This window comes from Bradyrhizobium sp. WBOS08 (genome assembly GCF_024585125.1).
Taxonomy (GTDB): Bacteria; Pseudomonadota; Alphaproteobacteria; order Rhizobiales; family Xanthobacteraceae; genus Bradyrhizobium; species Bradyrhizobium japonicum_B.
Map to the genome: position 1 here is coordinate 5136837 of NZ_CP028988.1, position 56275 is coordinate 5193111.

Genomic DNA, 56275 nt, shown 5'->3' on the forward strand with positions numbered 1-56275 from the left:
GGCCGCGTGGTCGAGGTCGGCACCCAGGTGGCGATCTAGCTCCGCTGTCGTCGCCCGGCTTGACCGGGCGACCCAGTATTCCAGAGACGGCGCGGCTAGAACCGAGGAGCCGCGGCGTACTGGATTCCCCGCCTTCGCGGGGAATGACATCGAGGGCGTGGTGAGAGGGAGGGCGGTGTCTCTGGCGCGGCCTCCGAACGCCGCACTTCAAGTCGCTGCGATTTAGCTTTAACTTGCGCCGCGCGGCTCAAGCCTTTGTAGCGCTTGATTTTCGTCTCCCGAGAGGCGAGGTTGCCGCCGGCCGGACGCCCCGGCCTGCGGCTCGCGACGTTGGAGGATGATGTGGCAAACCAGGTACAGGATCTGACCCCGGACGAGGTCTCCAAAGGTGTCGCGGAAGGACGCTATCTGCTGGTCGACGTTCGCGAGCCGAACGAGGTCCAGGCTGAGGCCTATCCTTACGGCGTCGTCGTCCCGCTCTCGACTTTCGATCCGAAGGCGATTCCCGATCCCCAGGGCAAGCAGGTCGTGTTCGCCTGCCGCTCGGGCAAGCGCTCGGTGACGGCCTCGCTCGCGGCGCAGGCGGCGGGCCTGCCTTACGACAAGCATCTGGCCGGCGGCATGCTGGGCTGGAAGGCGGCCGGTCTTCCCAGCAAGGCCGGTGGCTGACCTCATCCGATGTCAAAGAGCTCCTCGCTGAACAAGGTCTTCGCCGACCTTCCCGTCACCATCTTCGAGGCGATGTCGCAGGCCGCCCGCGACAACGACGCGATCAATCTCGGCCAGGGCTTTCCCGACGATCCCGGCCCGGAAGACATCCGCCGCGCCGCGGCCGAGGCCTCGCTGAACGGCTACAACCAGTACCCGTCGATGATGGGCCTGCCGGAGCTGCGCCAGGCGATCGCGACCCATTACGGCCATTGGCACGGCCTCAAGCTCGATCCGATGAGCGAGGTGATGGTCACCTCCGGCGGCACCGAGGCGCTGACCTCGGCCATACTCGCGGTGGTCCAGCCTGGCGACGAGGTGGTGTGCTTCCAGCCGGTCTATGATTCCTATCTGCCGATCATCCGGCAGGCCGGCGGCATTCCGCGCCTCGTCCGGCTCGAGCCGCCGCATTGGCGGCTGAATGAGGACATGCTGAAAAGCGTCTTCAATTCAAAGACCAAGGCTGTGCTGTTCAACAATCCCTTGAATCCGTCCGCGGTGGTCTATCCGCGCGAGGACCTCGAGCTGCTCGCGCGCTACTGCCAGGAGTTCGACGTCATCGCGATCTGCGACGAGGTCTGGGAGCACGTCACCTTCGACGAGCACAAGCACATCCCGCTGATCACCATCCCGGGCATGCGTGAGCGCACCATCAAGGTCGGCTCGGCCGGCAAGATCTTCTCGCTCACCGGCTGGAAGATCGGCTTCGTCTGCGCCGCACCGCCCTTGTTGCGCGTCGCTGCCAAGGTGCACCAGTTCCTGACCTTCACCACCGCGCCGAACCTGCAGGCCGCCGTCGCCTTCGGACTCGGCAAGTCCGACGAGTACTTCCTGTCGATGCGCAAGGATCTGACGCGGAGCAGGGACCGCCTGACCAGGGGGCTCGAAAGCCTCGGCTTCCCCGTGCTGAAGTCGCAAGGCACCTACTTCCTCACCGTGGACCTGTCGCCGCTCGGACTCAACGAGAGCGACACCGAATTCTGCTGGCGCATCGTGAAGGATTACAAGGTGGCGGCGATCCCGGTCTCGGCATTCTACGAGCAGGACCCCGTGACCTCGGTGGTGCGCTTCTGCTTCGCCAAGAAGGACCAGACGCTGGACACCGCGTTGGAACGGCTCTCTGACGCGGTGCGTGGACGCAAGAGGTAGTGATGACGAAGGTCGGCCGCGCGAGGCTTTGCTTTTCCTGGCTTTGCCTTGGTTTTGCGATCGTCGCGCCGCTGACGTTGCTTTCCGCCCCAGTTCAGGCGGAGCAGCGGGTCGTCAATTTCTACAACTGGTCCAATTACATGGCGCCTGATGTCCTGGAGGCCTTCACCAAGGAGACCGGGATCAAGGTCGTCTACGACACGTTCGATGCCAACGAGACGCTGGAGACGCGCCTGATGGCCGGCAAGTCCGGCTACGATGTCGTGGTGCCCACGGCCTATTTCCTGCAGCGCCAGATCAAGGCCAACATCTTCCAGAAGCTCGACAAGGCGAAGCTGCCGAACCTCGCCAATGCCTGGCCGATGGTGACCAAGCATCTGGCGACCTACGATCCCGGCAACGTCTATGCCGCCAACTACATGTGGGGCACGACCGGCATCGGCTACAACGTCGCCAAGGTGAAGCAGGTCCTCGGGGCCGATGCCAAGATCGACAGCTGGGACATCGTCTTCAAGCCGGAGAACCTGGCCAAGTTCAAGGATTGCGGCGTGCACATGCTGGACTCCGCCGACGACATCTTTCCGGCGGCGCTGAGCTGGCTCGGTCTCGATCCGAACTCGACCAAGCAGGCCGACCTGGAGAAAGCCGCCGATGCCGTCGCCAAGGTCCGTCCGTCCGTCCGCAAGTTCCACTCGTCTGAATATTTGAGCGCGCTCGCCACCGGCGAGATCTGCTTCGTGGTCGGCTGGTCCGGCGACATCATGCAGGCCCGCGCCCGCGCCGCCGAAGCCAAGAAGGACAGCAGCAGCGGCATCGAGATCGGCTACGCCATCCCCAAAGAGGGCGCGCAGATGTTCTTCGACAATCTCGCCATCCCTGCCGACGCCAAGAACGTCAACGAAGCCCATGAGCTGATCAACTATCTCTACCGCCCAGACGTTGCCGCCAGGAACTCGGACTTCCTGTCCTACGCCAGCGGCAACCTCGCCAGCCAGAAGCTGGTCGATCCGAAGATCCTGAACGACAAGAACATCTATCCGGACGAGGCGACGCTTTCAAAATTGTTCGTCATCACGGCGCGCGAGCCGGCGACGCAGCGGATCATCAACCGGCTCTGGACCCGGGTGAAGACGGGGCGGTGAGGCTCAGGTCATTCCGGTGCGAAGCATCGAACCCGGAATCTCGAGATTCCGGGTTCGATCCTGCGGACTGCCCGGAATGACGGCAGACGGCTCCTACCGCCACCTGCGATGCAGCCACAGCCATTGCTCGGGATGTTCGCGCACCCAGCTCTCCACCACGCTCGTGATCGCTTGGGTCGTGCCCTGGATGTCGATCTTGCCCTCGGCGTCGCGCACCGGCGGGATCTCTTCGCTGATCTCGCCGCGGAAGCGGCCACCGGGCAGGCGGATGATGCGCACGCCGTGGATCGGGCATTCGACCTGGCGCAAGAGGCGCGCCAGCATCGGATTGGCGCGGGTCTTGCGGCCGAAGAAGGTGACCTCGACGCCGCCGGTCAGGTATTGGTCGATCAGCATGGCGACGTGCTTGCCGTCCTTCAGCGCCTGCGCGAGCCGCAGCGGCGCGTCGCGGCCGGCGGGGATCAGCGTGCCCATGTTGACCTGGCGCATCTCCTGGATGATGCGGTCGGCGGAGGCAATGTTGGGGCGGCGGTAGAGGATCGCAGCGTCCAGCCCGTGCGCGACTGCCGCGAGCGCCGGCAATTCCCAATTGGCCAGGTGTGCGGCGAAGATCAGGGCCGGCTTGCCGTCGTCGCGGATACGGTCGAACAGGTCGATGCTGCTCTGGGTCAGTTCGATCCGGCTCTTCTCCGGATGGGCACGGTCGTAATCCCAGACACGGTCCATATGGGCGAACTCGGCGCCGACGCGGCCGAGATTGTCCCACACGCCCATCAGGATCCGTTCGATCTCCTCCGGCGATTTCTCGGGAAAGGCCGCAGCGAGATTGGCGCGGCCGATGCGGTGCTCGCGCAGGCGCGGGCCGATCGTCTTCACGACGCGTGCGAAGAAGTCCGAGGTCTTGACCGGGTCGAAATAGCGCGTGGTGCGCAGCATGCCGACCGTGGCGGCACCGATCAGGCTGCCGCCGATTGATTTGGCAGCCGCCCGCGCGCGGGCCTTCGTGCTCGCAGTCAGGAGCGCCATGCGTCCGGTCAGGCCGGTTCGCGGGTCAGGATTAGCGAGGCGTTCTGGCCGCCGAAGCCGAACGAGTTCGACATCACGGCGGTGACGCGGGCATCGCGCGCCTTGTTGCCGACGACGTCGAACAGGATCGTGGGATCCGGTGTGTCGTAGTTGATCGTCGGCGGAATGCGCTGATGCTCGAGCGTGAGCAGCGAGAAGATCGCCTCGACCGCGCCGGCGGCCGAGATGGTGTGGCCCACCATCGACTTGTTGGAGGTGACCGGAATCTTCTGCAGGAGCTCGCCGAACACGGCCGATGTGGTGTTGTACTCCATCTTGTCGTTCTCGGGCGTCGCGGTGCCGTGCGCGTTGATGTGGTCGATCTGGTCCGGCGTCATGCCGGCGTCGGCCAGCGTCTTGTTCATGCAGCCGATGATCGGCTTGCCGTCGGGCGAGGAGCGGGTGCGATGGAAGGAATCGGTGAGCTCGCCGCAGCCGGCGATCACGCCGAGGATCTTTGCGCCGCGCGCGGTGGCGGCTTCGTAGCTTTCGAGCACCAGCGCGCCGGCGCCTTCTGCCATCACGAAGCCGTCGCGGTTCTTGGAGAAGGGGCGGGAGGCCGCCTGCGGCGGATCGTTCTGGGTCGACAGCGCCGAGAGCAGCGAGAACCGCACCATGGCTTCAGGATTGACCGTGCCGTCGGTCGCGACGCACAGCGCAGCGTCGGTCTCGCCGCGGCGGATGGCTTCGACACCAAGCTGGATCGAGGTCGCGCCGGAGGCACAGGCCGTCGACAGCGAGATCGGCGAGCCCTTGGTGCCGAAGGTCTCGGCGAGGTGTGCTGCGACCGAGCCGAACATGAAACGGTGATGATAGGCGGCGTATTTGCCGCCGCCGGAGATGCGCAGCAGATCGTCATAGTTGAAGTCGGGCTTGCCGACGGCGCGGCCGAGCTCGCGGCGCTGCGGCCATTCCACCTCGACCGGCGCGACCGCCAGGAACAGCGGGCCCGGGAAATCGGCCTTGGCGCCGATGCCGGCCTGATCGAGCGCCTCCTGCGTGACGAGCTCAGCCATCCGTTCGGACAGGCCGGTGGACGAGAACGGCTCGACGCTGACGAAATCGACAGTGCCGGCCATCGTGGTCTTGAGACCGTCGACCGGAAAGCGGGTGATGGTGCGAATGCCGGATTCGCCGGCGACGAGCTTCGCCCAATTGTCGGCCTTGCCGGCACCGAGCGAGGTCATGATCCCCATGCCGGTGACGACGACGACGGGGCGCCCGAGTTTGTCGCGTGGTGCAGTCATGTCGATCCCCCGGGTGAGCTAGTCTACTGCCTCGACCAGCGCCATGCCTTCGCCGCGCCAGTGTCCGGCTCCCACCACCACAATCTGGGTGGGCGCTCCCTGCATTTCAATCTCGGTGCCAGTGGAATCGTTCGGCGGGAACAGCGCACCACGCGAGATCGACAGCGCGGCGAGTGCGATGCCGAGCGGGAATTGCGTCTCCATGGTGTGGCCGAACATCGTGCCGGTCGAACGCACCGGGAATTCGGCGTGAGCCTTCAGGAAGCCGCGCTCTTCGCTCGTTGCCGGCTCCGCACCGGTCGCGCCCGTGATGATCGCGCCCTTGCCTTCGCGCTTGGGCAGCTTGGCCCAGAGCTGCTCCAGCGTCGCGGCCATGTCGCCGGGCTGCTTGCGCCGGGCGAGGTCGGCGACGACGCTCGACAGTCTTGCGAACGGCTTTGCGCCGCGCGCTTGCGCGTGGGCTTTCGATTCCAGCACCAGGAACGCGCCGGCCGAGCCGAGCGCGAAGCCGGCGTGATCCTTGCGCGCCCACACCGGTGCAAACTTGTCCTTCAGGTTGAAGTCGCCGAATTCGTAGAGGACCATGAGGTCCTTGCGCTCGCCGTTATGCGAGCCGCCGACCAGGGCAATGTCGCTCTCGCCCGAGGCGATGCGCGCCAGCGCGATGCGGGCGGCATCGGCCCCCGCAACTTCTTCGCCCATGAAGGTGCGCGAGGTGCCGCCAAGACCGTGCACGATGGCGATGTTGCCGGCGAGCAGATTGGAGAGCTGCGCCAGGAACAAGGTCGGCCGCAGATCGCTCATCAGCCGTTCGTTGAGGAAGCCGGGCGCGTTCGCCCCCTTGGCCTCGGCCGTCAGCACGCCGGTGTCGACGTTGAGGTCGCGCTCGCCGCCGCCGGCGGCCACCACCATGTCGATCTTCGACAGGATGTCCTTGTTGCCCTTGATCCCGGCGGAATCGAGCGCAAGGCCGGCGGCATAGGTGCCGATGCGCTGCCAGGCTTCCATCTGGCGCTGGTCGCCCTTCTTCGGGATCTGGCTGTCGAAGCTGACAGGCATCAGGGGATGCACGATGTAGGGCGCAAAGCCCTTCTCGTCGACGTTGATGCGCTTCTCGGAAAGCGCGGCCCAATTGGCGTCCAGGCCTTCGCCGAGCGAGGTGGCAAGGCCAATGCCGGTGATCCAGACCTCGGTCTGGCCGGGCTTCGAAGCAGTGTCAGTCATGGCGATACGGCCTGTTGCGGAAAGCCGACACGCTCGGCGACTTTTGCCATGTATCCGCGCATATCCGCATTGGGGAAGGGGATCAGCGTGAAGGTGAGCGCCGAATTCGCGCGCAGCTTGCCGCCGACCCTGATCTTGGCTTCGGTCATGGCATAGCCCGAGCCTTCATAGGTGAGGCTCGCCTCGATGCTCATGAGATCGCCGGGGAAGACCGAGCCGCGCACCTTGGCTTCCTTCACGGCGGCAAGAATCGGCATGCGCTCGAACTTGAACACGCCGAGTTGGAGCCAGCCCGAGGCCTGCGCCATCGATTCGATCAAGAGCACGCCGGGCATCAAGGGGTAACCCGGAAAGTGCCCCTCGAAGATGGTGCTCTCCTTGGGGACCTGGGCTTCGACGACGATCGTCTTCTCGTCGACCTTGAGGTCGACGATGCGATCGATCATGTGGAAGTATTCGAGTTGCATGGCCGCGCGCTTACGCGCTCGCGCCCTTGGCCGCAACCAGTTCGTCGATGCGGGCGCACAGGTTCTTCAGCACGAAATATTGCTCGGTGGTCGCCTTGCCGTCGTTGACCTCCTGGGTCCACTTTTCCAGCGGCAGCTTGATACCGAACTGCTTGTCGATCGCGAAGGCGATGTCCAGGAAATCGAGGCTGTCGATGCCGAGGTCATCGATGGCATGGCTATCCGGCGTGATCGTGTCGCGTGGGATGTCGCAGGTTTCAGCGATGATCGTGGCGACCTGATCGAATGTGGAGGACATCACTAAGCCTTTGATATATTGCGGGTATTTGTCAGATTGTCCAGAGTGGCACGGTGGGTGGGCATCGCGCCCCTGATGACGCCCTCAACCCCCGCTCTGGCCGGGTCGAAAGCCCGTATATCGGAGCGCCGCCCTGAGTTCAATGGAGCCGGGCAGGCGAGGAGACGGGGCTGGGGACGCCCGCCGGGGCCTGCTCCCGCCGGCGGACCGGGCCTAGATATGCGGCGTCGTGATCTTGACGCAGTCGCGACGGCCCATCAGCACGCAATCCTGGGTCCGGCGCAAGTCGGCGATGCTGACCGCGAGCCAAATTCCAATGGCGGTCAACGCGATGGTGAAGGCCAGCGCCGCGATGTTGGCGAGCATGCGATGACGGAAATCGCCCGGCTCGGCACGAGGCTGTTCGTAGCGCGACAGGTCGAGCGGTTCGGGCGCGCCGCGCAACGGCTTCACGGTACCGCTACCGCGGTGGACCGCAGGGGGAGGCGAGGTGCGCGGCCTGAACTGGAGCACCCGGTGCTCGTCGTCAGAGCTTATGGGCCGCTGGGTCGTCATAGGGCGGGGATCACTCCGAAGCACGCTTTTTGATAGCATATGGGATGAACGTGTTGCAGAAAATCTTCGCAATGTCCGCGTGCAATCGTACCCCCGCTCTATTTGCGCATGGACCATGCGGAGCGATCGTGAAACCGGCCGTCATGGCTAGGGAAGGACGCGAGGGTTGCGTTGCAACAACGGGCGTAGCGACCGCCATAGACGTCGCGCCCCGGTTTCCGTCTCCGGCCCCGATGCGCGCCGCCGTGCACGGCCGCGCGCGTGCGCACGGCGTCAACCGGCCAGGTCTCGTTCGATGTTCCGCAGCCGCACGAAGGCTGCCCATGCCCGCGGATAATCCTTGTCGGCGGGATCGATCGCGAGCAGTGCGCAACGTGCTCTCTGGATATCTTGCGACGACACACGTTTCGTCGGAGCCTGCGATGTTCTCGACTGCTCCCAACGCGCCTCGATCTCCTTCGCAGCAGCCAAGGCTTCGGCGGCCGTCAGCTCCTGCGCCGATTTCGCTGGACACTGGCCCGAGGGCGGCGCCGGCCATGCGACCGGTGGCTGATCGGCCTGCCAGATCGGTTCGCCGTCCGGTACAGTCTTCGTCTGCGACACCGAAGGTGCCCCTGCCGGCGCCGCTCCCGCCCGGGCCGGTCCTGCTGTTGCCGGGACGAGCGAGCCAGCTGCTCCCGGTGCGACGGCTGCTGTCCGCGCCGAGAGTTGGCCAAGCTGTTGCTCCATCGTGCCGCCACTCGATTGGGGAATGACCTTTCCGACGGCCTTGGCCATTGCCAGCGCGCCGGGGGCTATCGGCGCTTGTTGTTCGGCAGCCCTGACCTCGGTTGCCGTTGGGCACGATCTGTATGGCAGGTGTTGAGAGGTAATCCGGCCGCCGTCGTCGACACGGGCGAGGTAGCTGGCCACGGTGTAGACGAACGCGGCGCCGATCGCGTGGCCGGCCTTGTCGTTCGCGCTCACAGCGCCGCAGACGTATCTCGCAGCGTCCGCCTCGACCGTGTGCAGGCCACTGAAGCGAGCTGAATGCGGCTCGATCAGCACGCGGGAGACTGCTGCTCGGGCCTTGCGATGGTCAGATTGAAACTAGCTCCATATTTCATCGGGATTGACGAGGTCAGGCTGGTAGTTCCACATGTAGCCAGCCCCGAAGAATGCTGCGCCGACGCACGTCGCGATGATGGATGCTCGCAGGTTCATGAGATCGCGCCCTCTGGCAGGCACGACTCGTCCGCGTCTCCGTCAAGGACTTTGACGGAAACCGTGAAGGTTGTGCCGAAGTGTTTGCGCCAGTAGGGAGCGAGACTCTTAATAAAGCGTATTCGATTGTGAAATCATTTTGATTCCCGCAGGACGGGAACTTTATTTCCCCGCCGGCGGCGTCATTTTCACCTGCGAGCCACCCCCTTCGCTGAACCGCGCCTGTCATGAGAATGTAATGAAGCAAGCAAACGGGCGGCGGAGTTCGCGGGAAGCGCCATCGCGTCAGAGGTAACGGTTTGACATTCCGCAAACGTGTATGGTGGCAGCCCGGTACTGTCCGCCTGCATGATTGCCGAAGCAGCGTTCTGCCCCGATGTCGGGGGTGAGGTGGGCTCCAGGTCATGCGAACTGGAGACACGACCATGAGCATCATCTTCCGCATCCTCTTCGTCATTGCCGGCGCCATCACCGCGTTGTTCGTGGCGCGTGATGCCCTGAACTTCACCATCATTCAGACCTTCGTCGCCGTCCTGCTTGTGACGGCCATCGTGGGGGCTGGAAGTCTCTGGGGCCTGCGGCGGAAGACGTGAGCAAGGCAGAACGCGGCGTTTCCGGCGGACTGAGCGAAACCGAAGCTCGGCTGCGGCTGCAACAGGACGGTTTCAACGAACTGCCTCGGGCCGAGCGGCGCACGCCGCTGCGCATCGTGCTGGAAGTGCTGCGCGAACCGATGCTTGCGCTGCTCCTGGGCGGCGGGCTGGTCTACCTCCTGCTCGGCGACCTCCGCGAGGCGCTGCTTCTCCTGGCGTTCGGCGCCATCTCCGTCGTGATCACGATCGTGCAGGAAACCCGCACCGAGCGTGTGCTGGAAGCCCTGCGGGAGCTGACCAGTCCACGCGCTCTCGTGGTCAGGGATGGGGAGCGGCGGCGGATCGCGGGACGCGACGTCGTCCGCGGCGATCTTCTGGTCCTGGCCGAAGGCGACCGGGTGCCGGCGGACGCGGTGCTCGTCAGCGCGCATGATCTGGCGGTCGACGAGTCGCTGCTGACCGGCGAGTCGGTCCCTGTTCGCAAGCAGGCCGTCAAGACGCCGGCGCCCGAAGCCGCTTCGGCCGAGCATCGCCCGGGCGGCGACGATCAGCCTTTCGTGTACTCGGGCTCGTTGGTGGTGCGAGGCGAGGGCCTAGCCGAGGTCGAGGCCACCGGCCCTCGCAGCGAGATCGGAAAGATCGGACTGTCGCTGCATGGCTTGCAGGCAGAGCCGCCGCGGTTGCAACAACAGACCGCACGGCTCGTGCGGCTTTGCTTTCTCGGCGGCGCAGCGATCAGCCTGGCCGCTGTCCTGCTTTACGGAACGTTGCGCGGGGATTGGCTGCAGGCGCTGCTCGGGGGCATCGCCATCGGGATGTCCATGCTTCCCGAGGAGTTTGCCGTCGTCCTCACGGTGTTCATGGCGATGGGTGCCTGGCGCATCTCGAAGGCGCGCGTGCTGACGCGGCGCTCCGCCGCGATCGAGGTGCTTGGCTCTGCCACGGTGCTGTGCACTGACAAGACCGGCACGCTGACGCAGAACCGGATGTCGGTTGCGGAGCTGAGGCTGCGCGACGGGACGAGCATGCGCCTTGCCTCATCGCAGCCCGCTCCCGTGGGAGCAGAGTTCTTCGAGCTGGCGCGTTGCAGCGTGCTGGCGAGCTCGCCGGAACCGTTCGACCCGATGGAGAAGGCCCTGCACACGTTCGTGCAGGCGCAGCTGCCGAAGGATGAGGAAGCCGGCGGCGCTCGGACCTTGATACGCACCTACGGCCTGCGGCCCGAGCTGCTGGCGATGACCCAGGTTTGGCGGTTGCCGCATCATCAGGACGTCTTCGCTTCGGCGAAAGGCGCCCCGGAGGCGATCGCCCGCCTCTGCAAGCTGGACGGTGCGCAGCAGCAGGCGATGCGCGATTCGGTCGCGGCGATGGCGAAGAACGGCCTCCGCGTGCTGGGCGTGGCCGCTGCGAGCCATGGCAGTGAGAGTCTGCCGACCTCGCAGCAAGACTTTTCGTTTCGCTTCCTCGGTCTCGTCGGGCTGGCCGATCCGCTGCGTCCTGGCGTCCCCGAGGCAGTGGCGGAATGTCGTTCGGCCGGCATTCGCGTCGTCATGATCACGGGCGACTATCCTGCGACCGCCATGGCGATCGCCGGGCAGGCCGGGCTCGACGTCGAGGAGGTCGTGACCGGCGAGCAGATCAAGCTCGCGAACGAGGGCGAGCTGGAGGCGCTCGTCAGGAACGTGAACGTGTTCGCCCGGGTCCTGCCGGAGCAGAAGCTGCGGATCGTTCAGGCGATGAAGCGTGGCGGCGAGATCGTCGCGATGACCGGCGACGGCGTCAACGACGCGCCGTCCCTGAAGGCTGCCCATATCGGCGTCGCGATGGGCGGCCGCGGCACCGATGTGGCCCGCGAGGCGTCCTCGATCGTCCTGCTCGACGACGACTTCGGATCGATTGTCGCATCCGTCCGCCTCGGGCGCCGGATTTACGACAATCTCCGCAAGGCGATGGCCTTCATTTTCGCCGTCCACGTTCCGATCGCGGGGCTTGCCCTGCTTCCCCTGGTGTTCGGGCTGCCGGTGATTCTCGGCCCCGTTCACATCGCGTTTCTGGAGCTGATCATCGACCCCGTCTGCTCGCTGGTGTTCGAAGCCGAGCGGGACGAGCGCGATGTCATGGCGCGCCCGCCGCGGCGCGCCGATGCGGTGCTGTTCTCGTGGGCATTGGTCGGCTGGAGCGTTCTTCAGGGCGTTCTGGCATTTGCGCTGATCGCCGCGATCTTTATCGTCGCGCTTCGTTCCGGCATATCTGCCGACGAGGCGCGCACGCTCGCCTTCATCGCGCTCGTCGTCTGCATCGTCGCGCTGGTGCTGGTCAACCGGTCCTTCAGCGCCTCGTTCCTGTCCGCCTTCTTCCGTCCGAACCCGGCATTGCTCTGGATCTTCGTGTCGATCGCGTCGATTCTGACCACTGCTCTGGTCTGGCCGCCGGCGTCCGGCCTGTTTCGTTTCGGTCCCCTGCACCTGAACGATCTGATGGTCACGCTCGGCGCAGGCCTGCTGGTGCTCACGGTGCTCGAATTGCTGAAACCGATATGGGCGCGGCGGCTGCGATTCTAGCCTTCGTCCCGGCGGGCCGTCTTTGTCGAAGCCTCCACCCGATGAGGATCGTCCTTGCCACCGAGCATCCGATGCAGCCAGCGCTCCAGGCGACGGCCGATCGTCAGCAGAACGAAGGCGAAGGCCAGCGCGGCCAGCACGATCTTCCATTGCCCGGCGCCGCAGGCAATGCCGAGACAGGCGGCCAGGAAGGTGCAGGCGGCGCTGGTCAGTCCGCGCACGCGAAAACGTTCGCTTTCATGGACGATGACGCCGGCCCCAAGGAAGCCGATGCCGGTCAGGATGCCCTGGATCACACGGCTCGCCGCATCGGTGATCTTGCCGGGCTCGGCGAATTGGACCGCAAGCAGCACGACGGTCGCGGTGGAGAGCCCGACGATTCCGAGCGTCTTCAGCCCGATCGGCTTGCCGTGCAGGTCGCGGTTCAGGCCGATCGCGCTGCCGGCGAGCGTCGCGCTTCCGAGACGCAGCAGGATTTCGGGCCAGTCCAGCTCGGTCATGTCTTATCCGTCATCTCCCGCCGGCCTTGCGCCATGTCATCGCCCGATCCAATCGGGTTAGTGCTTGAGCCGAGAAGCTGCGGCGCACTGGATGCCCCGGTCAAGCCGGGGCATGACACCGGAATTTGCGGAGGCGGCCGTCCGCCTCTTACCGCAGCGGCTTCTTCAGCAGCGAGAAGCGGTCCGGATCGAGCCCCATCGAGGGTTGCAGCATCGGGGCCTCGACGTTGGAGAGAGTCTTGGCGGGCGGGGCCGAGAACACCGGATCGTTCGGCACGTCGCGCTGCGAGGTGGCGCCGCGCCAGCGCTCGAGCACGGCGCTGACGAAATGCATGTCGTGGCCGGAGGTGACGGACGGCACGCTCGAGATGGTGGCTTCGCCTCGCGGCAATTGATGCGGAGGCACCTCCTTGAAGCGCAACCGCGTCGGCAGCGCGACGCCCTCGCCGAAGGCCAGCACTTCACGCGTGCCGAGCGAGGGCACGAAGGACAGCAGGTTGGCAGCGGCGTCCGACACCGCGGCGCGCAGCAGCGCCTGGTCGCGGTCGTTGGCAAGACGCATCGTGAACAGCGTGTTGCACTGGGAGATGATGGTGGCGTCGAGCTCGGCCGGGCGCTGGGTGATGAGGCCGAGATAAACGCCGTATTTGCGGCCTTCCTTGGCGATGCGCGACACCGCCTTGCGGGTCGGCCCGAAACCGATGTTGCGGTCGGCGGAGGCGTAACGATGCGCTTCCTCGCACACGAACAGCAGCGGGGAGACGCCGTCGCTCCACAGGCCGAAATCGAAGGCCATGCGGCAGAGCACCGAGACGACGGAATCGATGACTTCGGCCGGGAAGCCGGCGAGCTGCATCACGGTCATCGGCTTGCCGTTGGCCGGGAGGCGGAACAGATGGCTGATGACCTCGGCCATGGTATCGCCGCCGACATTGGCGTTGTCGAACATGAAGGCGTAGCGCGGGTCGTTGCGCACCGCCTCGATGCGCGAGATCAGCTTGTGATAGATGATGCGCGAAGAGCGGTTCTCGAGCTTGCCCATGCGCTCGTCGATCAGCGACATCAGGTCGACCAGGCGATAGGGCACCGGCGTGTCGACGGTGTAGCCGATCTGCTTGGGATCGATGCGCTTGAGGCCGATGCGGTCGGCGTTCTGGTACTGGGTGTAGACGCCCTTGGCGAGCGGGATCACCTCGGCGAGGATGTCGAGCTCCTCGGGCACGCCGGCGCGGCCACCGAACAGCACGTCGACGATTTCCTCGAAGTTGAACAGCCAGAACGGCAGCTTCAGGTTTCGCGGGTTGAGCACCAGCGCGCGGTCGCCGAAGCAGCGGCCATATTCGTTGTGCACGTCGAGCAGGAAGATGCGCAGGTTCGGGCGCGCCTTCAGGATCTCGTTGAGCAGCAGCGACACGCCGGTGGATTTGCCAACGCCGGTCGATCCCAGCACCGCAAAATGCTTGGACAGCATTTCCTCGACGTCGACATAGGCGACGACCGAGCGGTCCTGCTGAAGGAACCCGACATTGATCTGGTCCGAGCCGGTCGGCGCGTAGATCGTGCGCAGCTCCTGGCTGGTGATCAGGTCGACGGCATCGCCGATGGTCGGATAATTGGTGACGCCGCGCTGGAATTTCGGCTTGTCGCTGGCGTTGAGGATTTCGCCGAGCAGGTCGACCGAGGCGACCGCGATATAATTGTCGCTGCTCGACAAATTCTCGCAGGACACCTCGGTGATCATCGCGACGATGACCGAGCTGGCACTGCGAATGCTGACGAAGCGGCCGACGGTTGCCCGAACTTCCGAGATCGGCATCTGGCTTTCCGCCAGCAGCCCGACCCGGGCGAGCGATCCGCGAACCGAAATCACGCGTCCAAAGGATGTCACGATCAATCAACCTGGCAAGAGCGAGAGGATTTGTCCCGGACTATGCCCGGCCGTCGCTGGACAAACGGTTAAGCGCCAGGCGCGGCCGCTTCGTTAAATCTGTGACAATTCGGCCGTGAGGTTTGTTTCCGAACGCGGACTTATGGGCGGAAACGTCGGGAAAATGCTGCAGTCAAGGGCCGCTGGCGCAAAAGAGGGGTTTAAGGAATATTTTACCATCCGGTCACTCCGCTTCCCGTTTTCGGGAATGATGGCCCTCGCGCAGCGAACGTCATCCGAGTCCAGACTGGCATTTGATTTGTTGACGGGACCTAATCATTTGTACATTAGTACAAATGAACCGGCGGCCTCGCTGCCGCCTTCGGGTGGGTCAGCCTGTTGCGATCCTGCACCCGAACGCGCGATCCGGCGGATCGCCAGCCGTGCTGGAGGAAGACATGCAGCCCGAACCGATCCTCGATCTTGCTCATCTCGGCCATATGGAGCTGCTGACGCCCAAGCCCGATGAGAGCCTGAAATTCTTCGTCGACGTCATGGGCATGACCGTCAGCGGCCAAAAGGGCGAGTCGGTTTATTTGCGCGGCTGGGACGATTACGAACGCTACTCGCTGAAGCTGACGGCGTCGAAGACCTCGGGCATGGAGCACATGGCGCTGCGCGCGCGCAGCCAGCAGGCGCTGGAGCGCCGCGTCGCCGCGCTGAAGGGATCCGGCTTCGACATTGGCTGGATCGACGGCGACATGGGGCAGGGCCCGACCTTCCGTTGCCGCGATCCCGACGGCCACATCGTCGAGCTCTATTACGAGACCGAGTGGTACCAGGCACCGCCGGAGCTGACGCCCGCGCTTAAGAACCAGGCGCAGCGCTTTCCCGCGCGCGGCGTCAATGTCCGGCGTCTCGATCACCTCAATTGCCTCGCGGTCGACATCAAGGCCAACCGCGAATTCTTCGAGAATTACCTCGGCTGCCGTCTCACGGAGCAGATCGTGCTCAACGACGGCCGGGAAGCGGCGATGTGGCTGACGATGTCGAACAAGAGCTACGATTTTGCTTATTCGCTCGACCATTCCGGCGTGCCGGGCCGTTTCCATCACGTCACCTACGCGCTCGACAGCCGCGAGGAGATTCTTCGCGCGGCCGACATTTTCCTCGAGAACGGCGTGCACATCGAGACCGGCCCGCACAAGCACGCGATCCAGCAGACCTTCTTCCTCTACGTCTACGAGCCCGGCGGCAACCGCGTCGAGGTCGCCAATGCCGGCGCGCGCCTCATCCTCGCGCCCGACTGGAAGCCGATCGTGTGGACCGAGGAGGAGCGCAAGAAAGGCCAGGCCTGGGGATTGAAGACGATCGAGTCCTTCCACACCCACGGCACGCCGCCGGTGGAGATGAAGCACGGTTAGAGTTGTAGGCGTGAGCGGGGCGAGGTCTGAGCAAGCGCCTCGCCCTTCGAGACGACCGCTTTCGCGGTCTCCTCAGGGTGAGGCTAAGCGGCAGCCTTGCCCTATTGAACTCGTCCCACGTACTCCGTCCTCATCCTGAGGGCCCGCCGCAGGCGGACGTCTCGAAGGATGGCCACAGGCGAGCGTTCAGCCACGCCTTCCTTCGCCTTATCTCAGTGCGCCGACACGCCGCACCCGCGCGATCGTATCGCGCACGCCCGGCCATGCCGGCTTGTCGGGTGCGAACTGCCTGCGCAGGAACGTGACGAGCTCCTCGATCTGCGCGTCGCTCATGCTGTTCCTGAATGCCGGCATGTAGCCGAGATCGCTGGAGACCGGATCAGTGATCCCGTGCAGGATCACCTGGACCAGATTGTCCGCCGTCGCGCTGTGCAGGTTGCTGTTCAGCGCGAGCGAGGGGCGAGTGCCGAACAGCGGCAGGCCGCCGACCTCGTGGCAGACTGCGCAGGCGCCCTGATAGAGCCGCGCGCCGGTGGAGGAGGCGACGGTGACCTGCGTTGTGCTCTCCAGCCTCGCGGCGAGAACAGGTGCGTCGGCGGCGGCGGCGTTGAAAGAACCGAGATAGACCGCCATCGCGCGAATGTCCTGGTCGGGCAGGGCCTTGAGATCCCTGACCACAGGCGCCATCGGGCCGGCGGCGACGCCGTGATGGCGCGAATGGCCGGTGCGCAAATAGGCAAACAGCTCGTCCTCGCTCCACGGGATCGGCGCGCGCGAGAGCGCGGTCAGCGCTGGCGCCTCCCAGCCTTCGGCGAAGCCGCCGGCGAGATAGGCATTGCGCTGCACGGCGCCGAATGCGTTGCGCGGCGAATGGCAGCCGCTGCAATGGCCGAGACCTTCGACCAGATAGGCACCGCGATTCCAGGCGTCCGATTTTGTCGGATCGGGCTTGAACTCCGTCGCTTCGTGAAACAACGCGTTCCACCCCGCGAGCAGTGGACGGAGATTGAACGGGAAGGCGAGCTGATTCGCCGGCGGCGTCGCGCGCACCGCAGGCTGTGCCATCAGATAGGCGTAGAGCGCCTGCATGTCCGCGTCGCTGGTCTTGGCGAAATGCGTGTAGGGGAAGGCCGGATAGAGCTGCCGCCCGTCGCGATGCAGCCCGTCGCGCATCGCGCGCGCGAAGGCGGGATAGGACCATGCCCCGATGCCGGTGTCGACATCGGGCGTGATGTTGGTGCTGTAGATCGTGCCGAACGGGGTCTCCAGCGCGCGGCCGCCGGCATTGAGCGCGCCTCGAACCGTGGTGTGGCACTCCGCGCAATTGCCGAGCGCTGCAAGCTGCTCGCCGCGGGCGATCGTCGCTGCGGAATAGACCGATGCGTCGGGCCGTGCGATCGGCGCGATCGCCCGCCCCGGCAGCAGCGCGGCGCCAATGCCGATCGCAGCCGTGCACACCGCCGCAATTGCTGCGAAGACGCCGGCGCGCTTGGCGAACGGGTTTTCCCAGATGCGAGACGGCGGCGAGGGCGCGGGCAGGGGCTGGGGCACAGCCGCTGTTTCACCATACAACCCCTTCAAGATACGTTCCGGGGTAAACGGCGGCTCGCGAAAGCGCACGCCGGTGGCATCGAAGATCGCATTGGCAATCGCCGCCGCACTCGGCACCGAGGCGGACTCGCCGACGCCGAGCGGCGGCTGGTCCTGCCGCGGCAGCATCAAGACGTCGATCTTGGGCACGTCGGGGAAGGGGATGATCGGATAGGCGCCCCATTCGCGCGCCGCCACCGCGCCGCGTTCGAACGAGACCTCTTCCATCAGCGCGCGGCTGGTGGACTGGATGACGTTGCCGTGGATCTGGTGGCGCACGCCGTCCGGGTTGATCATCAGGCCGGAATCCTGCCCGGCGACGACGCGGGTCACGCTGACGTCGCCGGTTGTCTTGTTCACGGCAACATCTGTCACCCAGGCCGACCAGGCCGCGCCGTAGCCGGGAAACTTGCTGTGGACATAGAGGGCATAGGCAAAGCCGCGCCCGTGCACGACCTCGCCGTCCTTGTCCTGCCTCACAGGGCGTGGCGTCCAGCCGGCGCGCTCCGCCACGGCATTGACGAGATCGATGGCGCGCTGGTCTTTCAGGTAACGCAGGCGATATTCGATCGGGTCGATTCCGGCCTCGGTGGCGGCCTCGTCGATGTAGGATTCGTGCGCAAAGGTGTTCGGCAGCGCGGAGACGCCACGAAACCAGGACGCGCGCACGATCGGCGGCGTGTCGTGGGCGACGACGCGCATGTGCTCGTAGTCATAGGGCGGGATCGCGGTGCGGTCGCCCATCTGGAGCACGGCCGGCTCCGGTGAGATGCGACCGGTCAGCAGCAACGCCAGTGTCGGCGCGGCGTTCGAGGGATACCGTGTGGCGAGGTCGTAACCGGCGATGCCGCCGTCGGCATCGAGCCCGCCATTGACGTCGATGAGCTGCGCGGTGCCCTTGGGCTCCCAGGCGTGCTCCTGCTCGCGCGACAGCTGCACACGCACGGGACGGCCGACCGCGCGCGACAGCAGCAGCGCGTCCGCGGTGACGTCGTCGGCGCAGTTGCGGCCGTAGCAGCCCGCGGCCTCCAGGCGGATGACCTCGATCTCGCTCTCGGGCCGCTCGATCAGGAGCGCAAGATCGCTGCGCAGAAGGTGCGGATTCTGCGTGCCGGACCACACCCTGATATTGCCGTCGTGATAGTCCGCGACTGCGCAGGAGGGGCCGATCGAGGCGTGCATCTGATAGGGCCAGACATAAGTGCGCTGCATCGGCTTGGCCGCGCCGGATATCGCCGCGCCAACATCGCCCTTGTCGATCAGGGTGCGCGGGGTCGATGGATTGGTGCGCAGTGCGGTCTCGACGTCGGAAAGATCGGTGAGGGTGGGCGTCGGTTTCCAGCTCAGCTTGAGCTGCTCCGCCGCGCGGATCGCATTCTCCTCGCGCTCGGTGACGACACCGACGAAATCGCCGATGCGCACCACGGCCACGAGACCGGGAATGGCGCGGACCGATGCTTCATCGACGCCGATCAGGCTGGTGCCGACAAAGGGTCCTGCATCGACGCCGGCATAGGGCGGCCGCACCACGCGGCCGTGCAGCATGCCGGGCAGGCGGATGTCGTGGACGAAGGTCAGCTCGCCCGTGGCCTTGGCCGGCAGGTCGACGCGCGGGACGGACTGACCGACGATCGCGTAGTCGCCGACGGGTTTGACCGCGACATCTTCGGCAAGCTCGAGCCGGATCTCTTCGCCGCCAATCAGCTCGCCATAGCTGACGCTGCGGTTGTCATGTCCCCGCACGAGGCCGTCCTCGATCCTGAGATCGGCCTCCGGCAGCTCCAGCTGCTCCGCCGCGCGCGCGATCAGGAAACCTCTCGCCTGCGCTGCGGCCTTGCGCAGCGGCACGGCGGTGATCTGGATGGTCTCGCTCGCGATGGTCGCGCCCTGGTTCGGCACCAGGGCCGTGTCGCCGAGCACGATCACGACGCGAGCGAAGGACACATCCAGCTCTTCGGCGACGATCTGACCGAGTGCGGTGCGAATGCCGGTGCCGAGATCGACATGGCCGTTATAGGCCGTGACCGAACCGTCGGCCGTGATGCGGAGGAAGGTCTCGGACGTCATCTCATCCACGGTGCGGACGACGACAAGCGATCCCGATGACCGGTCGGCTCCGTTCGAAACAGGGGAGGCCATCAGTCAGCCGCCTCGGTGAGCTGGCCCGACGCCCGCATCACGGCGCGCAGGATTTCGACATGGGTGCCGCAGCGGCAGAGATTGTAGCGCAGCGCCGCCAGCGCCTCCTGTTCGGTCGGCCGCGGGTTGATCGCGAGCAGCGCCTTGGTGGTCATGATCATGCCGTTGAGACAATAGCCGCATTGCGCGGCCTGCTCGTCGATGAAGGCCTGCTGCACGGCGTCAGGCTTGTCGCGCATGCCGAGCCCTTCGAGCGTCACGATGTCGCGGCCAGCGCAGCCGCTGACGGGAATCACGCAGGCGCGTGCTGCAGCTCCGTCGATCAGGACAGTGCAGGTGCCGCATTCGCCGAGACCACAACCATATTTCGGGCCGTTGAGCGCGAGATCGTTGCGCAGCACGTAGAGCAGCGGCGTCTCCGGCGCCGCATCGATCTCGTGGATCCTGCCGTTCACGGTGAGGCGGATCGATGTCTGCGTCATCCCTAGGTCCCAAGCCCGCATCAAATTCGACATCGCGACGATACCGTTTGTACACAAACGTGCAAGCCGTGCATGCCGCACTGCAGCGCGGCTGCCTTGTTTGTGGACAGAGTGGATGGGCAAATGAGGCTTTATGCGGCAGCTGCATCTTTTGCACTGCACCGCCGCTTGACAGTCGGAGGCGACCGCGCGCAACATCGTTCGTATACGAATGATAACCCGCGCCAGCTGGCTCCGACATGGTGACTGAAACGACGAGCGCCGCCATCGACAAGATCCGCTGCGATGCGTGTCCGGTGATGTGCTACATCAAGCCGGGCGCGGCGGGTGCCTGCGACCGCTACGCCAACCACGACGGCAAGCTCGTCCGCGTCGATCCACACGTGATCCTGGAGCGCACCGTATCGCATGGCGGCAAGCTGGTTCCGTTCAGCCGCACCGAAGACTGGGACGGCAAGATCGTCCATGAGCCTTCCACTTTCGTGACGGCGATCGGTGCGGGCACCACCTATCCCGATTACAAGCCGGCGCCTTTCATCGTCTCCGCCGAGGTCGAAGGCGTCGACATGGTGACCGTGGTCACCGAGGGCATCTTCTCTTATTGCGGCGTCAAGGTGAAGATCGACACCGACCGCTATCTCGGTCCGGAGACCGCGACCGTGCGCGCGCAGGGTGAGGCGGTCGGCCATGTCACCACCAGCGAATACGGCTCGCAGATGCTGTCGCTCGGCGGCGTGCATCACTTGACCGGCGGCTCCAAGAAGGAGGGGCGCGTCACTTGCGATACGCTGATGGACCTCGCCAATTGCAAGCCGGTCGAGCTCACCATCGACGGCGGCGCCACGGTGGTGGTGCAGGCCGGCCAGCCGCCGATCGTCAACGGCGTCAGGGAAGAGCGCATGCGCGTCGGCTGCGGCTCGGCGACGATCGGCATGTTCGCCAAGCAATGGCATGGCAAGGTCGACGAAGTCGTCGTGGTCGACGACCACATCACCGGCGTGCTGAGCGAGCACCAGGCCGGCAAGCTGCTCGACATCGCCGACACCGGCATCAAGATGAAGGGGAGGCGCTCGACGCCTGGCCGCTATTTCCAGGTCGCCGATCCCGGCACGGGGTGGGGCGGCACCGACATCTCCGATCCGCTAGCGATCCTCGGACCATTCGATGCCAGGGAAGCCCGACCCGGTCTGACCATGCTGATGGTCTCCACGACAGGTGAGCATTCGTCCTACTACGTGCTCGACGAGGCCTTGAAGCCGGTCGAGGCCGAGATGCCTGATGATCTGAAGTTCTCGGTCGAGCGCATCCAGGAGAACTGCGAGCCCGCGCTGTGCACGGTGCTGTTCATGGCCGGGGCCGGCGGTTCCTTGCGCGCCGGCGTCACCGACAATCCGGTGCGGCTGACGCGCTCGGTGAAAGACGCGCTGACGCGCGTCACCAGCGGCGGCGCGCCGGTCTATGTCTGGCCCGGCGGCGGCATCACCTACATGGTCGATGTGACGCAGATGCCGGCGGGGGCTTTCGGCTACGTTCCGACCCCGGCGCTGGTCGCACCGATCGAGTTCACGATGAAGCTGTCTGATTACGCCGCGCTCGGCGGCCACATGGATTACGTGAAGCCGCTGTCCGAGGTGCAGAACGGCGAGGATGTGCGGCAGCTGCCGTGGCAGAACCCGATTCCTGGGCCACGGGCATGACGAGGCTACCGCAAATCGCATTGCTGTCTGATGGCCGGCGGCTGCATTTGCAGGATGGACCGATCGACCTGATCATCGAGGCGAAGGGGCGTGCGGACGCGGTACGTGCGGCCTATGAGGCCGCGGCGCAGCGGTTCACCGGATTGCTCGACGAGCTCTGTGCAGAGCTGCCGGCGCTGCGCGCTGCGGCCGAGGCGCGGACCTCACTGAGCGGCGTGGTGGCGCGCCGGATGCTCGCGGCTGTCGCGCCCTTTGCCGCCGATGGCTTCATCACGCCGATGGCCGCCGTTGCCGGCAGCGTGGCCGAAGAGATCCTCGGCGCCATGCTGGGCGCTGCAACGCTTGATCGGGCCTATGTCAATAATGGCGGCGACATCGCTCTGCATCTCGGCAGAGGCGAGCATTTTTCGATTGGCCTGATGGATCGTCCCGATCGTGACGGCGTGATGCGGGCCTTGAGCGTGGATGCGGATGACCCGGTACGGGGCGTTGCGACCAGCGGGCGCCACGGCCGCAGCTTTTCGCTCGGGATTGCCGACGCGGTGACGGTGCTGGCCGCGACGGCGTCGCAGGCCGATGCGGCGGCGACGGTCATCGCCAATGCCGTGGATTTGCCCGGGCATCCTGCCATCGTCAGGCAGGCGGCCTGCGAGCTTCAGCCCGATAGCGATCTCGGCGCGCGTCTCGTCACCCGGCATGTCGGTGAATTGTCACGGAACGAGATCGCTGCCGCCCTCGAATCTGGCGCGGAATGTGCACGTCAATTGTTCGATCGCGGCTTGATCGAGGGTGCGGTAGTGCGGCTTTGTGGTGATATGCTTGTCATCGGACCTAAGGATATAAGAGAGCAACGAACGCGCCCGTGTCTGCCGGAAGACGCGGTCTGTGCCTGAACAGGGAAGCGAAACATGAGCGCGATCATCCGCAAGATCGTCACCGTCGTCGAAGAGACGCAGATGGAGATGGGCCGGCAGGTGTCGCCCCCGACGCGGCGTGCGGCTGCGATCGCGGTGATCGAAAATCCCTTCGCTGGACAATATGTCGAGGATCTTTCGCCGCTGATCGCGATCGGCGAGGAGCTGGGAGAATTGCTGTCGAAGCGCGCGGTGGCTGCGCTCGGCATCGATGGCGCGAAGGCGCAGAGCTACGGCAAGGCAGCGGCCGTCGGCGAGAACGGTGAATTGGAGCATGCCGCCGCCATCCTCCACCCCAAGATGGGGGCGCCCGTGCGTAAAGTGCTGAGCAAGGGCGCGGCGCTGATCCCGTCGTCGAAGAAGCGCAGCGGGCCGGGCACGACGCTCGACATTCCGCTGGGGCACAAGGATGCGGCCTTCGTGCGCAGCCATTTCGACGGCATGGAGGTGCAGATCAACGATGCGCCGCGCGCCAACGAGATCATGGTCGCCGTCGCCGTCACCGACAGCGGCCGTCCGCTGCCGCGCGTCGGCGGGCTCACGGTCGCGGAGATCAAGGGCGAAGACGGTCTGAGATAGGATTTGAGGCCGGGGAGGCGGGCACAGCTTTCCCGACAAGGTCACGCGGACGACGTCAAAGAGTTCAAAAACTGGAGGTTGGGATGCGAGCGAGAATCATTTTTGTGGGAGCGGCCTTCGCGCTCCTGGCAGGCGGCATGGCTCATTCGGCCATGGCGCAGGACATCAAGATCGGCGAGATCAACAGCTATTCGCTGCTGCCGGCGTTCACCGAGCCCTATCGTAAGGGCTGGCAGCTCGCGGTCGAGGAAGTCAACGCGGCTGGCGGCATCAACGGCAAGAAGCTGGTCGTCGTCTCCAAGGACGACGGCGGCAAGCCGGCGGACGCGCAGACCGCGGCCAACGAGCTGGTGTCGAGCGAGGGGGTTGCGATGCTCGCCGGAACGTTCCTCTCCAACATCGGCCTTGCCGTCAGCGACTTCGCCAACCAGAAGAAGGTGTTCTTCCTCGCAGCCGAGCCGCTGACCGACGCCATCACCTGGTCGAAGGGCAACAAATACACCTTCCGCCTGCGCCCCTCCAATTACATGCAGGCCGCGATGCTGGTGGAAGCCGCCAGCAAGCTGCCGGCCAAGCGCTGGGCGACGATCGCGCCGAATTACGAGTACGGCCAGTCGGCGGTCGCGGTGTTCAAGAAGCTGATGTCGGAGAAGCGCCCGGACATCCAGTGGGTCGACGAGCAATGGCCGCCGCAAGGCAAGATCGACGCAGGTCCCGTGGTGCAGGCCGTTGCCGCCGCCAACCCCGAAGCGATCCTCAACGTCACCTTCGGCGCCGATCTCGTCAAGCTCGTGCGTGAAGGCAACACCCGCGGCCTGTTCAAGGGACGCGAGGTCGTCTCGTTCCTGACCGGCGAGCCCGAATATCTCGATCCGCTCAAGGACGAGACGCCCGAGGGCTGGATCGTCACCGGCTATCCCTGGTACTCGATCAAGACGCCCGAGCATGATGCGTTCCTGAAGGCCTACCAGGCCAAGTACAACGACTATCCGCGCCTCGGCTCGATCGTCGGCTACCAGACCATCAAGGCGGCAGCGGCAATCCTGGCCAAGGCCGGCTCGACCGACCCGGAGAAGCTGATCGCGGCCGCGGAAGGGCTCTCCATGCCGTCACCGTTCGGCGAGATCACCTTCCGCAAGATCGATCACCAGTCGACGCTCGGTGCCTTCGTCGGCAAGACCGCGCTGAAGGACGGCAAGGGCGTGATGGTGGATTCGTCCTACAAGAAGGGTGCGGATTATCTGCCCAGCGATGCCGAGGTCGCGAAGCTGCGTCCGAAGGATTAACGAGCCGTTCCGAATTCCGCTGCGTAGGGTGGGTTAGCCGAAGGCGTAACCCACCACCTTCTGCGGCACACGAGATGGTGGGTTACGCCGGGCGCCAGCGCTCCGCGCTGTCGCTGGGCTAACCCACCCTACGACATCACTCAACCCGGACCGCCGATGGCCTTTTATGTCGTACAGTTTCTGACCGGTCTCGCCAGCGCGGCGTCGCTGTTCCTGGTGGCCTCGGGCCTGTCGATCATCTTCGGCGTGACGCGGATCGTGAATTTCGCGCATGGCGCCTTCTACATGATCGGCGCCTACATCGCCTTCACGCTGACCGAGCGCCTGTCCGGCGCGTTCGGCTTCTGGGGCAGCATCGTGCTGGCGGCGCTTGCGGTGGCAGTCATCGGCGTCATCGTCGAGATGGTGCTGCTGCGCCGCATCTATCATGCGCCGGAATTGTTTCAGTTGCTCGCAACGTTCGGCCTGACCTTGATGGTCGAGGATCTCGTGGTGCTGGTCTGGGGGCCGGACGATCTCGTCGGCCGCCGCGCGCCGGGCTTTAGGGGCGCCATCGATTTCTTCGGCCAGAACATCCCCAGCTACGATCTGTTCCTGATCGTGCTCGGGCCGGTCGTGCTCGGTATCCTCTGGCTGCTGTTTCAGCGCACGCGGTGGGGCGTCCTGGTGCGCGCCGCGACGCAGGACCGCGACATGGTCGCAGCCCTCGGCGTCAATCAGAAATGGCTGTTCACATCGGTGTTCGCGGTCGGCGTCTTCCTCGCAGCCCTCGGCGGCGCCCTCCAGATCCCGCGCGATGCCGTGCATCACGCCATGGATCTGCGCATCATCGTCGAGGTCTTCGTGGTCGTCGTGATCGGCGGCCTCGGCAGCATCATCGGCGCCTTCGTCGCGGCGGTGCTGGTCTCCGAGCTCAATGCCTTCGGTATCCTGATCTTTCCGAAGATCTCGATCATCCTGGTTTTTCTGGTGATGGCGGTGGTGCTGATCGTGCGGCCCTGGGGCCTTTTCGGCAAGCCGGAGGCGCCCGCGCGCAAGACGCCGGGGCTCACCGTCAATCCGTGGCGGCCGTTGACGTCCAACGAGCGGCTGGCCGCGCTTGCGGCGTTGGTCATCGCGGCGACGCTGCCGCTGTTCGCCGGCAATTATCTGCTGACCGTCGGGTCGGAGATCGCGATCTTCGTGATCTTCGCCGTCTCCCTGCATTTCCTGATGTCGGTCGGCGGGCTCGCGTCGTTCGGCCATGCCGCCTATTTCGGGCTCGGCGCCTACGGCGTCGCATTCCTTGCCAAGATGGCGGGGCTGCCGATGCTCGTCTGCCTTTTGCTCGGGCCGCTGCTCGGCTGCATGGGCGCCGCCGTGTTCGGCTTCTTTGCCGTGCAGCTCTCCGGTGTCTATTTCGCGATGCTGACGCTGGCCTTTGCGCAGATCGTCTGGTCGATCGCGTTCCAATGGGTCAGCGTGACCGGGGGCGACAACGGCATCTTGGGCGTCTGGCCGGAAAAGTGGGCGGCGAGCCCGTCGCACTTCTATTGGCTGGCGCTCGGCGTTGCGGCGCTGGTCACCGTCGCACTGCGGGCCATGGTGTTCTCGCCCTTCGGCTACGCGCTTCGCGCCACGCGTGACTCGCTGCTGCGCAGCGAAGCAATCGGCATCGACGCCAAGCGCATCCAGTGGACGGCGTTCGTGATCGCAGGCACGACTGCCGGCATCGGCGGCGCGCTGTTCGCCTACCTCAAGGGCAGCGTCTTCCCCGACAATCTCGGCATCTCGCTGTCGGTCGACGCGCTGGTCATGGTGCTGCTCGGCGGCGTCGAGACGGTGTCGGGCGCGGTGATCGGCGCCATCATCTACAAGGCGCTCAACATCTGGCTGGTCAGCCAGACCGATCTGTCGAAGCTCGTGCTCGGCGGCTTCATCATGCTGATCGTCGTCGTCTTTCCCAAGGGCATCGTCGGCATGCTGGAAACGTTGGCGCAGCGCCGCAGGAAAGCGCCGCCGCCGGCCTCACCTCTGCTTGCCAAGCCGATCGAGTCTGCCGAATGAGCGTTGCACCTCCACTTCTCGCGGTCGAAGGCCTGACCAAATCCTATGGCGGCATCCATGCCGTGCGCGGCGTCTCGTTCTCACTGCGCGCCGGCGAGATCCTGGCGCTGATCGGGCCGAACGGTGCGGGAAAGAGCACGTGCTTCGACATGCTCAACGGCCAGAACATGCCTGATAGCGGGCACGTCCGCCTGCTCGGCGAAGAGATCACCGGCCGAAAGCCGCGCGATGTCTGGCGGCTCGGCGTCGGGCGCACCTTCCAGATCACCGCGACCTTCGCCACCATGACCGTGCGCGAGAACGTGCAAGTCGCGCTGATCTCGCACGGGAGGCAGCTGTTCAATCTGTTCGGTTCGGCACCCAAGTTCGACCGCGATGAGGCCGGCCGGCTGCTCGAACTGGTCGGCATGGGCGGTTATGCGGATCGGCCCTGCGGCGAGCTCGCCTATGGCGATCTCAAGCGGCTCGAGCTTGCGGTGGCGCTCGCCAACCAGCCCAAGCTCTTATTGATGGACGAGCCGACCGCCGGCATGGCGCCGCGCGAGCGCGTCGACCTGATGCGGCTGACGGCGCAGATCGCGCGTGAGAAATCGATCGGCGTGCTCTTTACCGAGCACGACATGGACGTGGTGTTCGAGCATGCCGACCGCATCATCGTGCTCAACCGCGGCGCGCTGATCGCCGAGGGCTCGCCGGCCGAGGTGCGCGGCAATCCGCAGGTGCAGGCGGTCTATCTCGGCGAGGGCCTGGTCTACGATCCCCGCCACCGCGAGGGAGCATCCGCATGAAGCTCACGGTGCAGGACCTCAACAGCCATTACGGCCCGGCCCATATCCTGTTCGACATCGGCTTCGAGGTCGGCGAGGGCGAGGTCGTCGCGCTGCTCGGGCGCAACGGCGCCGGCAAGTCGACCACGTTCCGCTCGATCGTCGGCCTCGTCGCGCAGCGCTCCGGCCGCATCATGTTCGAGGGCAAGGATGTCTCGGCGAAGCCGACCCACGAGATCGTACGCGGAGGGCTCGGCTACGTGCCGGAGGAGCGGCGAATCTTCACTGACCTGACCGTCGAGGAAAACCTCGAGGTCGGCAAGCAGCCGAAACGTGCGAACGCGCCGCACTGGACGCGCGAAAAGCTGTTCGCGCTGTTTCCCAATCTGGGTGAGATGAAGAACCGACCGGGCGGCCGCATGAGCGGCGGCGAGCAGCAGATGCTCACGATCGCACGCACGCTGATGGGCAATCCCTCGCTGGTGCTGCTCGACGAGCCCTCGGAAGGCCTGTCGCCGAAGATCGTGGAGCAGATGGTCGATGCCATCCTGACCATGAAGAAGGAAGGCGTCAGCATCGTCGTCTCCGAGCAGAACCTGCATTTCGCGCGGCTGATCTCGGATCGCGCCTACATCATCGAGCGCGGGCGCATCTGCTTCGGCGGCACCATGGCCGAGCTCGACGCGCGTCCTGATATCCGCGACGCGCATCTGTCGTTGTAAAGGCGGAAACGGATGGCGAGAAGCGTCACGGCGAAGAAGAACGTCAAACCGGCAAAACCGCCTTACGTGCTCGACGAGCAGGTCGGCTTCATCCTGCGCCAGGTCTGGCAGCGCCACAGCTCGATCTTCGCCCGCGATATCGGCACCAATCTGACGCCGACGCAATGGGCGGCGTTGTCCAAGCTCGCCGAGACCGGTCCGTGCTCGCAGAACCAGCTCGGCCGCCTGACCGCGATGGATGTCGCCACCATCAAGGGCGTGATCGACCGCCTCACGGCGCGCGGCCTGACCGAGACCAGCCAGGATCCCGAGGATGGAAGGCGCCTGCTGGTGAGCCTGACGCGAGCCGGCCAGCAGCTTGCGGAGAAGTTGGCGCCCAATGCGCTGGCGGTCACGCGCGAGACGTTGGCCCCGCTCGATGCCAAGGAGCGCGAGACGTTGATGGCGCTGCTGAACAAGCTGCGGTAGCGACGTGCCGTAGTGCGTAGGGTGGGCAAAGCGTAGCGTGCCCACCATCTTTCTCAATCAGCAAGAGATCATGGGCACGGCGCTTTGCGCCCTTTGCCTACCCTACGGCAGTTGGACAAGGAGCGCAGATCTGTTCGCGTTGTGAAACTTCTAAAGAGAGCCGTTCTCGAGGTTTAAGTCTTGCCCGGCCATTTGGCGCGGTAGCGGATTTCGCTGCCATCGCTGAGCCGCCGCCACGTGCCGAACTCCGGCGTATGCGGGGCACGGGCCGTCAAGTCGATCGGATAAATTCGGGTCGGCTGGCCCTGGATGCTCACAGCGAGTTGACGGTGGGAGGTTCGAAAGGCGAGTTCGACCTCGCCTGCGATGACAGGCTGGTCGCCGTCGCGATAGAAGGCGGTCGGGTTCACTTCACCCGGCATGGTGTTGAGGTCGGTTTGCAATTCGATGCTGATGCCCTGTGCTGACGTCGGCATTGCTACTCCCGCCGGAAAACGGACCTCGAACACGAGCAGCGCATTGGCCGCGTTCGGATTGAGCCACGGCGTCGCGGTCGCATAGGCGTAAGCGAGGTAAGTGGCGGCGGCTGCGACGCAGAAGAGTGCGACGATACCAAGGGACTTCAGACTGGTGCGGGCGACGCTTCCGTTGCTTGCGTCCGTCTCTGGGCGCGTCACCAGCCAGCTTGCCAGCACCGCGCCGGCGATTGCGCCGATGGGAGAGTAGACGAACAGTCCCAGCAGGCCCGATGTGATCGGGTCCGCCCGGTTGCCGAAATCGAAGAAGGACAACAGCACAAAAGTGGCGATATAGCCCGCCACCGCGCCGGCAACGCCGACGGCTATTCGCGATGAGCTTTTCATGTCCCCCTCGATGGTCCAGCAATGAACTGCCGCCGCCGAGGGCTGCCTGCGTTAGACGCAGCAGGCCGCAAACTTGTTCAAACCCTTCGAGGGACGATGCGGAGCGGTCGGCCGCTCCGCCTGGGTCACTTCGCCACCACCTCCGGAACCTTGCCGGCCGGCGGCGTATTGCGGCTGCGCTGGGTGCGCACGATGCCGTCGATGATGGTCATGCCGATGCCGGGGAGGTCGCCGAGCTGGACGCTCTCCAGGATATTCTTGCCGGGCGAGTGCTGCGCCTTGTCCATGATGACGAAGTCGGCGGAGCGGCCGACCTCGATCAGGCCGCAATCGAGCTGCCGCATCCGCGCGGTGTTGCCGGTGGCGAGGCAGAACGCGATCTCGGCCGGCAGATCGCCGAGCGAGGACAGCATCGAAACCATGCGCAGGATGCCGAGCGGTTGCACGCCGGAGCCGGCGGGCGCATCGGTGCCGAGGATGACGCGGTGCAGGTCGCCCATCTCCCGCGCGGTGCGCAGCGTGAACAGGGCCGAGCGTTCATTGCCGTTGTGCACGAGCTCGAGCCCGCGCTTGCAGCCCTCGCAGATGCAGCGGATCTGGTCGTCGGGCAGCGCGGTGTGCCCGCCGTTGATGTGGCCGACCACGTCGGTGTCGGCCTCCAGCACCACGTCCTTGTCGATCAGGCCGGAGCCGGGGATCGAGGGGCCGCCGGTGTGGATCGTGCTCTGGATGCCGTATTTGCGCGCCCAGCCCACCATCTTGCGTGCGGTCGGGCCGTCCTTGACGCCGCCGAGGCCGACCTCGCCGAGCAGCTTGACGCCGTTGGCGGCCATCTCCTTGAAATCTTCCTCGACCATCTCGCATTCGATCACCGGCGCGCCGGCGTGAACCTTCACGCCGCCGGGACGCAAGGTCCAGAACGCGCGCTGGGCGAACACCGCCATGGCCTTGAGGCCGACCACGTCGCGGGGACGGCCGGGCATGTGCACCTCGCCGGCGGAGATCATGGTGGTGACGCCGCCATGGAGGTAGCTGTCGATCCAGTTGATCTGGTTCTGGCGCGGCGTCCAGTCGCCGGCGACGGGGTGAACGTGACTGTCGATCAGGCCCGGCGCCACCGTGGTGCCCTGGGCGTCGACGATGGTGGTCGCACCCTCGATATCGACGTCCTTGAAGCGGCCGATGGCGGTGATCTTGCCGTTCTCGGCGACGATGGTGTCGCCGTCCAGGATCGGCTTTTCCAGGGCGCCGGACAGGATCAGGCCGATATTCCGGATCACGAGCTTGGAGGGTCCGGCGGCCTGGGGTGCGTCATGCGCCATGGAAAGGGCTCCTTATTCCTAACTGCAACGCTTGCGATCTTGAGCAGCCTTGACCGCGGGATCAAGCCGGATTATTCATTAGTATACGAATGATCGTGTACAAACGACGCATAGCTGGCCCGCCTCGAAGACCGCAATTGACGCGACAGGGAAGGTGAGATGAGCAATTTCAATCAGGAAAGCGTTTTGAGCGTCCACCACTGGACCGACACGCTGTTCTCTTTCAAGACCACCCGCAGCCCGACCTTCCGCTTCCGCAACGGCGAATTCACCATGATTGGGCTCAAGGTCGGCGAGAAGCCGCTGCTGCGGGCCTACAGCGTCGCCAGCGCCAATTACGAGGACACGCTGGAGTTCTTCTCGATCAAGGTGCCGGACGGCCCGCTCACGTCGCGGTTGCAGCACCTGAAGGAAGGCGACGAGATCATCGTCAGCCGCAAGGCCACCGGCACGCTCGTGATCGACAATCTGGAGGAGGGGCGCAACCTCTACCTCATCGGCACCGGCACGGGCCTTGCGCCGTTCCTGAGCGTGATCAAGGATCCCGAGACCTATGAGCGGTTCCAGAAGGTGGTGCTGCTGCATGGCTGCCGGCACGTCAAGGAGCTCGCCTATGGCGAGATGATCACCCAGACGCTGCCGCAGGACGAGCTGATCGGCGAATATATCCGCGGGCAGCTGATCCACTATCCGACCGTGACCCGCGATCCGTTCCGCAATCGCGGCCGCATCACCGATCTGATCATTTCGGGCAAGCTGTTTAGCGATATTGGCCTGCCGGTGCTGGAAGCCGCCCACGACCGCGTCATGATCTGTGGCAGCCCCGCGCTGGTGGCGGACACCCGCGTGCTCCTGGGCGAGCGCGGCTTCGTCGAGGGCAATCACGGCGAGCCGGCCCAGTTCGTGGTCGAAAAGGCCTTCGCCGAGCGCTAAGTCCGCAAAAGACCGTATTTTCGCCCTCGGGCGGGCGTTGCGGCGCCGATTCGGCGCTTGATACACTGTGGGAGCGAATCAGCGGAGTTCCCACATGGTTGCGGACAGCGACAGCAACATCGCCTGGCACCGGGTTCAGTTGAGGAAGAATCGCGCCGAGTTGAAGGCGCTCGAGACCGCGCGCTTCACGATGGGGGAGATCGCATCGTCGAAGCGGAACGGCCAGACCCAGAAAGCGGTGGCGGACATCAAGCGCAAGATCGCGCAGTCCGAACGCGTCATCGCCGATCACGACAAGCGCACGCGCCGTCCGCTCGCAACCGACCTGCAGAGCCTCAGCAATGGCAGTTGGAGCCATTGGGACGCCTATACGCAGCAGCAGCGCAAGACGGGGCAGCGTTCGCCGGAGCGCGGATAGGCGCGTCTCGTTCCGAGGGAAAGCCGGCACTTGCGCCGGCCGGGCCACGCACCATCTGGGTGAGACGCCAGCAATCAGTCCGGTGATCCCATGAGTGTGCGCCTCGATTTCACCAGCGAGGCCTTCTTTCGCGATCCGCCCGAGGCCATTGCGACGTTGCGCATGTCCGGGCCGGTGGTTGCGACACGATTCCCTCTCATCGGCGACGTCTGGATCACCACAACCCATGACGCCACTGCGCAGATCCTGAAGGACGGCGCGACCTTCACGTTGCGAAAGGAAGATGGCGACGTCGCCGGTCTGCGCTGGTGGATGCCGCGCTACGTCAGGACCATCGCCAACAACATGCTGACGATGGACGAGCCGGATCACACCCGGCTGCGCAGCATCGTGGACGAGGCCTTTCGCCGCCGCGCGATCGTCGCGATGGAACCCCGTATCCGCGCCATCGCCGACGGTCTCGCCGACGAGCTGTTCTCGGCGGGAAGTCCGGCCGATTTGGTCCAGCGCTACGCGCGCATCCTGCCGCTGGCGGTGATCTCGGAGTTGCTCGGGTTGCCGTTGGCCGATCGTCCCCGCTTCATCGCCTGGGCCAATACGATGTCCTCGCTGACCAACGTCGTCAGCTTCTTCCGCCTGCTGTGGGCGTTTCGCAAGATGCGCACCTATCTTGAACAGCAATTGCAGATCGCGCGCGAACGGGGCGGCCAAGGCCTGATTGCCGAGCTGGTCCAGGTCGAGCGCGAGGGCGGCCAGATCACGCCGGACGAAATGGTCTCGATGGTCTTTCTGCTGCTCGCGGCGGGGTCGGAGACCACCACGCATCTCATCAGTGGCTCCGCTTTCGAGCTGCTCAGAAGTCCGAACCTGCGCGATTGGCTGGAGCAGGACTGGAGCCGGGTCGGGCTCGCTGTCGAGGAGTTCCTGCGCTTCGTCTCTCCCGTCCAGTTCTCCAAGCCGCGCTACGTGCGGCGGGATGTCGTAGTCGAAGGCGTACGTCTGAGCAAGGGCGACCGGGTCATGGTGATGCTCGCCGCCGCGAACATGGATCCGGCGATGCATGATCGCCCTGGAAGCCTCGACCTCGAACGCAAGCCGAACCGCCATCTCTCGTTCGGAACGGGAATCCATTTCTGCCTCGGCCATCAGCTCGCGCGCATCGAGGCGGCCTGTGCGCTGGAAGCGCTGTTCGTGCGCTGGCCGAAACTTGGCCTGGCGGTCGATCCCGCCGAGGTCCACTGGCGCAAGCGACCGGGCTTGCGTGCGATCGCGACGCTTCCGGTGACAGACAGGGGTGGAACACCGGCGACTGCGCGCAGTGAAGCGAGCCTCGATCGTTCCCTCACCGCGGCTGGCTGACGCGAGTCTCCCTTTGGGCAATCTTTGTCGCACATCGTCCAGGAACGCTGCGCCGCTCGTCCTGTTGTCCCCTCGCACGTTCGAACGGGAGACAAGTCATGACCAGCAAGATGCCACCTGTTCCGCCGGAAAATCAGAGCCGCAAGGGAACCGGCGATAGCAAGCAGATGTCCGCTGATCAGATGCCGCATGGCCAGCAGCGTGCGGAAAATCCGGACCAGCAGGGACAGCAGGGCAACATTAAGCAGAACACGACCAATCAGGGCTATCAGCAGGATCGTTGAGGAGGACGACATCCATGTCGACATCCACCAAGACCCCGAACAGCATCCGCCAGGGCGGACCCGGCGCCTCACACGAGAACGCGAAGGCGCCGCTGGAGGTGAAGAAGCCGCCCGCCGACAATTCGCAACGCAATCATAGCCGTGTCTCGGGCGGCGGAGGCGAGCACGACTCCCATCACGCGCACGACGAGGCGGGCAAGGGTGGAGGCAGGTAAAGACCGAATCCGATGCGACACCCGCAACGGAAGACGAAGCGGTTCACTGCAAGAGGAGAAACCGATGCCAGGTGGGCACGGCAGCAAGACGCATTTCAGATCCGGCATGCACGGCAAGGGCGACGGCACCGGCGGCATGACCGAAATCCCCAAGGAGATGATCGGCGACAACATGGTCCTGTCGAACCGCGACAAGAAGCAGCATTCGGACATCCGCGGCATGGACGGCAAGACCATCCAGACCGAACAATATCAGGATCACGCCGCCAACCGGCTCGACGAGAAGCCGGAGACCGACGAGACCTGACAGCGTTCCTCCCGACCAACTAGCGGACCGGCGTTCAGCCGGTCCGCTTTTTTGTGGGCGCGAGGTCGCGTTCCCAGCCGAACACGGAGCGGCCGTCGAGATCGGGCGAGGCGGCGCGCTCATTGGCGATGTAGGCCTCCACCGAAGGCCCGCGCGCAGTCCGCTCCAGCCGCCGGGCCTGATCGTCGAGCCGTTTCATTGCCTGCATCTCTTCCTCACGTCCGAGCTTGGCACCCTGGATCGCGCCCTTCAGCACGCGGATGGTCTCGTCATAGACCTTGATCGGCACGGGATAGGGATGCCGGTCCTTGCCGCCATGGGCGAGCGAGAAACGCGCCGGGTCCGCAAAGCGATAGGGCGCGCCGTGCACGACCTCAGCGACCATCGCCAGCGAGCGCACGGTGCGGGCGCCGACGCCGGGCGTCAGCAGCAATTCGGGAAAGTCGACCGGGCCGCGCTCGGCCGCGGCGGCCAGCGTGCCGTGCAGGCGGCGCGCGAATACGTCCTTCGGTCTGACGTCGTGATGTGCGGGCATGAACAGATGCGGCAGCATGGCCTGGGCCGGCTCGGACGCAGTTCCGACAAGCCGCTCGAATTCGGAGACGATGCGATCGGGACCGAGGTCATCCAGGAGATCGAGCTGCGCGGTGCGCGAGACGTCGGCGCGATGGTCGGTGAGATTGACGATCTCGCCCTGTTGCGGCCCGTCGATCGCGCTATGCGGCGCATCGACGAAGCTCTTCAGCGCCTCGGAATGCCAATGATAGCGGCGGGCCTGGCGCTTGTCGCCGTTCATGCCCTGCTGCACCACCGTCCATTTGCCGTCGGCGGTGACGAAGAAGCCATGGAGATAGAGGTCGAAGCCGTCCTGCACGGCCGCGCTGTCGACCTTCGCCACCAGGCGGCTGGCGCGGGTCAGCTTTGCGCCGTCGAATCCGACGCGCTCGCCGAGTTGCATCAACTCGTCCGGAGTCCTGCGCGAATGCTGGCCCCGGCCGCCACAGACATAAATCCCGAGCTCGTCCTGGAGCGGTCCCAGCCCGCGCTTCAACGCGCCGATCACGGACGTCGTGATGCCGGAGGAATGCCAGTCCATTCCCATCACGGCGCCGAACGACTGGAACCAGAACGGATGGGACAGCCGCTGCAGAAATGCATCGCGGCCGTAATGATGCACGATCGCCTGCGTCACGATCGACCCGAGCGTGGCCATGCGGCTCGCCAGCCAGGGGGGAACCCGTCCGGTGTGCAGGGGAAGATCGGCGCTGCCGCTACGTCGAGTCATGAGCGCTCCTAACTAGCCCAGTTCGGCGACACTTGCACCTATGGGATGCTGCGTTGCACAGGGCGGGGGAGCGAAGCCGGCCGAGAGGCGTTGAGCCGGCTATCGCAGAGCAGATTGGGGAATGGCGATGCATTGGCAGGCCATGTTGGCCGACATCGACGGGATGTTCGGTTGGATACCGTCATGGTTCATCGGTCTCAGCCTCGTTGCGGCAGCAATCCTCCTTGCACTGTCGTTCTACCGGATCGCCAAATGGCTGCTCAACCGGGCCTTTGGCACCCGCCTGCCGCTGCTGAGCGTATTCATCGAGCGGACGTCCGGCCCGGCCCAGCTGGCGCTGTGCCTGGCGTCCGTCGCCCTGGTCCTGCCGCTCGCGCCGCTCGACGACACGATCCGCACGCCGATGATGCGCCTGTTCGTCGTCGCCGTCATCGCACTGATCGGCTGGATCTCGATCAGGATCGTCGACATGAGCGCGGCGCGCTACCTGCAGAATTTCCGCGATGTCACCGAAAATTTCGTCGCACGCAAGCACGTCACGCAAGTCCGCGTGTTCAAGCGCGTCACCGACACCATCATCGTCATCATCACGGTGTCGACCGCGCTGATGACGTTCGATTCGGTCCGGCAATACGGCGTCAGCCTGTTCGCCTCGGCAGGTGCTGCCGGTATCATCGTCGGCCTTGCGGCGCGCCCGCTGCTGAGCAACCTGATCGCGGGCTTGCAGATCGCGATCACCCAGCCGATCCGCATCGAGGACGCGGTGATCATCGAGAACGAGTGGGGCTGGGTCGAGGATATCGCCGCGACCTATGTTGTGATCCGGCTGTGGGACTGGCGCCGGATGGTGGTGCCGCTGTCCTATTTCATCGAGAAGCCGTTCCAGAACTGGACCCGCGACACCGCATCCCTGATCGGTGTGATCGCGCTCCATGTCGATTATCGCGCCGACGTTCCGCGCATTCGGCGCTGGCTGGAGGAGGCGGTGAAGCAGTCCAAGCTGTGGGACGGGGCCGTCGTCAATCTTCAGGTGATCGACGCGGATGCGCGCACGATCGAGCTGCGCGCGCTGGTCAGCGCACGGAACGCACCGCAATCCTGGGATCTGCGCTGCGAGATGCGAGAGAAGTTGATCGCCTTCATCCGTGACGAGATGCCGGAAGCGCTGCCGCGCGATCGCGCGATCCTGATCCCCTCGGCTGACAACGATGGCGATCTCCTCCAGCGCGGCGCACCGGAGAAGGTACGGGCGGGCGCGCGCAATTGACCCTCCCGCGCGATCAGCCGGCGCCGACCATTGCCGCGTCGGCCGGCCCCTCCGCACGCGGTCGCCGCTTGCGCAACGTTCGCCGCGCCCAGATCAGCAGGCCGGTCGAGAGCAGGATCAGCAGCGCGATCGACGTCACGACATTGAGCGGCGCGGCGATCAGGGCCGACCAGTTTCCTTCGTGGATCAGGCGCGGCCAGTTGCGTGGCAGGGGGGCGACCCCGGACGACGTGACGGCATAGGCGCGCAACTCGCCGCCGTCATAAAGTCTTGCCATCATGCGGCCGCCGCGCGTGCCGATCGAGATCAGATGCGACAGCTCGTGCGAGGCCGCGACCATGCGGACCGCGTCCGTCAGGGCCAGAGGGCGGCCGGCTGCGGCCGGAGCAGCTCCACCCTGGAACGTCAGGCCGAACGCCAGGCACAGGCCGGTCAGGGGACTGAGCAGGATCAGCGGCAGCGTGAACCAGGCGGTTGCCTTGTGCCATCCCGACAGCGTGTTGCGAAGCCGCGGCAATCCCATGACGATGCCGAGCAGCATGACGACCACCATGGCCAGCGTGGATGCCGTCACCAGCCAGGCCTGTCCCATGAGACGTTCATGCGTGACCCGTGCCCAGAGGAAGAGATTCGACAGTGTCGCACCCGCCGACGCGGCTTCGCCGGTTGCAAGATCGATCGGCGGCACGTCGGTGCCCCGGAGCGTCATGCTGTGGCTGCCCGCGTCGATGGAGAGCCCGCGCGCCTTGCCGTCGGGATCGTATCGCTTCACCAGCTCGATGACACGGCCGGCCTCGATCGCGGCCCCGCTCATGCCACTCGTTTGCACGAGGGGCTCGATCGACAGGATCAGGCCGGTGACGATGATCGCGAGCAAGGGAAGGGCGAAGACCAAAGTGATCCAGCGATGCAGCCTCAACAATGCGGGTTTGCTCATTCGTCGTCCTCGGTGCCTTCCAGACAGTGCTCGCGCAGAGCCGTGAAAAACACAAATGACGCTTTGTCCATGTTGTTGCGTTGACCTGGAGCAACCGGAATTAAAGTGCGCGGAAGGTATCGAGTCCCGCGCGCCACGTGTCGCCGCACTCTCTGCGCCGGCACGCGCGCAAAAAGCGGATCAAAGGACGTGCGCGCTTCACTGCGCGCGAATGTTGGCAGCCTTCAGCACTGGCTCCCATTTGGTCGCCTCGGCGTGCATGTAGGCGTCGAACTCCTTGGACGTCGAGCCGACTGGAGTTGCGCCGATCTTCCCCAGCGTCGATTGCACATTCGCATCCTGCAGCGCCGCCTTGAGGTCGGTTTCGAGCTTGGCCACGATTTCTGGCGGCATTTTCGCCGGGCCGAGGACGCCCCACCAGACCGAGACGTCGTAGCCGGGCACGCCGGACTCCGCGACCGTCGGCACGTTCGGCAACGCCTTCGAGCGTTCGGCCGAGGTCACCGCCAGCGCGCGCACCGGGCCACCCTCGAGTTGGCCGATCGCTTCGGCGAGCGGATTGATGCTGAGCGGGATCTCGCCTGATATCACCGCGGTCAACGCCGGTGCGCCACCCTTATAGGGAATGGAGACGATCTTGGTGCCGGACATGTACTTCAACAGCTCGCCGGCCAGATGCGCGGACGTCCCGTTGCCTGACATGCCGTAGGAGAGCTTGTCCGGCTCCTTCTTCGCAGCCGCCAGGAGATCGCCGAGAGTCTTGTAGGGACTGTCCTTGGCCACCACGATCGCGAGCGGCGAGGAGGCGACCTCCGTGATCGCGGTAAAATCCTTGAACGTGTCGTAGGGCACGCTCGGATAGATGAACTGGTTGAGCGGATGGCCGCTCGCGACGAGGATCAGCGTGTACCCGTCGGGTGCGGCCTGCGTCAGCGCTTGCGAGGCAACGATGCCGCCAGCGCCGGGACGATTGTCAACCACCGGCTGCTGGCCCCAGCTTTTCGCCAGCGCCTGTCCCAGTGTACGCGCGAGCACGTCGACCGCACCGCCCGCGGCGTAGGGGACCAGAATATGCACCGGCTTGCTTGGATAATTGTCGGCGGCTTGCGCGCCGCCCGCCAGCAGCAGACCGGCACCCAGCATCAAACCGCCGATCCTCTTGTTCAAACCCAGCATTTTTTCAGCACTCCTTGTAGGCATTCGCGTCCGAGCGGCGATCTCCATGCCGTCCCGTACGCCGATACGGTTCTTGTTGACGAGACCTGATCTTTTGTACGATAGTACAAATCACATGGTCCGCAAGCCCACCAGTAAGGAAACGGCGCGCAAGCCGAATATGCGCGAGGCAATCCTCGCCGCGGCCGAGGAGCTGTTCGCCACCAACGGCTTCAATGCCGTCTCGGTGCGCGACATCGCGCACGCGGCCGGGGCCAATCCCGGCAGCGTGACCTATCATTTCAAGACCAAGGACGGTCTGCTGCTGGAGATTTATCGCCGCCATTGCGGGCCGATGAACCTGCGCCGCTCGGAGCTGCTCGCTGCCGCCCGGCGCGTGCGCGATCTCCAGGACCGGCTGGAAGCGATCGTGCGCGCCTATGTGGTGCCGGCATTCACCTCGGGCAGCGATCTCGCCGGCGGCGGGGCGCGCTTTACGCGGTTGCGCGCCGTGATGTCGGCCGAAGGCAACGAGGTCGCGCGAAAGATCATCGCGCAGACGTTTGACGACACCAGCCACGCCTTCATCGATGCGGTCCACGAAAGCCTGCCGCACATTCCGCGCACCGAGATCGTTTGGCGCAGCCATTTCCTGCTCGGTGCGCTCTATTATTCACTGGTGACGCCGGACCGCGTTTCGCGCCTGTCGCGCGGCGAGGCCGACGGCGGCGATGCCGCTACTGCCATCGAGCAATTGGTGCAGGCGACGGTTGCCTCGTTCCAGGCGCCGCCGCTCGATCATGCCGCGCCGGCGCGGCGCCGGCCGGTCGTCAGCAAGACTTGAAACAGCGGTCTCGCTTCGGCGGGCTCACCTGATGACGATGATGTACACGCCGACCATTCCGCCGCCCGATCCGAACACGCGCACGCCGAAGTTCAAGCTGCCGAAGCTGTCTTGCGACGCGCATTGCCACATCTTCGGGCCCGGCGCGAAGTATCCTTATGCGCCGGATCGGTCCTACACGCCGCCGGACGCGTCGCTGGAGGATTTTCGCGTGCTGCATGCCAAGCTCGGCGTCGAGCGCGCGGTCATCGTCAATGCCAGCGTGCACGGCACCGACAATACGGTCGCGCTCGATGCGATCGCTGAGAGCAACGGCGCCTATCGTGCGGTCGCCAATATCGACGACACCATCACCGAGCGCGGGCTTCGCGTGCTGCACGAGGGCGGGTTTCGCGGCTGCCGCTTCAATTTCGTCCGCCACCTCGGCGGCGTGCCCGATAAGGGCGTGTTCGACAGCGTTATTGCCATGGTCGCGCCGCTCGGCTGGCACATCGACCTGCATTTCGACGCGATCGATCTGCCGGATTATGCCGATATGCTGGCAAGGCTGCCGCTGAGTTACACGATCGACCATATGGGGAGGGTGAAGGCCGCCGAGGGGCTCGATCAGCTTCCGTTCAGGATCCTGATCGAGCTGATGCAGCGCGACGAGAAATGCTGGGTCAAGATCTGCGGCTCCGAGCGGGTGTCCTCGGCCGGTCCGCCGTTCACAGATGCGGTGCCGTTTGCACGAAAGATCGTCGAGACCGCGCCCGACCGCGTCATCTGGGGCACCGACTGGCCGCATCCCAACGTCAAGGCGATGCCGAACGACGGAGACCTCGTCGATCTGATCCCGCTGTTCGCGCCGGAGCCGGAGTTTCAGCAGAAGATCCTCGTCGACAATCCCGCGCGCCTGTTCGGGTTCGACCGATGATCGCGCGTCGATCAATTTGATGGCTACAAACGAAAGAAGGGAGTTCGTCCCATGAAGACAGGTCTCGTGGTCACCGCCCATCCCGGCGATTTCGTCTGGCGCGCCGGCGGCGCTATCGCGCTGCATGCGAAGAAGGGCTATCGCATGAAGATCGTCTGCTTGTCCTTTGGCGAGCGCGGCGAGAGCCAGTTCGCCTGGAAGGAGAAAGGCGCGACGCTGGAATCGGTCAAGGCGGGGCGCAAGGACGAGGCGGAGCGCGCGGCGAAGCTGCTGGGTGCCGAGATCGAGTTCTTCGACTGCGGCGACTATCCGCTGAAGCTCACCGAGGCGCATTTCGACCGCATGGTCGACATCTACCGCGAGCTCAACCCGAGCTTCGTGCTGACGCATGCGCTGGAGGATCCGTACAATTTCGATCATCCCAACGCGGCGCATTTCGCACAGGAGACCCGTGTGGTCGCGCAGGCGATGGGCCACAAGCCCGGCGCGCAGTACAAATATGCCGCGCCGCCGGTGTTCCTGTTCGAGCCGCACCAGCCGGAGCAGTGCAACTACAAGCCCGACCTGCTGCTGAGGATCGACGAGGTCTGGAAGGAGAAATACGAAGCGTTCCAGATCCTGGCCGCGCAGAAGCATCTGTGGGGCTATTACGAGCGCGTCGCACTCAACCGTGGCATCCAGGGCAGCCGCAACACCGGGGTGCCCATGACCTATGGCGAAGCCTATCAGCGCCTGTTCCCGACGGTTGCAGAGGAGCTGGCATGAAGCCGGTCGTCGTTCGCAACATCAAGCGAGCCGACCCTGCCGGCATGGCCGAGTATGGCGTCTCGACCGTGCATGAGGCCTACGGCCGCCTCGGCCTGATGAAGCCTTACTTGCGGCCCGTCTGGCCGGGCGCGGCGATTGCCGGTCCCGCGGTCACCGTGCTGGCGCAGCCCGGCGACAATTGGATGATCCATGTCGCCGTCGAGCAGTGCAAGAAGGGCGACATCCTCGTCGTCGGCTGCACCACGGACAATACCGACGGCATGTTCGGTGAGTTGCTGGCGACCTCGCTGCAGGCGCGCGGCGTGCAAGGGCTGATCATCGATGCCGGCTGCCGCGACGTCAAAGCGCTACACGAGATGGAATTTCCGGTCTGGTCGCACGCGGTCTCGGCCAAGGGCACTGTCAAGGCGACGCTCGGCTCGGTCAACGTTCCCGTGGTCTGTGCCGGCGTCAACGTCGATCCCGGCGACGTCGTCGTCGCTGACGACGACGGCGTCGTGGTGGTGCCGAAGCGCTATGCCTCGGAGGTCGCCGACAAGGCGAGAAAGCGCAACTCGGACGAGGGCGGCAAGCGTAAGCGGCTTGCCTCCGGCGAGCTTGGCCTTGACATGTACAACATGCGCGAGGCACTGGCGAAGGCCGGGCTCGTCTACGTCGACAATCCCGAGGACGTCTAGGGCGAACACAAGCGGAGCAGGCGGATGGATCGTCTCAAGCTGAAGGCCGTGCTCGGCAACCACCGCCATGTGCAGGCGGTCAAGAGCGGCGAGCTCCGCTCCGACCAGTTCGATCTCGACTTCATCGAGTACACACCGACCAACACGGCGTTCAAGCCGATGGTGCGCGAGCAGGCCTTCGACGTCTGCGAGATGGCGATCGTTACCTATCTGATGGCGAAGGCGCACGGCAAGCCGCTGGTGCTGCTGCCGGCGACCATGCTCGGCCGCTTCCAGCATTCCTACGCGCTCTACGATCCCGCACGTGGATCGCTCGGGCCGTCCGATCTCGAAGGCAAGCGCGTCGGCATCCGCTCGTTCACCACGACGACAGGCGCCTGGATCAGGGGCATCCTCGCCAACGATTACGGCGTCAATCTCGACAGGATCCGCTGGATCACCTTCGAGGATCCGCACGTCGCCGAGTATGTCGACACCACCGAGCGCGCGTCCAAGGACAAGAAGATCCTGCCAATGCTGCTCGACGGCGAGCTCGATGCCGTGCTTGGTGAAACCTCCGACGATCCCAGGCTCAAGTCTCTATTTCCTGATCCTGCCGCCGAGGCCGCCAGATGGTACGCCCGGCGCGGCGTCGTGCCGGTCAATCATCTCGTGGTGGTGACTGAGAAACTGGCGAAATCGCGCCCTGACGTGGTCGCGGGCCTCTATGATCTGCTCAAGCGGAACAAGGAACAGATGGGGCCTGCGGCGGAACCCGATCTCGTGCCGTTCGGGATCGAGGCCAACAGGAGGCCGCTCGAGCTGATCGTCGATTACGCCTTCCAGCAGTCGCTGATCTCGCGCCGCTATGCGGTCGAGGAGCTGTTCGACGAGAGGACACGAGGATTGAACTGATGGCGGATCCGAAGCGCTGGCAGATCGGGCTGATTGGTTATGGCGAGGTCGGGCGGATCCTGGCCGAGGATTTGCGCCGGCAGGATATCAGGGTGTCAACCTACGACATCAAGCTCGGAAGCGAGCAGGGCGCCTCGCTGCAGCAGCATGCGGCAAAATTCGGTGTGGCGCTCGCGGCTTCGCATGCCGAGTTGGCTGAGAAATCCGACTTCATCATCTCCGCCGTCACTGCCAGCCAGGCCGTGCCGGTGGCGAACGCTTGTGCCGTCGCGCTCAACCCGGGCACCTGGTTCCTCGATTTCAATTCGGCCTCTCCCGGCGCCAAGCAGCGCGCGGCGGCCCTGATCGACGGTGGAGGCGGCCGCTACGTCGAGGGCGCGGTGATGACCTCGGTGCCGCCCTATCGCATCAAGGTGCCGCTGCTGCTCGGCGGCCCCGGCGCGAGGGAGATCGAGCCGCTTCTGAATGCGATCGGCTTTGCGGCGAAGGTCGCGAGCGACGAGCTCGGCGTGTCCTCGGCGGTGAAGATGTGCCGCAGCATCATCATCAAGGGCCTCGAGGCCATGGTCATCGAGAGCTTCACCACCGCGCGCGCCTATGGGGTCGAAGACGCGGTGCTGGCCTCGCTTGCGGAGACGTTTCCCGGAATCGACTGGGAGAAGCAGGGCGCCTATTGCTTCCAGCGCGTGATCGAGCACGGCCGCCGGCGTGCCGAAGAGGTGCGGGAGGTCGCCGAGACAGTGCGCGAGGCGGGGCTGACACCATGGTCCGCGCAGGGCACTGCCGAACGGCAGGCGTGGGTGGCCGATCTCGCCGACGAAGGGATGTTCGGCGCCAGGGGCACCAAGGAGTTCGCCCGCAGCGCCGATTGGCGGACCGAGGCAGACCGGATCTTGGCGAAGATCAAGCGCTGAGGCCGAGCGCCTGCGTTCAGCTCAACGCCCTGCGGCCGTCGCGATAGTTCGAGATTTCGTCACGAGCGTGCTCGATCGCATCGACCAGGCTCTTGGCCTTGCGGACAACCTGTTCCTTGGCGGGCGCGGTGCGGAACTCCGAGACGATCATCCGGATGCACTTGTCGGCGGTCTCGAGCGTCCAGAGCGCGCGGGTCATGTCGTCCTGCGTGTGGATCGTGGAGATATCGAGGCTCGACAGGACCTCGCCGATTCCGTTCAGTCGCTTGACGGCGGTTTCCGCAGGTGTGTTGGCCCGAATGGAGCGATAATCGAGGCTACTGAATGCGTTGAACATGGACAGACTTCCCCACTGAACCCGGATGGTTCAGAGCGCCTCCTTAGTATGATCCGGATGACCTCTTGTTCAATGCGCACAGCTACGGTCCGGGATTCTACCGGATTCGGATTTGGGGTGAGATCGGCCGTGAAACCAGCGCGAACGGCCGATATCCCGCTCCGTGTCCCGACGATTCTACCATTGGTGTTCGACTGAAAAGGGTTCAAGTTCCGGGCCGGAACAAGGTGGGGCGCTGCCGCTCAAAGGTCTGCCGGCCGCGCTTGAAGCCCATCACGACATCAGGCAGCTCGGCAATGGCGAAGCGGCTATCTTTCGTATCGAGCACGATGAGATCGGCGGGATTTCCGACCTTGATGCCGTAATCGGCAAGGTTCATCAGCCGGGCCGGCTGTTCGGTCACGAGATCGAGGCAGGTGTCGAAATCGTTCACCGATGCGTGCGCGACATTGGCGTAAATGTTCGCCATCCGCAGCAGCGAGGCGTCGCCGAACGGTGTGAAGGGATTGAGCACGTTGTTGGTCGCGACCGAGCACACGACGCCATCGCCCGCGAGCTTGTGGGCGAGCGTGAGCCCGCGCGGCGCGTTGTGGGTGGACTCGCGGCCCATCAGATAGAGATCTGTCGCGGGCAGCACGGTGACGGCGACGCCGGCTCTTGCCAGCTGCGCGGTGGCAGCCTTCATCCGATCCGGCGGCAGGGCCGAGAGTTTTGTCGCATGGCCGATCGCGACCCGTCCGTGATAGTTGCGCCGCTCGGTCTGCCGGCAGACTTCGTCGAGATGCCACCAGGAGGGATCGAGATCGAAATCCAGGTGAAGGTCGACGTCGACGTCGAACTCCTGCGCGAGATCGAAGATGCGCTCGAGATGAGCGCCCGGATCGGTGTCGGTATAGGGACAGCCGCCGATCACGTCGCCGCCGTCGCGCAAGGACTGGATCAGCAGGTCCTCAGCTCCGGGATCGTTGGTCAGGCCTTCCTGCGGGAACACGCAGAGCGACAGGTCGATGGCCCAGGCGTAATCGCGCTTCAGCGCTTTCACCGCTTCGAAGCTCCGCAGGCCGATCCGTGGATCGATCTCCCCATGCGTGCGCATCCGCGTCGTGCCGTGCACGATCGCGCGCTCCAGCACCTTGGCGCCGCGGGCGTAGACATCCTCGACGGTGAAGTCGCGTTTCATCGCGGACACCGCCCGGATGGCGTCGCCGAGACTGGCGTGATCGTGCCCGCAGCGGTCGAGCAGGCAGGCCTTGTCGAGGTGGATGTGGGTATCGACGAAGCCGGGCAAAGCCAGATGCCCTCCGAGATCGACGTCGACCGCTTCGCAGGCGAGCTGTGGCTCAATCGCGGCGATCCGGCCGCCCTTCACGCCGATATCGACGGGTGCGGCCGACGATCGCAACAGCGCGTTACGGAAGATCAGGTCGAAGGCGGGCTGGGTGATCATGGCTCTTGCGGGCCGAATTTAGGGCAAGCGGCCGGGATCGGCGGCTCCAGATTGTCGGCAGTGTAGCGAGGCAAATGTCCAAAATATATGCATGGATCTTGTGCGAGTGGCGGTACTATTCCGCAAATTCCGGGAGACCCAGCCATGTCCGTCGCTGTCAAAACCGAAGCCGCTCCATTGTCCGACGCCGCAATCGTGGAGGCCTATCTCACGGCATCGATGATCCCGGATCCGGATGCTGCGGCAGCCTATATGGCGCCGGGCACGGTGATCACCTTCACCGGCGGAAACACGTTCGATCATCCGCGCGGCCCGACCGCCTTCAACGCCAAGCGCTACCGCTGGGTCAAGAAGAAGATGGACCGGTTCGACGTCTGCCCCGGCGACGGCGAAACGGTGGTTTACAGCGTCGGCACGCTCTACGGCGAGTGGAAGGACGGGACCCCTTTCGAGGGCAACCGTTACGTCGATCGCTTCGTGGTGCGCGACGGCAAGATCATCAAGATGGATGTCTGGAACGACAGCGCCGAGCGCATCCTGATCCGGCACGGCATCGACGCATAAGAGCCGTCTCGCGTATTGAAAGCCGGGATAGCTGATAGGCGCAAGCGCGTCTGGCGGCCGGTGCGCGCCTGCGCTATCAACGCGCTCGATTGCGCCCGGCAAGGAGGCGCGAGACCCCTTGAGGAGCAGCCGATGCGTCTACCTACCGTTATTCTGGCCCTGACATGTCTTGCGAGTGCCGCCTCGGCCGAGGACCTCACGGGCACGCTCCAGAAGATCAAGGAGACCAAGAAGATTACGCTGGGCTATCAGGAGGCCTCGGTCCCGTTCAGCTATCTGGACGGCAACCAGAAGCCGGTCGGCTTTGCCATGGACATCTGCCTCAGGATCGTCGATGCCGTGAAGAAGCAGCTGGGCATGCCCGACATCGCCGTCGACACGCTCGCCGTGACCTCGTCGAACCGGATCCCGTTGATGGTCAACGGCACGCTCGATCTGCACTGCTCGGCGACCACGAACAACGCCGATCGCCAGAAGCAGGTCGCCTTCACCAACACGCATTTCCTCAGCGCGACGCGGTTCGCCGCCAAGAAGGCCGCGAAGATCAACACCATCGACGATCTCAAGGGCAAGGCGGTCACGGCTGTCGCCGGCTCGGTCAACCTGACGCAGCTCGCCAAGGTCAACACCGAACGCAATCTCGGCCTCAACGTGATGCCGGCGAAGGACCAGGCGGAGGCTTTCCTGTTGCTGGAAACCGACCGCGCCCAGGCCTATGCGCTCGATGACGTGCAGCTGGCGGTTGCGATCGCGCGCTCCAAGGAGCCGCAAGCCTACATGATCAGCGAGGAGGCGTTCTCGAAGCCGGAGCCTTACGGCATCATGCTGCGGCGGGAGGATGCGCCTTTCAAGGCGCTGGCCGATCGGGCAACAGCGGAGCTCTACGCAAGCCCGGAGATCGAGGTGCTCTACAAGAAATGGCTGCAATCGCCGACGCCGCCGAACGGCCTCAATTACAACGTCCCGATGTCGTCCGCCTTGCGCAACGCTTTCAAGAAGCCGAGCTCCAGCGCCGATCCGGATGTCTATGTGGTCAACTGAGGCGAGGGAAGAGCGCCGTTCCTACGCGTTCGAATATTTCCTCAGCTCCAGCCGCGCGATCTGGTTGCGATGGACCTCATCCGGTCCATCGGCCAGACGCAGCAAGCGTGCGGTCGCATAGGCGTGCGTCAAGCCGAAATCGTTCGAGGTGCCGCCGCCGCCATGGGCCTGGATCGCCCAGTCTATGATCTGGCAGGCCATGTTGGGCACGGCGACCTTGATCATCGCGATCTCGGCCTTCGCCACCTTGTTGCCGACCGTGTCCATGGCTGAGGCGGCGTTGAGCGTCAGCAGCCGGGCCTGCTCGATCATGATGCGAGCTTCCGCGATGCGCTCCTGCGTCACCGTCTGCTCCGAGACCGGCTTGCCGAAGGCGACGCGGCTGCGTACGCGGCGGCACATCTTCTCCAGCGTGCGCTCGGAAAGGCCAATCAGCCGCATGCAATGGTGGATGCGGCCGGGACCGAGGCGGCCCTGCGCGATCTCGAAGCCGCGGCCCTCGCCGAGCAGCATGTTCTCCCGCGGCACCCGCACATTGGTGAAGACGACCTCGGAGGCCCGATCGGGCACGCCGTAGAAGCCGAACACCGGAAGCGGGCGCTTCACCTCAATGCCTGATGTCTCCATCGGCACCAGAATCATGGACTGCTGCTTGTGGCGGTCGGGATTGTCAGGGTCGGTCTTGCCCATGAAGATGCAGATCTTGCAGCGGGGATCCGTTGCGTTGGTCGTGTACCATTTGCGCCCGTTGATGACGTAGTGGTCGCCGTCGCGCACGATCGAGCTTTCGATGTTGGTCGCGTCCGATGATGCGACCGCAGGCTCGGTCATGGCGAAGCAGGAGCGGATCTCGCCCGCGAGCAACGGCTTCAGCCAGCGCTCCTTGTCCTTCTCGCTGCCATAGCGCTCCAGCACCTCCATGTTGCCGGTGTCGGGCGCCGAGCAGTTGAACACCTCGGGCGCAAGATGCGAGCGGCCCATCACCTCGCAGAGCGGGGCATAGTCGAGATTGGAAAGACCCGCGCCATGGCTGGATTCCGGCAGAAACAGATTCCAGAGGCCCTCCGCGCGCGCCAGCGGTTTCAGTTCCTCGACGACCGGATAGACCTTCCACGGCCCGAGCTCTTCAGCCTCGCGATAGAAGCGCTCCTCGTTCGGATAGATGTGCCGGTCCATGAAGCTCTCGAGCTTGCGCTTGAGCTCGACGACCTTTGGCGACATCGGGTAGAGCATCTCTGGTCTCCTTGATCGAAGGGCGGGCGCCTCAGGCGACCCGGTACTCTTTGAATCTGTCGCGCAGGGCCGACTTCAGCACCTTGCCGGTCCCCGTCATCGGAAACTCGTCGAGGAATTCGACGGCGTCCGGCATCCACCAGCTTGCGATCTTCGGACGCATATGGTCGAGCAGAGACTTGCCGTCGACGCTCGCGCCTTTCTTGCGGACGACGAGGAGCAGGGGGCGCTCCTGCCATTTCTCATGGTGGATCGCGACCACCGCGGCTTGCAGCACGTCGGGATGCGACAGTGCGACGTCCTCGAGCTGGATCGAGGAGATCCATTCGCCGCCGGATTTGATCACGTCCTTGGAGCGGTCGGTCAGCGTGACGTGGCCTTGAGGGTCGATCACCGCCATGTCGCCGGTGATCAGCCAGCCGTCGCGGTCGAGGCCTTCGTCCAGCTTCATGTAGCCGGAGGCGACCCAGGGGCCGCGGGCGCGCAGATGTCCGACGGTCTTGCCGTCGCGCGGCAGCTCGTTTCCGGCGTCATCGACGATGCGAAGAGAGGTGCCGAAGCAGGCACGGCCGGACACCTGGCGGCGGTCGAATTTCTCCTTCTCGCTGAGGTGCTCCGAGCCCGGCCGCAGGCCCGGCATCGAGCAGCCCAGGGCCTCGGTCATGCCCCAGGCCTGGATGTAGTCGATGCCGTAGTCGCGCTTCAGCTTCTCGACCATCGCGCGCGGCGGGGCGGAGCCAGACGACAACGTTGCGCGCAGGGTCGAGAACCCGTTGCCGGTACGCCCGAGCCAGTCGAGCAGGATCAGCCAGAAGCTCGGCACGCCGGCCGACAGCGTCACCTTCTCGCCTTCGAGCAGTTCATAGAGCTTGTCGGGCTCGTAGTTGCGGCCGGGCAGCACCAGCTTGGAGCCGGTATAAGGCGCGGTGAACGGCATGTTCCAGCCGTTGCCGTGGAACAGCGGCGCCATCGGCATCATCACCTCGCGCACGCCCTCGACATGTCCCGACAGGAAGTCGAAATTGCAGCAGGTCATGGTCTGCAGGATCGCGGCGCGGTGCGAATAGATCACGCCCTTGGGATTGCCCGTCGTGCCCGAGGTATAGCAGATCGTCGAGGCTGACTTCTCGTCGAACTCTGGCCAGGCAAAGCCGGCCTCGTTCTCGCGCGCCAGGAGCTCCTCGTAGCAATGCACGTTCTCTAGCTTCGTCTCCGGCATCCGCTCGCGCGAGGACATCACGACGTAAGCCTCGACCGTCTCGAGCTGCGGCGCGATCGCTTCGACCAGTGGCAGCGTGGCGCGGTCGACGAACAGCAGGCGGTCTTCGGCGTGGTTGATGATGTAGACGAGCTGCTCGGGAAACAGCCTGGGATTGACGGTGTGCAGCACGTAGCCCATGCCCGGCGCGGCGTAGAACATCTCGAAATGCCGATGGGTGTTCCAGGCCAGCGTGCCGACGCGATCGCCTTGCTTCATGCCGAGCCGCTTCAACGCAAGCGCCATGCGCTTGATGCGTGGATGCGCATCCGCATAGGTGTAGCGATGAATGTCGCCCTCGATCTCGCGTGCGACGATCTCGGCTTCGCCGTGATAGTCGGCGGCGTACTGGATCAGGCCGCTGATCAGAAGCGGCATGTCCATCATCAATCCCTGCATGGTCTCCTCCGGAAGCCACGTCGTTGCGCGGCGTACGCTTGTGATTTGCGCGCGAGGTTAGCGGAACGTCTCGCGACGTTCACGCAAAAAGCATTGGACGCGATTGCATGCGTCACTTTTTCGGGGCTAACGTGAGGCGAGCTGCCGGCGAAGCAGCGCTCTGCTTGGAGGACGTGCATGGCAGCGGAAAGACACAAGACCGGTGCAGCCGGCGAGCCTACCGTCGACATCGCGGCTCTTCGTGTGCGCTATCGCGAGGAGCGCGATCGCCGTTTGCGTGCCGAAGGCAAGGCTCAATATGTCGAGGTGGCAGGCGGCTTCAGTCGCTACCTCGACGATCCCTGGGCCGATCCCGGTTTTGCGCGCGCACCTGTCACTGAAGAGACCGAGGTTCTTGTCGTCGGCGGCGGCTTCGGCGGGCTGCTCTGTGGCGCGCGCTTGCGCGAGGCCGGCATCGATGATTTCCGCATCGTGGAAAGGGCTGCCGATTTCGGCGGCACCTGGTACTGGAATCGTTATCCTGGAGCTGCCTGCGATACCGAAAGCTACATCTACCTGCCGCTCCTGGAAGAGACCGGCTACATGCCGGCGCGCAAGTACGCCCGGGCGCCGGAGATCTACGAGCACTCCCGCCGCATCGGCCGTCATTTCGGTCTCTACGAGCGCGCGCTGTTTCAGACCGTCATCTCCCGCATGGTGTGGCGGGAGGAGGAGGCGCGTTGGCTGGTCGAGACCGATCGGGGCGATCAGATTCGCGCACGTTTCGTCATTCTCGCCGGAGGTCCGCTCAGCCGGCCGAAATTGCCGGGCATTCCCGGCATCGAGAGCTTCAAGGGCCACAGCTTCCACACCAGCCGTTGGGACTACGGCTACACCGGCGGCAACGCCGATGGCGGTCTGACCGGGCTTGCCGACAAGCGCGTCGGTATCATCGGCACCGGCGCCACCGCCGTACAATGCGTGCCGCATCTCGGCCGTTCGGCGAAGGAGCTCTATGTGTTCCAGCGCACGCCGTCCGCAATCGGCGTGCGCGACGACCGGCCGACGGATCCGCGCTGGGCAAAGAGCCTGAAGGCGGGCTGGCAGCGCGAGCGCATGGACAATTTCACCGCCGTGATCTCAGGCGAGCCGTTCGAGCGGGATCTGGTGCAGGACGGCTGGACCGGCCTGCTCGGCGAGATCCTGCTCGCGCCGCGCCGGCAGCCGCAACCGGTCACCTCGATGGAGGAGGCGCTGAAGGTCATCGAGCAGGCCGACTACCGCAAGATGGAGGAGATCCGCGCCCGGGTCGACGCGATCGTCAAGGACGAGGCGACGGCGGAGGCGCTCAAGCCCTGGTACAAGGCGTTCTGCAAGCGGCCATGCTTTCACGACGAATATCTCGACACTTTCAATCGTCCCAACGTTCATCTCGTCGACACCAAAGGGCAGGGCGTCGATCGCATCACCGGGAATGCCGTCGTGGCCGGCGACAAGGCCTATGAGCTCGACTGCCTGATCTACGCCAGCGGCTTTGAGGTCGGCACCGATTACGCCCGGCGCATGGGCTTTGAAGTCTACGGCCGCGGCGGCGTGAGCCTGTCCGAACGCTGGCAGGGCGGCGTCAAGACGAGCATGGCTTCTATAGCCGCGGCTTCCCGAATTGCTTCCTGATCGTCACCGTGCAGGCCGGCCAGAGCGCCAACTTCCCGCACATCATCGACGAGCAGTCGCAGCACATCGCCTATGTCATCGACCAGGCGCGCAAGCGCGGCGCCAGAACGCTGGAGCCGACGCTAGTCGCCGAGGATGCCTGGGTCGACGAGGTGGTCAAGGCCGCGATCGGCCGGCAGACCTATCTCGCCGAATGCACGCCCGGCTACTACAACAATGAAGGCGTGTTCGATCCGATCGCGGCAAGAAACAGCCAATATTGGCGCGGGCCGATGGCGTTCCTGCGGCTGCTCGACAAATGGCGGAAGGAAGGCAATCTGGCGGGTCTGGAATTGACCTATGATCGCGCCATGGAGTCGGCGCCTTTGACGGGGTAAGATTGCCGATCGGTACAGGACGGGAGACGCCAGGTATGATCAGGGGCAGGGCTGTTGCGGGGGCGGTTTTTGGCGCGATGGCGCTGTTTGGTTGCCTGGCGCCCGCCGCCGAGGCGGCCACTTGCGGCAACGGGCCGGGCGGGTTCGAGGCCTGGAAGCGCGAGTTCAGCGCGGAGGCGCAAGGCAAGGGCATCGGTCAGACCGCGCTCTCGGCCCTGATGCAGACCAATTACGCCAGCGCCACCATCGCGGCTGACCGCGGCCAACGCAGCTTTTCACTGACGCTCGACCAGTTCCTCGCCAAGCGCGGCGCCACCACCATCGTCGCCAAGGGGCGGCAGCTCAAGCAGTCGCAGGCTGCCTTGTTCGCCTCGATCCAGCAGCGCTATGGCGTCCCGCCGGGACCCTTGATTGCGATCTGGGGCATGGAGACCGGTTTCGGCAGCCAGCGCGGCAACCAGAACATGCTGTCGTCGATCGCAACCCTTGCTTATGATTGCCGCCGTCCCGAATTCTTCACCGACCAGCTCTACGCCGCGCTGAAGCTGATCGACCGCGGCACGCTGTCGGGGACGACCCGCGGCTCCATGCACGGGGAGGTCGGCCAGACCCAGTTCATGCCCAAGAGCATCCTGGCCTATGGCACCGGCAATCTCGAAGTGGCCGCCAACGCGCTGAACTCGACGGCGAATTTCCTGAAGGCTCATGGCTGGCGGGCGGGAGCCGGGTACCAGCCCGGCGAGCCGAATTTCGCCGCGATCGAGGCGTGGAATGCGGCCGGCGTCTATCAAAAGGCGATCGCCTTGATGGGCCGGCAAATCGACGAGGGCGGAGCGGCGGCCGCCTCGCGCTGACCAGTTCAGCAAGGCGTGATGCGTCGGCGCGAGAAAATTGTTGCCATCAGGAACCGACGGCACGACGTTTGCTTTGATCAGATTCAGGGCTGGGCATGAGGAGACTCAACATGGCAACCCAGATCGTGATGGACCAGACGGGCGATACACGCCACGAGTTTGATCCTGGCAATGCCGAAGCGCTGGCGCGGGCCGAACGGCGCTTTCGGGAGCTGACCGGGGCCGGCTTCACCGCCGCCCTGCGAACCGGACCTGGCGAGGTCACCCGCATCAAATCGTTCGACCCGGCCGCGCAGGAAACGCTGTTCTATCCCCGCCTGGTCGGCGGTTGATCTGAGCTGCACATGATCGCGGCAGTTTGGCTCCGCGCGCCGGCGCGTGCGCGCTTGCATGCGCTGCGTGAACTCTATCGGCGGTTCTTCGGCGAGAACACGCCGGATGCTCGTGGCCGCCGGCTTCTGGCCGAATGGTTGACGCCAGCGCAGCGCGCACAGTTCGAAGCGCACCGGTATTTCGACGTCGTCGGCTGTGACACCGGCAAGACATACCGCATCCACTACGGCACCGCCGCCAATGTCCACGAGATCGACGAGGCCGGGCATGCGGCGATGGGCTGGTGCTTCGTCCCGTCAGGCTTTCTCGTCCCGGGTGACGTGATGTTGGCTCAGAAGATAGGGCTCGAAACGGACGAGAAGGGCACCTTGGCGCTCGCCAACCGCTTTCCACCGGCAACGCATTCAGAGCACTTCTACCGGCGACCATTCTAGTGCCGGAGAAGCGAGCCGGTCAGGAATGCGTTGTGCGGTAGGCGTCCAGCGCATGCGCTGCGAAAACGCCGACGCTGCAAAGGGCCAGAAGGGCGGAGATCAGCTCGATCATAACTCGTCCTCCTGTAGCGGCTGGGCGACGAGATTCTGACAGCAGGAATATTCGTAGATCAGGTCGAGAAGGAATTTCATGGTGGCCGTCCCTGTACTTGTTTTGACAACCACTTAACCGGCGATCTGTTTCAGGGATGTTTCGTCGCGTCAGGAATGCGGTTTCGCGGGGAACCCGGAGGGCGGGTTTGTGCGCTGCGGCCGCCCCAAGTGCCGGGAGCCGAATAAGGATGAAGACACACCGTCCGGCCGGGGCGGACCCTTGCGGCTCGCCCACGGAGGTGGTCATCTCGGCCCGGGGAATGCGCTGGAGGCTGACATGACACGATTCATTTGCGCCGGTTTGCTGGCCGCGAGCGTCCTCGGGGCAGGGCCGGCGCTGGCGCAAAAATCCAAGGTCGGTGACTGGACCATCGAGAAGCGGACGCAGGACACCCATTGCAATGCAAGCCGAGGCTACAAGGACAAGGACGACGAGAACCGCGACTACGTCATCGTGATCACCTATTCCGAGAAGACGATCGTGATCGTGATGATCTACGACGGCTGGGAATGGGAGACGGTCGGCGAGATCCTTCGCGCCGATGTCGGCACTGACGATGCGGACATCATGAAGAAGGCGAAGTGGGAGGTCATGGACAGGACCACCGTGCGCGGCATCTTCGAGTACGACCAGTCGATGATGGACCGCCTGTCGAAGGCCAAGCGCCTCACGCTCGACTTCGAAGACGATGACGACGACAGCATCGAGATGCAGATACCGCGCGCCGGCGAAGCGCTGGCCGCGCTGAAGTTCTGCGAGGAGAATCGGAAATAAGCGATGCGAACTTGGTCCCGCCAGGGCGCGCCGCGGCGGGACGCTGGTCATTCTGCAGGCCCATGAACAGGCGCCGCGCTGGTGTCGCTGCCGTGATGCGTCAGCGGCTTCATGCCGGTGACGGTCCGCAGCAGCACGTAGAACACCGGCGTCAGGAACAGGCCGAACACGGTGACGCCGATCATGCCGGAGAACACGGCAACGCCCATCGCGCGGCGCATCTCCGAGCCGGCGCCGGTCGAGAGCACCAGCGGCAGCACGCCCATGATGAACGCCATCGACGTCATCAGGATCGGACGAAGCCGCAAGCGGCTCGCCTCGATTGCGGCCCGGATCGGCGTGCGGCCCGCGAATTCGAGCTCCCGCGCGAATTCGACGATCAGGATCGCGTTCTTGGCCGAGAGCCCGACGAGAACGATCAGACCGATCTGGGTGAAGACGTTGTTGTCGCCCTTGGAGACCCAGACGCCGAACATCGCAGCGAGCAAGCCCATCGGCACGATCATGATGATCGAGAGCGGCAGTGTCAGGCTCTCATAAAGCGCGGCCAGCACCAGGAAGACCAGCAGGATCGCCAGCGGGAATACCCAGATGCCGGAATTGCCGGCGATGAACTCCTGATAGGTCAGGTCGGTCCATTCGAAGGCAAAGCCGGGCGGCAGCACCTCGGCCGCGATCCGCGTTGCCGCCTCCTGGGCCTGACCTGATGAGAAGCCGGGCGCGGCCGCCGCGTTGATGTCGGAGGATAGGAAGCCGTTGTAGCGGATCGCGCGCTCCGGCCCCGCGCTCTGGCGGATCGTGAGCAGCGCCGACAACGGCACCATGTCGCCCGATGACGAGCGCACCTTCAACTGCCTGATGTCGTCGGCACGCGCGCGGAACGGCGCGTCGGCCTGCACGCGGACCGAATAGGTGCGGCCGAACTTGTTGAAGTCGTTGACGTAGTAGGAGCCGAGGTAGATCTGCAGCGTGTTGAAGACCTCGGTGACGGGAACACCGAGCTGCAGCGCCTTGGTGCGGTCGATGTCGGCGAACAACTGGGGCACGTTGACCTGGAAGCTCGAGAACACGCCGGCGATCTCCGGCGCCTTCTGCATCGCCGCCATGAAGGCGTTGGTCGCTTCGTTCAGGGCCTCATAGCCGAGGCCGGCACGGTCCTCGATTTGCAGCTTGAAGCCGCCGATGGTGCCGAGGCCGTTGACCGGTGGCGGCGGGAACATGGCGATGAAGGCTTCCTGGATGCCGGCATATTTCTTGTTCAGCTCGGCGGCGATGGCATTCCCGCTCAGCGCGGGGTCCTTGCGCTCGTCGAACGGCTTCAGCGTCGAGAACACGATGCCGGCGTTCGACGAGTTGGTGAAGCCGG

55 protein-coding genes and 1 pseudogene (2 of these 56 only partly in view) are annotated in these 56275 nt (G+C 64.9%); 35 read left to right on the plus strand and 21 right to left on the minus strand.

The features are described from left to right. The 4 genes from DCM80_RS23965 to DCM80_RS23980 all read left to right on the plus strand — a co-directional run. On the plus strand, positions 1-39 hold the 3' end of the coding sequence (locus DCM80_RS23965; protein ID WP_257194014.1) for a potassium transporter Kup. The gene continues 1890 nt to the left of window position 1, outside the view; only the last 39 of its 1929 coding nucleotides appear in the window; its start codon lies beyond the left edge, outside the window; it ends in the stop codon at positions 37-39. A gap of 303 nt (positions 40-342) precedes the next feature. After that, positions 343-669, plus strand: a complete 327-nt coding sequence (locus DCM80_RS23970) for a rhodanese-like domain-containing protein (protein ID WP_028135683.1) — start codon at positions 343-345, stop codon at positions 667-669. 9 nt (positions 670-678) lie between these two features. Further along, complete coding sequence (locus DCM80_RS23975) at positions 679-1857, plus strand: aminotransferase (RefSeq protein ID WP_257194015.1); 1179 nt, start codon at positions 679-681, stop codon at positions 1855-1857. A gap of 2 nt (positions 1858-1859) precedes the next feature. Beyond that, positions 1860-2999 carry a polyamine ABC transporter substrate-binding protein gene (locus tag DCM80_RS23980; RefSeq protein WP_257194016.1) on the plus strand — a complete coding sequence of 380 codons (1140 nt, stop codon included), beginning with the start codon at positions 1860-1862 and terminating at the stop codon, positions 2997-2999. 93 nt (positions 3000-3092) lie between these two features. Here DCM80_RS23980 and DCM80_RS23985 read toward each other — a convergent pair whose 3' ends face one another. The 7 genes from DCM80_RS23985 to DCM80_RS24015 form a co-directional block, all read right to left on the minus strand. Continuing rightward, positions 3093-4025, minus strand: coding sequence for a lipid A biosynthesis lauroyl acyltransferase (locus tag DCM80_RS23985; protein WP_257194017.1), 933 nt, complete (start codon positions 4023-4025; stop codon positions 3093-3095). A gap of 8 nt (positions 4026-4033) precedes the next feature. Beyond that, positions 4034-5311, minus strand: a complete 1278-nt coding sequence (locus DCM80_RS23990; protein WP_028135687.1) for a beta-ketoacyl-ACP synthase — start codon at positions 5309-5311, stop codon at positions 4034-4036. Positions 5312-5329: 18 nt separating this feature from the next. Beyond that, the gene (locus tag DCM80_RS23995) at positions 5330-6535 is read right to left on the minus strand and encodes a beta-ketoacyl-ACP synthase (protein ID WP_257194018.1); all 1206 of its coding nucleotides are present in this window, start codon (positions 6533-6535) and stop codon (positions 5330-5332) included. Further along, positions 6532-7002 carry a 3-hydroxyacyl-ACP dehydratase FabZ family protein gene (locus DCM80_RS24000; RefSeq protein WP_028135689.1) on the minus strand — a complete coding sequence of 157 codons (471 nt, stop codon included), beginning with the start codon at positions 7000-7002 and terminating at the stop codon, positions 6532-6534. Before DCM80_RS24000 ends, DCM80_RS23995 begins: the two co-directional genes overlap by 4 nt. Positions 7003-7012: 10 nt before the next feature. Further along, entirely contained in the window at positions 7013-7300 is a 288-nt protein-coding gene (locus DCM80_RS24005; RefSeq protein ID WP_007592476.1) for an acyl carrier protein, read from the minus strand. A gap of 213 nt (positions 7301-7513) precedes the next feature. Beyond that, positions 7514-7855 (minus strand): hypothetical protein, encoded by a 342-nt coding sequence (locus DCM80_RS24010; RefSeq protein ID WP_028135690.1) that lies wholly within the window; start codon positions 7853-7855, stop codon positions 7514-7516. Between the two features lie 273 nt (positions 7856-8128). Beyond that, entirely contained in the window at positions 8129-8902 is a 774-nt protein-coding gene (locus DCM80_RS24015; protein ID WP_257194019.1) for a hypothetical protein, read from the minus strand. Positions 8903-9483: 581 nt separating this feature from the next. Here DCM80_RS24015 and DCM80_RS24020 point away from each other — a divergent pair. Continuing rightward, positions 9484-9651, plus strand: a complete 168-nt coding sequence (locus tag DCM80_RS24020) for a hypothetical protein (RefSeq protein WP_196236018.1) — start codon at positions 9484-9486, stop codon at positions 9649-9651. After that, positions 9648-12212 (plus strand): cation-translocating P-type ATPase, encoded by a 2565-nt coding sequence (locus DCM80_RS24025; protein ID WP_257194020.1) that lies wholly within the window; start codon positions 9648-9650, stop codon positions 12210-12212. The genes DCM80_RS24020 and DCM80_RS24025 overlap by 4 nt, the downstream gene beginning before the upstream one ends. On the opposite strand, the gene DCM80_RS24030 is transcribed toward DCM80_RS24025, so the two are convergent. Beyond that, a complete protein-coding gene (locus DCM80_RS24030) occupies positions 12209-12712 on the minus strand; it encodes an MgtC/SapB family protein (protein WP_257194021.1) in 504 nt (167 codons plus the stop codon). The two genes, DCM80_RS24025 and DCM80_RS24030, sit on opposite strands and share 4 nt — an antisense overlap. 148 nt (positions 12713-12860) lie before the next feature. Beyond that, positions 12861-14600: an ATP-binding protein gene (locus DCM80_RS24035; RefSeq protein ID WP_257177785.1), complete on the minus strand. Its 1740-nt coding sequence runs from the start codon at positions 14598-14600 to the stop codon at positions 12861-12863. Between the two features lie 437 nt (positions 14601-15037). Here DCM80_RS24035 and DCM80_RS24040 point away from each other — a divergent pair, with 437 nt between their 5' ends. Continuing rightward, positions 15038-16003, plus strand: a complete 966-nt coding sequence (locus DCM80_RS24040) for a catechol 2,3-dioxygenase (protein ID WP_028135695.1) — start codon at positions 15038-15040, stop codon at positions 16001-16003. A gap of 207 nt (positions 16004-16210) precedes the next feature. Here DCM80_RS24040 and DCM80_RS24045 read toward each other — a convergent pair whose 3' ends face one another. Beyond that, positions 16211-19732 (minus strand): molybdopterin-dependent oxidoreductase, encoded by a 3522-nt coding sequence (locus tag DCM80_RS24045; RefSeq protein WP_257194022.1) that lies wholly within the window; start codon positions 19730-19732, stop codon positions 16211-16213. After that, complete coding sequence (locus DCM80_RS24050) at positions 19732-20214, minus strand: (2Fe-2S)-binding protein (protein WP_257194023.1); 483 nt, start codon at positions 20212-20214, stop codon at positions 19732-19734. Before DCM80_RS24050 ends, DCM80_RS24045 begins: the two co-directional genes overlap by 1 nt. 239 nt (positions 20215-20453) lie before the next feature. Here DCM80_RS24050 and DCM80_RS24055 point away from each other — a divergent pair, with 239 nt between their 5' ends. The 8 genes from DCM80_RS24055 (at position 20454) to DCM80_RS24090 (ending at position 28693) form a co-directional block, all read left to right on the plus strand. Further along, positions 20454-21911 (plus strand): 6-hydroxynicotinate reductase, encoded by a 1458-nt coding sequence (locus DCM80_RS24055; protein ID WP_257194024.1) that lies wholly within the window; start codon positions 20454-20456, stop codon positions 21909-21911. Beyond that, entirely contained in the window at positions 21908-22804 is an 897-nt protein-coding gene (locus DCM80_RS24060; RefSeq protein WP_257194025.1) for a UPF0280 family protein, read from the plus strand. Before DCM80_RS24055 ends, DCM80_RS24060 begins: the two co-directional genes overlap by 4 nt. 15 nt (positions 22805-22819) lie before the next feature. Then, positions 22820-23404 (plus strand): amino acid synthesis family protein, encoded by a 585-nt coding sequence (locus DCM80_RS24065; protein WP_126261219.1) that lies wholly within the window; start codon positions 22820-22822, stop codon positions 23402-23404. Between the two features lie 83 nt (positions 23405-23487). Next, positions 23488-24690, plus strand: a complete 1203-nt coding sequence (locus DCM80_RS24070; protein ID WP_257194026.1) for an ABC transporter substrate-binding protein — start codon at positions 23488-23490, stop codon at positions 24688-24690. A gap of 156 nt (positions 24691-24846) precedes the next feature. After that, complete coding sequence (locus tag DCM80_RS24075) at positions 24847-26736, plus strand: ABC transporter permease (protein ID WP_257194027.1); 1890 nt, start codon at positions 24847-24849, stop codon at positions 26734-26736. Beyond that, entirely contained in the window at positions 26733-27524 is a 792-nt protein-coding gene (locus DCM80_RS24080) for an ABC transporter ATP-binding protein (protein WP_257194028.1), read from the plus strand. Before DCM80_RS24075 ends, DCM80_RS24080 begins: the two co-directional genes overlap by 4 nt. Then, complete coding sequence (locus DCM80_RS24085) at positions 27521-28225, plus strand: ABC transporter ATP-binding protein (RefSeq protein ID WP_257194029.1); 705 nt, start codon at positions 27521-27523, stop codon at positions 28223-28225. Before DCM80_RS24080 ends, DCM80_RS24085 begins: the two co-directional genes overlap by 4 nt. 12 nt (positions 28226-28237) lie before the next feature. Then, on the plus strand, positions 28238-28693 hold the full coding sequence (locus DCM80_RS24090; protein WP_257194030.1) for a MarR family winged helix-turn-helix transcriptional regulator: 456 nt from the start codon (positions 28238-28240) through the stop codon (positions 28691-28693). Positions 28694-28866: 173 nt separating this feature from the next. Here the strand turns inward: DCM80_RS24090 and DCM80_RS24095 are convergent, their stop codons facing one another. Both DCM80_RS24095 and DCM80_RS24100 read right to left on the minus strand, forming a co-directional pair. After that, positions 28867-29556, minus strand: a complete 690-nt coding sequence (locus DCM80_RS24095; protein WP_257201824.1) for a hypothetical protein — start codon at positions 29554-29556, stop codon at positions 28867-28869. Positions 29557-29681: 125 nt separating this feature from the next. Beyond that, complete coding sequence (locus tag DCM80_RS24100; protein ID WP_028135707.1) at positions 29682-30878, minus strand: amidohydrolase family protein; 1197 nt, start codon at positions 30876-30878, stop codon at positions 29682-29684. Between the two features lie 159 nt (positions 30879-31037). Between DCM80_RS24100 and DCM80_RS24105 the strand changes: the two genes are divergently transcribed. From DCM80_RS24105 to DCM80_RS24130, 6 genes are all read left to right on the plus strand, one after another. Continuing rightward, positions 31038-31811 (plus strand): ferredoxin--NADP reductase, encoded by a 774-nt coding sequence (locus DCM80_RS24105; RefSeq protein ID WP_257194032.1) that lies wholly within the window; start codon positions 31038-31040, stop codon positions 31809-31811. Between the two features lie 94 nt (positions 31812-31905). Beyond that, on the plus strand, positions 31906-32229 hold the full coding sequence (locus DCM80_RS24110) for a hypothetical protein (RefSeq protein ID WP_257194033.1): 324 nt from the start codon (positions 31906-31908) through the stop codon (positions 32227-32229). Positions 32230-32319: 90 nt separating this feature from the next. Further along, on the plus strand, positions 32320-33588 hold the full coding sequence (locus tag DCM80_RS24115; RefSeq protein WP_257194034.1) for a cytochrome P450: 1269 nt from the start codon (positions 32320-32322) through the stop codon (positions 33586-33588). A 98-nt stretch (positions 33589-33686) separates the two neighbouring features. Next, on the plus strand, positions 33687-33872 hold the full coding sequence (locus DCM80_RS24120; protein ID WP_257194035.1) for a hypothetical protein: 186 nt from the start codon (positions 33687-33689) through the stop codon (positions 33870-33872). Positions 33873-33886: 14 nt separating this feature from the next. Further along, complete coding sequence (locus tag DCM80_RS24125) at positions 33887-34087, plus strand: hypothetical protein (protein WP_257194036.1); 201 nt, start codon at positions 33887-33889, stop codon at positions 34085-34087. A gap of 64 nt (positions 34088-34151) precedes the next feature. Beyond that, the gene (locus DCM80_RS24130) at positions 34152-34394 is read left to right on the plus strand and encodes a hypothetical protein (protein ID WP_028135713.1); all 243 of its coding nucleotides are present in this window, start codon (positions 34152-34154) and stop codon (positions 34392-34394) included. 34 nt (positions 34395-34428) lie between these two features. On the opposite strand, the gene DCM80_RS24135 is transcribed toward DCM80_RS24130, so the two are convergent. Next, entirely contained in the window at positions 34429-35679 is a 1251-nt protein-coding gene (locus tag DCM80_RS24135) for a DUF763 domain-containing protein (protein WP_257194037.1), read from the minus strand. A gap of 127 nt (positions 35680-35806) precedes the next feature. On the opposite strand from DCM80_RS24135, the gene DCM80_RS24140 reads away from it, so the two are divergent. Further along, positions 35807-36946 carry a mechanosensitive ion channel family protein gene (locus DCM80_RS24140; RefSeq protein ID WP_257198031.1) on the plus strand — a complete coding sequence of 380 codons (1140 nt, stop codon included), beginning with the start codon at positions 35807-35809 and terminating at the stop codon, positions 36944-36946. Between the two features lie 13 nt (positions 36947-36959). On the opposite strand, the gene DCM80_RS24145 is transcribed toward DCM80_RS24140, so the two are convergent. After that, positions 36960-37883 (minus strand): PepSY domain-containing protein, encoded by a 924-nt coding sequence (locus DCM80_RS24145; RefSeq protein WP_257194038.1) that lies wholly within the window; start codon positions 37881-37883, stop codon positions 36960-36962. A 198-nt stretch (positions 37884-38081) separates the two neighbouring features. Continuing rightward, entirely contained in the window at positions 38082-39059 is a 978-nt protein-coding gene (locus DCM80_RS24150) for a tripartite tricarboxylate transporter substrate binding protein (RefSeq protein WP_257194039.1), read from the minus strand. 115 nt (positions 39060-39174) lie between these two features. Here DCM80_RS24150 and DCM80_RS24155 point away from each other — a divergent pair, with 115 nt between their 5' ends. From DCM80_RS24155 to DCM80_RS24180, 6 genes are read left to right on the plus strand one after another with little or no spacing between them, the layout of a single operon-like run. Further along, a complete protein-coding gene (locus DCM80_RS24155; RefSeq protein ID WP_257180903.1) occupies positions 39175-39882 on the plus strand; it encodes a TetR/AcrR family transcriptional regulator in 708 nt (235 codons plus the stop codon). Between the two features lie 31 nt (positions 39883-39913). After that, the gene (locus tag DCM80_RS24160; protein WP_257194040.1) at positions 39914-40798 is read left to right on the plus strand and encodes an amidohydrolase; all 885 of its coding nucleotides are present in this window, start codon (positions 39914-39916) and stop codon (positions 40796-40798) included. A 51-nt stretch (positions 40799-40849) separates the two neighbouring features. Beyond that, positions 40850-41563: a PIG-L deacetylase family protein gene (locus DCM80_RS24165; RefSeq protein WP_028135719.1), complete on the plus strand. Its 714-nt coding sequence runs from the start codon at positions 40850-40852 to the stop codon at positions 41561-41563. Beyond that, complete coding sequence (locus DCM80_RS24170) at positions 41560-42243, plus strand: 4-carboxy-4-hydroxy-2-oxoadipate aldolase/oxaloacetate decarboxylase (RefSeq protein ID WP_257194041.1); 684 nt, start codon at positions 41560-41562, stop codon at positions 42241-42243. The genes DCM80_RS24165 and DCM80_RS24170 overlap by 4 nt, the downstream gene beginning before the upstream one ends. A 24-nt stretch (positions 42244-42267) precedes the next feature. Further along, positions 42268-43137 (plus strand): hypothetical protein, encoded by an 870-nt coding sequence (locus DCM80_RS24175; RefSeq protein ID WP_257194042.1) that lies wholly within the window; start codon positions 42268-42270, stop codon positions 43135-43137. Continuing rightward, positions 43137-44051, plus strand: a complete 915-nt coding sequence (locus DCM80_RS24180) for an NAD(P)-dependent oxidoreductase (RefSeq protein ID WP_257194043.1) — start codon at positions 43137-43139, stop codon at positions 44049-44051. The genes DCM80_RS24175 and DCM80_RS24180 overlap by 1 nt, the downstream gene beginning before the upstream one ends. Positions 44052-44067: 16 nt before the next feature. On the opposite strand, the gene DCM80_RS24185 is transcribed toward DCM80_RS24180, so the two are convergent. Both DCM80_RS24185 and DCM80_RS24190 read right to left on the minus strand, forming a co-directional pair. Further along, positions 44068-44388, minus strand: coding sequence for a hypothetical protein (locus DCM80_RS24185; RefSeq protein ID WP_257194044.1), 321 nt, complete (start codon positions 44386-44388; stop codon positions 44068-44070). Between the two features lie 205 nt (positions 44389-44593). After that, positions 44594-45835 (minus strand): amidohydrolase family protein, encoded by a 1242-nt coding sequence (locus tag DCM80_RS24190; protein ID WP_257194045.1) that lies wholly within the window; start codon positions 45833-45835, stop codon positions 44594-44596. A gap of 144 nt (positions 45836-45979) precedes the next feature. Between DCM80_RS24190 and DCM80_RS24195 the strand changes: the two genes are divergently transcribed. Both DCM80_RS24195 and DCM80_RS24200 read left to right on the plus strand, forming a co-directional pair. Continuing rightward, complete coding sequence (locus tag DCM80_RS24195) at positions 45980-46399, plus strand: nuclear transport factor 2 family protein (protein ID WP_257194046.1); 420 nt, start codon at positions 45980-45982, stop codon at positions 46397-46399. Between the two features lie 132 nt (positions 46400-46531). Then, complete coding sequence (locus DCM80_RS24200; protein WP_028135726.1) at positions 46532-47440, plus strand: amino acid ABC transporter substrate-binding protein; 909 nt, start codon at positions 46532-46534, stop codon at positions 47438-47440. Positions 47441-47461: 21 nt separating this feature from the next. Here DCM80_RS24200 and DCM80_RS24205 read toward each other — a convergent pair whose 3' ends face one another. Further along, positions 47462-48673 (minus strand): acyl-CoA dehydrogenase family protein, encoded by a 1212-nt coding sequence (locus DCM80_RS24205; protein WP_257194047.1) that lies wholly within the window; start codon positions 48671-48673, stop codon positions 47462-47464. 31 nt (positions 48674-48704) lie between these two features. Then, on the minus strand, positions 48705-50330 hold the full coding sequence (locus DCM80_RS24210) for a long-chain fatty acid--CoA ligase (RefSeq protein WP_257194048.1): 1626 nt from the start codon (positions 50328-50330) through the stop codon (positions 48705-48707). A gap of 177 nt (positions 50331-50507) precedes the next feature. Here DCM80_RS24210 and DCM80_RS24215 point away from each other — a divergent pair. The 5 genes and pseudogenes from DCM80_RS24215 (at position 50508) to DCM80_RS24235 (ending at position 54909) form a co-directional block, all read left to right on the plus strand. Next, positions 50508-52360: pseudogene (locus DCM80_RS24215) on the plus strand (flavin-containing monooxygenase). 35 nt (positions 52361-52395) lie between these two features. Beyond that, complete coding sequence (locus DCM80_RS24220; RefSeq protein ID WP_257194049.1) at positions 52396-53214, plus strand: lytic transglycosylase domain-containing protein; 819 nt, start codon at positions 52396-52398, stop codon at positions 53212-53214. Positions 53215-53324: 110 nt separating this feature from the next. After that, positions 53325-53546, plus strand: coding sequence for a hypothetical protein (locus DCM80_RS24225; protein ID WP_257177812.1), 222 nt, complete (start codon positions 53325-53327; stop codon positions 53544-53546). A gap of 12 nt (positions 53547-53558) precedes the next feature. Then, entirely contained in the window at positions 53559-53981 is a 423-nt protein-coding gene (locus DCM80_RS24230; RefSeq protein ID WP_257194050.1) for a hypothetical protein, read from the plus strand. A gap of 430 nt (positions 53982-54411) precedes the next feature. Continuing rightward, positions 54412-54909 carry a hypothetical protein gene (locus tag DCM80_RS24235; protein ID WP_257194051.1) on the plus strand — a complete coding sequence of 166 codons (498 nt, stop codon included), beginning with the start codon at positions 54412-54414 and terminating at the stop codon, positions 54907-54909. Positions 54910-54956: 47 nt separating this feature from the next. Here DCM80_RS24235 and DCM80_RS24240 read toward each other — a convergent pair whose 3' ends face one another. Further along, a protein-coding gene (locus DCM80_RS24240) for an efflux RND transporter permease subunit (protein ID WP_257194052.1) crosses the window boundary here: on the minus strand, positions 54957-56275 show its 3' portion. It continues 1870 nt past the right edge of the window; only the last 1319 of its 3189 coding nucleotides appear in the window; the start codon falls outside the window, past its right edge — the gene reads right to left on this strand; its stop codon occupies positions 54957-54959.

Excerpts from the sequence above, each read along its gene's own strand:
- DCM80_RS24065 (WP_126261219.1), top strand. The coding sequence starts at position 22,820 with ATGAGCGCGATCATCCGCAAGATCGTCACCGTCGTCGAAGAGACGCAG.
- DCM80_RS24175 (WP_257194042.1), top strand. The coding sequence starts at position 42,268 with ATGGATCGTCTCAAGCTGAAGGCCGTGCTCGGCAACCACCGCCATGTG.
- DCM80_RS24075 (WP_257194027.1), top strand. The coding sequence starts at position 24,847 with ATGGCCTTTTATGTCGTACAGTTTCTGACCGGTCTCGCCAGCGCGGCG.
- DCM80_RS24005 (WP_007592476.1), bottom strand. The coding sequence starts at position 7,300 with ATGTCCTCCACATTCGATCAGGTCGCCACGATCATCGCTGAAACCTGC.
- DCM80_RS24105 (WP_257194032.1), top strand. The coding sequence starts at position 31,038 with ATGAGCAATTTCAATCAGGAAAGCGTTTTGAGCGTCCACCACTGGACC.
- DCM80_RS24205 (WP_257194047.1), bottom strand. The coding sequence starts at position 48,673 with ATGCTCTACCCGATGTCGCCAAAGGTCGTCGAGCTCAAGCGCAAGCTC.
- DCM80_RS24130 (WP_028135713.1), top strand. The coding sequence starts at position 34,152 with ATGCCAGGTGGGCACGGCAGCAAGACGCATTTCAGATCCGGCATGCAC.
- DCM80_RS23995 (WP_257194018.1), bottom strand. The coding sequence starts at position 6,535 with ATGACTGACACTGCTTCGAAGCCCGGCCAGACCGAGGTCTGGATCACC.
- DCM80_RS24010 (WP_028135690.1), bottom strand. The coding sequence starts at position 7,855 with ATGACGACCCAGCGGCCCATAAGCTCTGACGACGAGCACCGGGTGCTC.
- DCM80_RS24095 (WP_257201824.1), bottom strand. The coding sequence starts at position 29,556 with ATGAAAAGCTCATCGCGAATAGCCGTCGGCGTTGCCGGCGCGGTGGCG.
- DCM80_RS24020 (WP_196236018.1), top strand. The coding sequence starts at position 9,484 with ATGAGCATCATCTTCCGCATCCTCTTCGTCATTGCCGGCGCCATCACC.
- DCM80_RS24085 (WP_257194029.1), top strand. The coding sequence starts at position 27,521 with ATGAAGCTCACGGTGCAGGACCTCAACAGCCATTACGGCCCGGCCCAT.
- DCM80_RS23985 (WP_257194017.1), bottom strand. The coding sequence starts at position 4,025 with ATGGCGCTCCTGACTGCGAGCACGAAGGCCCGCGCGCGGGCGGCTGCC.
- DCM80_RS24195 (WP_257194046.1), top strand. The coding sequence starts at position 45,980 with ATGTCCGTCGCTGTCAAAACCGAAGCCGCTCCATTGTCCGACGCCGCA.
- DCM80_RS24230 (WP_257194050.1), top strand. The coding sequence starts at position 53,559 with ATGATCGCGGCAGTTTGGCTCCGCGCGCCGGCGCGTGCGCGCTTGCAT.
- DCM80_RS24145 (WP_257194038.1), bottom strand. The coding sequence starts at position 37,883 with ATGAGCAAACCCGCATTGTTGAGGCTGCATCGCTGGATCACTTTGGTC.
- DCM80_RS24070 (WP_257194026.1), top strand. The coding sequence starts at position 23,488 with ATGCGAGCGAGAATCATTTTTGTGGGAGCGGCCTTCGCGCTCCTGGCA.
- DCM80_RS24050 (WP_257194023.1), bottom strand. The coding sequence starts at position 20,214 with ATGACGCAGACATCGATCCGCCTCACCGTGAACGGCAGGATCCACGAG.
- DCM80_RS24055 (WP_257194024.1), top strand. The coding sequence starts at position 20,454 with ATGGTGACTGAAACGACGAGCGCCGCCATCGACAAGATCCGCTGCGAT.
- DCM80_RS24220 (WP_257194049.1), top strand. The coding sequence starts at position 52,396 with ATGATCAGGGGCAGGGCTGTTGCGGGGGCGGTTTTTGGCGCGATGGCG.
- DCM80_RS24140 (WP_257198031.1), top strand. The coding sequence starts at position 35,807 with ATGCATTGGCAGGCCATGTTGGCCGACATCGACGGGATGTTCGGTTGG.
- DCM80_RS24170 (WP_257194041.1), top strand. The coding sequence starts at position 41,560 with ATGAAGCCGGTCGTCGTTCGCAACATCAAGCGAGCCGACCCTGCCGGC.
- DCM80_RS24165 (WP_028135719.1), top strand. The coding sequence starts at position 40,850 with ATGAAGACAGGTCTCGTGGTCACCGCCCATCCCGGCGATTTCGTCTGG.
- DCM80_RS24155 (WP_257180903.1), top strand. The coding sequence starts at position 39,175 with ATGGTCCGCAAGCCCACCAGTAAGGAAACGGCGCGCAAGCCGAATATG.
- DCM80_RS24045 (WP_257194022.1), bottom strand. The coding sequence starts at position 19,732 with ATGGCCTCCCCTGTTTCGAACGGAGCCGACCGGTCATCGGGATCGCTT.
- DCM80_RS24040 (WP_028135695.1), top strand. The coding sequence starts at position 15,038 with ATGCAGCCCGAACCGATCCTCGATCTTGCTCATCTCGGCCATATGGAG.
- DCM80_RS24225 (WP_257177812.1), top strand. The coding sequence starts at position 53,325 with ATGGCAACCCAGATCGTGATGGACCAGACGGGCGATACACGCCACGAG.
- DCM80_RS24185 (WP_257194044.1), bottom strand. The coding sequence starts at position 44,388 with ATGTTCAACGCATTCAGTAGCCTCGATTATCGCTCCATTCGGGCCAAC.
- DCM80_RS24200 (WP_028135726.1), top strand. The coding sequence starts at position 46,532 with ATGCGTCTACCTACCGTTATTCTGGCCCTGACATGTCTTGCGAGTGCC.
- DCM80_RS24000 (WP_028135689.1), bottom strand. The coding sequence starts at position 7,002 with ATGCAACTCGAATACTTCCACATGATCGATCGCATCGTCGACCTCAAG.
- DCM80_RS24120 (WP_257194035.1), top strand. The coding sequence starts at position 33,687 with ATGACCAGCAAGATGCCACCTGTTCCGCCGGAAAATCAGAGCCGCAAG.
- DCM80_RS24125 (WP_257194036.1), top strand. The coding sequence starts at position 33,887 with ATGTCGACATCCACCAAGACCCCGAACAGCATCCGCCAGGGCGGACCC.
- DCM80_RS24210 (WP_257194048.1), bottom strand. The coding sequence starts at position 50,330 with ATGCAGGGATTGATGATGGACATGCCGCTTCTGATCAGCGGCCTGATC.
- DCM80_RS24190 (WP_257194045.1), bottom strand. The coding sequence starts at position 45,835 with ATGATCACCCAGCCCGCCTTCGACCTGATCTTCCGTAACGCGCTGTTG.
- DCM80_RS24090 (WP_257194030.1), top strand. The coding sequence starts at position 28,238 with ATGGCGAGAAGCGTCACGGCGAAGAAGAACGTCAAACCGGCAAAACCG.
- DCM80_RS24100 (WP_028135707.1), bottom strand. The coding sequence starts at position 30,878 with ATGGCGCATGACGCACCCCAGGCCGCCGGACCCTCCAAGCTCGTGATC.
- DCM80_RS24160 (WP_257194040.1), top strand. The coding sequence starts at position 39,914 with ATGACGATGATGTACACGCCGACCATTCCGCCGCCCGATCCGAACACG.
- DCM80_RS24030 (WP_257194021.1), bottom strand. The coding sequence starts at position 12,712 with ATGACCGAGCTGGACTGGCCCGAAATCCTGCTGCGTCTCGGAAGCGCG.
- DCM80_RS23990 (WP_028135687.1), bottom strand. The coding sequence starts at position 5,311 with ATGACTGCACCACGCGACAAACTCGGGCGCCCCGTCGTCGTCGTCACC.
- DCM80_RS24115 (WP_257194034.1), top strand. The coding sequence starts at position 32,320 with ATGAGTGTGCGCCTCGATTTCACCAGCGAGGCCTTCTTTCGCGATCCG.
- DCM80_RS24060 (WP_257194025.1), top strand. The coding sequence starts at position 21,908 with ATGACGAGGCTACCGCAAATCGCATTGCTGTCTGATGGCCGGCGGCTG.
- DCM80_RS23975 (WP_257194015.1), top strand. The coding sequence starts at position 679 with ATGTCAAAGAGCTCCTCGCTGAACAAGGTCTTCGCCGACCTTCCCGTC.
- DCM80_RS24080 (WP_257194028.1), top strand. The coding sequence starts at position 26,733 with ATGAGCGTTGCACCTCCACTTCTCGCGGTCGAAGGCCTGACCAAATCC.
- DCM80_RS24110 (WP_257194033.1), top strand. The coding sequence starts at position 31,906 with ATGGTTGCGGACAGCGACAGCAACATCGCCTGGCACCGGGTTCAGTTG.
- DCM80_RS24180 (WP_257194043.1), top strand. The coding sequence starts at position 43,137 with ATGGCGGATCCGAAGCGCTGGCAGATCGGGCTGATTGGTTATGGCGAG.
- DCM80_RS24235 (WP_257194051.1), top strand. The coding sequence starts at position 54,412 with ATGACACGATTCATTTGCGCCGGTTTGCTGGCCGCGAGCGTCCTCGGG.
- DCM80_RS24150 (WP_257194039.1), bottom strand. The coding sequence starts at position 39,059 with ATGCTGGGTTTGAACAAGAGGATCGGCGGTTTGATGCTGGGTGCCGGT.
- DCM80_RS23980 (WP_257194016.1), top strand. The coding sequence starts at position 1,860 with ATGACGAAGGTCGGCCGCGCGAGGCTTTGCTTTTCCTGGCTTTGCCTT.
- DCM80_RS24135 (WP_257194037.1), bottom strand. The coding sequence starts at position 35,679 with ATGACTCGACGTAGCGGCAGCGCCGATCTTCCCCTGCACACCGGACGG.